Annotated in this window: 54 protein-coding genes and 1 pseudogene (1 of these 55 running past the window's edge); 29 read left to right on the top strand and 26 right to left on the bottom strand. The window is 65.2% G+C overall.

Annotated features, from left to right (window positions below; genetic code table 11):
• Positions 1-110 precede the first annotated feature (110 nt).
• Positions 111-1,121, bottom strand: a complete 1,011-nt coding sequence (locus ACYVF5_RS11740; protein WP_460946535.1) for a LacI family DNA-binding transcriptional regulator — start codon at positions 1,119-1,121, stop codon at positions 111-113.
• A gap of 155 nt (positions 1,122-1,276) precedes the next feature.
• Between ACYVF5_RS11740 and ACYVF5_RS11735 the strand changes: the two genes are divergently transcribed.
• The 3 genes from ACYVF5_RS11735 (at position 1,277) to ACYVF5_RS11725 (ending at position 4,551) form a co-directional block, all read left to right on the top strand.
• On the top strand, positions 1,277-2,212 hold the full coding sequence (locus tag ACYVF5_RS11735) for a dihydrodipicolinate synthase family protein (RefSeq protein WP_460946533.1): 936 nt from the start codon (positions 1,277-1,279) through the stop codon (positions 2,210-2,212).
• A gap of 96 nt (positions 2,213-2,308) precedes the next feature.
• Positions 2,309-3,616, top strand: coding sequence for an Nramp family divalent metal transporter (locus ACYVF5_RS11730; RefSeq protein ID WP_460946531.1), 1,308 nt, complete (start codon positions 2,309-2,311; stop codon positions 3,614-3,616).
• A gap of 95 nt (positions 3,617-3,711) precedes the next feature.
• Positions 3,712-4,551 (top strand): leucine-rich repeat domain-containing protein, encoded by an 840-nt coding sequence (locus ACYVF5_RS11725; protein ID WP_460946529.1) that lies wholly within the window; start codon positions 3,712-3,714, stop codon positions 4,549-4,551.
• 140 nt (positions 4,552-4,691) lie between these two features.
• On the opposite strand, the gene ACYVF5_RS11720 is transcribed toward ACYVF5_RS11725, so the two are convergent.
• Together ACYVF5_RS11720 and ACYVF5_RS11715 are read right to left on the bottom strand one after the other, a co-directional pair.
• Positions 4,692-5,258 (bottom strand): hypothetical protein, encoded by a 567-nt coding sequence (locus tag ACYVF5_RS11720; RefSeq protein WP_460946527.1) that lies wholly within the window; start codon positions 5,256-5,258, stop codon positions 4,692-4,694.
• 339 nt (positions 5,259-5,597) lie between these two features.
• The gene (locus ACYVF5_RS11715; RefSeq protein WP_460946525.1) at positions 5,598-6,356 is read right to left on the bottom strand and encodes a pentapeptide repeat-containing protein; all 759 of its coding nucleotides are present in this window, start codon (positions 6,354-6,356) and stop codon (positions 5,598-5,600) included.
• Between the two features lie 54 nt (positions 6,357-6,410).
• Here ACYVF5_RS11715 and ACYVF5_RS11710 point away from each other — a divergent pair, with 54 nt between their 5' ends.
• Both ACYVF5_RS11710 and ACYVF5_RS11705 read left to right on the top strand, forming a co-directional pair.
• A complete protein-coding gene (locus tag ACYVF5_RS11710) occupies positions 6,411-6,875 on the top strand; it encodes an SMI1/KNR4 family protein (protein ID WP_460946523.1) in 465 nt (154 codons plus the stop codon).
• Positions 6,875-7,297: an immunity 22 family protein gene (locus ACYVF5_RS11705; RefSeq protein ID WP_460946521.1), complete on the top strand. Its 423-nt coding sequence runs from the start codon at positions 6,875-6,877 to the stop codon at positions 7,295-7,297. The genes ACYVF5_RS11710 and ACYVF5_RS11705 overlap by 1 nt, the downstream gene beginning before the upstream one ends.
• Positions 7,298-7,323: 26 nt before the next feature.
• On the opposite strand, the gene ACYVF5_RS11700 is transcribed toward ACYVF5_RS11705, so the two are convergent.
• Positions 7,324-7,716 (bottom strand): hypothetical protein, encoded by a 393-nt coding sequence (locus tag ACYVF5_RS11700; RefSeq protein ID WP_460946519.1) that lies wholly within the window; start codon positions 7,714-7,716, stop codon positions 7,324-7,326.
• Positions 7,717-7,924: 208 nt separating this feature from the next.
• Here ACYVF5_RS11700 and ACYVF5_RS11695 point away from each other — a divergent pair, with 208 nt between their 5' ends.
• The 5 genes from ACYVF5_RS11695 (at position 7,925) to ACYVF5_RS11675 (ending at position 11,393) form a co-directional block, all read left to right on the top strand.
• Complete coding sequence (locus ACYVF5_RS11695; RefSeq protein ID WP_460946517.1) at positions 7,925-8,374, top strand: SMI1/KNR4 family protein; 450 nt, start codon at positions 7,925-7,927, stop codon at positions 8,372-8,374.
• A 59-nt stretch (positions 8,375-8,433) separates the two neighbouring features.
• The gene (locus tag ACYVF5_RS11690; RefSeq protein WP_460946515.1) at positions 8,434-9,288 is read left to right on the top strand and encodes a hypothetical protein; all 855 of its coding nucleotides are present in this window, start codon (positions 8,434-8,436) and stop codon (positions 9,286-9,288) included.
• A 415-nt stretch (positions 9,289-9,703) separates the two neighbouring features.
• The gene (locus ACYVF5_RS11685; protein ID WP_460946513.1) at positions 9,704-10,177 is read left to right on the top strand and encodes a hypothetical protein; all 474 of its coding nucleotides are present in this window, start codon (positions 9,704-9,706) and stop codon (positions 10,175-10,177) included.
• A 247-nt stretch (positions 10,178-10,424) separates the two neighbouring features.
• Positions 10,425-10,793, top strand: coding sequence for an immunity 22 family protein (locus tag ACYVF5_RS11680; RefSeq protein WP_460946511.1), 369 nt, complete (start codon positions 10,425-10,427; stop codon positions 10,791-10,793).
• 156 nt (positions 10,794-10,949) lie between these two features.
• A complete protein-coding gene (locus tag ACYVF5_RS11675) occupies positions 10,950-11,393 on the top strand; it encodes a hypothetical protein (protein ID WP_460946509.1) in 444 nt (147 codons plus the stop codon).
• A gap of 145 nt (positions 11,394-11,538) precedes the next feature.
• On the opposite strand, the gene ACYVF5_RS11670 is transcribed toward ACYVF5_RS11675, so the two are convergent.
• Both ACYVF5_RS11670 and ACYVF5_RS11665 read right to left on the bottom strand, forming a co-directional pair.
• A complete protein-coding gene (locus ACYVF5_RS11670; protein WP_460946507.1) occupies positions 11,539-11,712 on the bottom strand; it encodes a hypothetical protein in 174 nt (57 codons plus the stop codon).
• A gap of 352 nt (positions 11,713-12,064) precedes the next feature.
• A complete protein-coding gene (locus ACYVF5_RS11665; RefSeq protein ID WP_460946505.1) occupies positions 12,065-13,711 on the bottom strand; it encodes an FAD-dependent oxidoreductase in 1,647 nt (548 codons plus the stop codon).
• 181 nt (positions 13,712-13,892) lie between these two features.
• Here ACYVF5_RS11665 and ACYVF5_RS11660 point away from each other — a divergent pair, with 181 nt between their 5' ends.
• Positions 13,893-14,474 (top strand): TetR/AcrR family transcriptional regulator, encoded by a 582-nt coding sequence (locus tag ACYVF5_RS11660; RefSeq protein WP_460946503.1) that lies wholly within the window; start codon positions 13,893-13,895, stop codon positions 14,472-14,474.
• Between the two features lie 12 nt (positions 14,475-14,486).
• Here the strand turns inward: ACYVF5_RS11660 and ACYVF5_RS11655 are convergent, their stop codons facing one another.
• Positions 14,487-14,774, bottom strand: coding sequence for a hypothetical protein (locus ACYVF5_RS11655; RefSeq protein ID WP_460946501.1), 288 nt, complete (start codon positions 14,772-14,774; stop codon positions 14,487-14,489).
• 188 nt (positions 14,775-14,962) lie between these two features.
• On the opposite strand from ACYVF5_RS11655, the gene ACYVF5_RS11650 reads away from it, so the two are divergent.
• Both ACYVF5_RS11650 and ACYVF5_RS11645 read left to right on the top strand, forming a co-directional pair.
• Complete coding sequence (locus ACYVF5_RS11650) at positions 14,963-15,337, top strand: DoxX family protein (protein WP_460946499.1); 375 nt, start codon at positions 14,963-14,965, stop codon at positions 15,335-15,337.
• A 231-nt stretch (positions 15,338-15,568) separates the two neighbouring features.
• A complete protein-coding gene (locus ACYVF5_RS11645; RefSeq protein ID WP_460946497.1) occupies positions 15,569-16,990 on the top strand; it encodes an FAD-binding oxidoreductase in 1,422 nt (473 codons plus the stop codon).
• 164 nt (positions 16,991-17,154) lie between these two features.
• On the opposite strand, the gene ACYVF5_RS11640 is transcribed toward ACYVF5_RS11645, so the two are convergent.
• From ACYVF5_RS11640 to ACYVF5_RS11630, 3 genes are all read right to left on the bottom strand, one after another.
• On the bottom strand, positions 17,155-17,718 hold the full coding sequence (locus ACYVF5_RS11640) for a flavin reductase family protein (protein WP_460946495.1): 564 nt from the start codon (positions 17,716-17,718) through the stop codon (positions 17,155-17,157).
• 17 nt (positions 17,719-17,735) lie between these two features.
• Entirely contained in the window at positions 17,736-18,941 is a 1,206-nt protein-coding gene (locus tag ACYVF5_RS11635) for an acyl-CoA dehydrogenase family protein (RefSeq protein ID WP_460946493.1), read from the bottom strand.
• Positions 18,942-19,154: 213 nt separating this feature from the next.
• Complete coding sequence (locus ACYVF5_RS11630) at positions 19,155-20,732, bottom strand: ABC transporter substrate-binding protein (protein ID WP_460946491.1); 1,578 nt, start codon at positions 20,730-20,732, stop codon at positions 19,155-19,157.
• A 330-nt stretch (positions 20,733-21,062) separates the two neighbouring features.
• Between ACYVF5_RS11630 and ACYVF5_RS11625 the strand changes: the two genes are divergently transcribed.
• The 3 genes from ACYVF5_RS11625 to ACYVF5_RS11615 are packed head-to-tail and all read left to right on the top strand — an operon-like array spanning position 21,063 to position 24,603.
• Positions 21,063-22,013 carry an ABC transporter permease gene (locus ACYVF5_RS11625; RefSeq protein ID WP_460946489.1) on the top strand — a complete coding sequence of 317 codons (951 nt, stop codon included), beginning with the start codon at positions 21,063-21,065 and terminating at the stop codon, positions 22,011-22,013.
• Positions 22,010-23,764: a dipeptide/oligopeptide/nickel ABC transporter permease/ATP-binding protein gene (locus tag ACYVF5_RS11620; protein WP_460946487.1), complete on the top strand. Its 1,755-nt coding sequence runs from the start codon at positions 22,010-22,012 to the stop codon at positions 23,762-23,764. The genes ACYVF5_RS11625 and ACYVF5_RS11620 overlap by 4 nt, the downstream gene beginning before the upstream one ends.
• A complete protein-coding gene (locus ACYVF5_RS11615) occupies positions 23,761-24,603 on the top strand; it encodes an ATP-binding cassette domain-containing protein (RefSeq protein ID WP_460946485.1) in 843 nt (280 codons plus the stop codon). Before ACYVF5_RS11620 ends, ACYVF5_RS11615 begins: the two co-directional genes overlap by 4 nt.
• Positions 24,604-24,664: 61 nt before the next feature.
• Here the strand turns inward: ACYVF5_RS11615 and ACYVF5_RS11610 are convergent, their stop codons facing one another.
• The 8 genes from ACYVF5_RS11610 to dctP all read right to left on the bottom strand — a co-directional run bounded on the left by ACYVF5_RS11610 (position 24,665) and on the right by dctP (position 32,208).
• On the bottom strand, positions 24,665-25,351 hold the full coding sequence (locus ACYVF5_RS11610) for a hypothetical protein (RefSeq protein ID WP_460946483.1): 687 nt from the start codon (positions 25,349-25,351) through the stop codon (positions 24,665-24,667).
• Complete coding sequence (locus ACYVF5_RS11605) at positions 25,348-25,803, bottom strand: MarR family winged helix-turn-helix transcriptional regulator (protein WP_460946481.1); 456 nt, start codon at positions 25,801-25,803, stop codon at positions 25,348-25,350. Before ACYVF5_RS11605 ends, ACYVF5_RS11610 begins: the two co-directional genes overlap by 4 nt.
• 182 nt (positions 25,804-25,985) lie before the next feature.
• Positions 25,986-26,831, bottom strand: coding sequence for an ABC transporter ATP-binding protein (locus tag ACYVF5_RS11600; RefSeq protein WP_460946479.1), 846 nt, complete (start codon positions 26,829-26,831; stop codon positions 25,986-25,988).
• Between the two features lie 172 nt (positions 26,832-27,003).
• Positions 27,004-27,672 (bottom strand): FadR/GntR family transcriptional regulator, encoded by a 669-nt coding sequence (locus tag ACYVF5_RS11595; RefSeq protein ID WP_460946477.1) that lies wholly within the window; start codon positions 27,670-27,672, stop codon positions 27,004-27,006.
• A 46-nt stretch (positions 27,673-27,718) separates the two neighbouring features.
• Positions 27,719-28,747: a hypothetical protein gene (locus ACYVF5_RS11590; protein WP_460946475.1), complete on the bottom strand. Its 1,029-nt coding sequence runs from the start codon at positions 28,745-28,747 to the stop codon at positions 27,719-27,721.
• A gap of 93 nt (positions 28,748-28,840) precedes the next feature.
• Positions 28,841-30,328 (bottom strand): TRAP transporter large permease, encoded by a 1,488-nt coding sequence (locus ACYVF5_RS11585; protein WP_460946473.1) that lies wholly within the window; start codon positions 30,326-30,328, stop codon positions 28,841-28,843.
• On the bottom strand, positions 30,321-30,905 hold the full coding sequence (locus tag ACYVF5_RS11580; RefSeq protein WP_460946471.1) for a TRAP transporter small permease: 585 nt from the start codon (positions 30,903-30,905) through the stop codon (positions 30,321-30,323). The genes ACYVF5_RS11585 and ACYVF5_RS11580 overlap by 8 nt, the downstream gene beginning before the upstream one ends.
• Positions 30,906-31,026: 121 nt before the next feature.
• The gene (gene dctP, locus ACYVF5_RS11575) at positions 31,027-32,208 is read right to left on the bottom strand and encodes a TRAP transporter substrate-binding protein DctP (RefSeq protein ID WP_460946469.1); all 1,182 of its coding nucleotides are present in this window, start codon (positions 32,206-32,208) and stop codon (positions 31,027-31,029) included.
• A 383-nt stretch (positions 32,209-32,591) separates the two neighbouring features.
• On the opposite strand from dctP, the gene ACYVF5_RS11570 reads away from it, so the two are divergent.
• The 3 genes from ACYVF5_RS11570 to ACYVF5_RS11560 all read left to right on the top strand — a co-directional run bounded on the left by ACYVF5_RS11570 (position 32,592) and on the right by ACYVF5_RS11560 (position 37,158).
• Positions 32,592-34,190, top strand: coding sequence for an amidohydrolase (locus ACYVF5_RS11570; RefSeq protein WP_460946467.1), 1,599 nt, complete (start codon positions 32,592-32,594; stop codon positions 34,188-34,190).
• Positions 34,191-34,253: 63 nt separating this feature from the next.
• On the top strand, positions 34,254-35,975 hold the full coding sequence (locus tag ACYVF5_RS11565) for a flavin-containing monooxygenase (RefSeq protein ID WP_460946465.1): 1,722 nt from the start codon (positions 34,254-34,256) through the stop codon (positions 35,973-35,975).
• Positions 35,976-35,982: 7 nt separating this feature from the next.
• Positions 35,983-37,158 carry an SGNH/GDSL hydrolase family protein gene (locus ACYVF5_RS11560; protein ID WP_460946463.1) on the top strand — a complete coding sequence of 392 codons (1,176 nt, stop codon included), beginning with the start codon at positions 35,983-35,985 and terminating at the stop codon, positions 37,156-37,158.
• A 32-nt stretch (positions 37,159-37,190) separates the two neighbouring features.
• Here ACYVF5_RS11560 and ACYVF5_RS11555 read toward each other — a convergent pair whose 3' ends face one another.
• The 3 genes and pseudogenes from ACYVF5_RS11555 to tkt all read right to left on the bottom strand — a co-directional run bounded on the left by ACYVF5_RS11555 (position 37,191) and on the right by tkt (position 40,087).
• Positions 37,191-37,772, bottom strand: coding sequence for an IclR family transcriptional regulator (locus ACYVF5_RS11555; protein ID WP_460946647.1), 582 nt, complete (start codon positions 37,770-37,772; stop codon positions 37,191-37,193).
• 6 nt (positions 37,773-37,778) lie between these two features.
• A pseudogene (locus tag ACYVF5_RS11550) lies at positions 37,779-37,961 on the bottom strand (helix-turn-helix domain-containing protein); the annotation flags it as partial.
• A gap of 89 nt (positions 37,962-38,050) precedes the next feature.
• On the bottom strand, positions 38,051-40,087 hold the full coding sequence (gene tkt, locus ACYVF5_RS11545) for a transketolase (RefSeq protein WP_460946461.1): 2,037 nt from the start codon (positions 40,085-40,087) through the stop codon (positions 38,051-38,053).
• A gap of 101 nt (positions 40,088-40,188) precedes the next feature.
• Here tkt and ACYVF5_RS11540 point away from each other — a divergent pair, with 101 nt between their 5' ends.
• From ACYVF5_RS11540 to ACYVF5_RS11505, 8 genes are all read left to right on the top strand, one after another.
• Complete coding sequence (locus ACYVF5_RS11540) at positions 40,189-40,917, top strand: GntR family transcriptional regulator (RefSeq protein ID WP_460946459.1); 729 nt, start codon at positions 40,189-40,191, stop codon at positions 40,915-40,917.
• A gap of 346 nt (positions 40,918-41,263) precedes the next feature.
• Entirely contained in the window at positions 41,264-42,625 is a 1,362-nt protein-coding gene (locus tag ACYVF5_RS11535) for an ABC transporter substrate-binding protein (RefSeq protein WP_460946457.1), read from the top strand.
• Between the two features lie 101 nt (positions 42,626-42,726).
• Positions 42,727-43,680 (top strand): carbohydrate ABC transporter permease, encoded by a 954-nt coding sequence (locus ACYVF5_RS11530; RefSeq protein WP_460946455.1) that lies wholly within the window; start codon positions 42,727-42,729, stop codon positions 43,678-43,680.
• A gap of 5 nt (positions 43,681-43,685) precedes the next feature.
• A complete protein-coding gene (locus tag ACYVF5_RS11525; RefSeq protein ID WP_460946453.1) occupies positions 43,686-44,510 on the top strand; it encodes a carbohydrate ABC transporter permease in 825 nt (274 codons plus the stop codon).
• 25 nt (positions 44,511-44,535) lie between these two features.
• Entirely contained in the window at positions 44,536-45,579 is a 1,044-nt protein-coding gene (locus ACYVF5_RS11520) for an NAD(P)-dependent alcohol dehydrogenase (protein WP_460946451.1), read from the top strand.
• Positions 45,579-47,276, top strand: coding sequence for a ribulokinase (locus ACYVF5_RS11515; RefSeq protein ID WP_460946449.1), 1,698 nt, complete (start codon positions 45,579-45,581; stop codon positions 47,274-47,276). The genes ACYVF5_RS11520 and ACYVF5_RS11515 overlap by 1 nt, the downstream gene beginning before the upstream one ends.
• Positions 47,277-47,293: 17 nt before the next feature.
• Positions 47,294-48,526, top strand: a complete 1,233-nt coding sequence (locus tag ACYVF5_RS11510; protein ID WP_460946447.1) for an ROK family protein — start codon at positions 47,294-47,296, stop codon at positions 48,524-48,526.
• A 36-nt stretch (positions 48,527-48,562) separates the two neighbouring features.
• Positions 48,563-49,315, top strand: coding sequence for an SDR family oxidoreductase (locus ACYVF5_RS11505; RefSeq protein WP_460946445.1), 753 nt, complete (start codon positions 48,563-48,565; stop codon positions 49,313-49,315).
• 45 nt (positions 49,316-49,360) lie between these two features.
• On the opposite strand, the gene ACYVF5_RS11500 is transcribed toward ACYVF5_RS11505, so the two are convergent.
• The 4 genes from ACYVF5_RS11500 to ACYVF5_RS11485 are packed head-to-tail and all read right to left on the bottom strand — an operon-like array spanning position 49,361 to position 55,189.
• Positions 49,361-51,112, bottom strand: a complete 1,752-nt coding sequence (locus ACYVF5_RS11500; protein ID WP_460946443.1) for an amidase — start codon at positions 51,110-51,112, stop codon at positions 49,361-49,363.
• Positions 51,109-52,143 carry an agmatine deiminase family protein gene (locus ACYVF5_RS11495; RefSeq protein ID WP_460946441.1) on the bottom strand — a complete coding sequence of 345 codons (1,035 nt, stop codon included), beginning with the start codon at positions 52,141-52,143 and terminating at the stop codon, positions 51,109-51,111. Before ACYVF5_RS11495 ends, ACYVF5_RS11500 begins: the two co-directional genes overlap by 4 nt.
• Positions 52,140-53,762 (bottom strand): amidohydrolase, encoded by a 1,623-nt coding sequence (locus ACYVF5_RS11490; protein WP_460946439.1) that lies wholly within the window; start codon positions 53,760-53,762, stop codon positions 52,140-52,142. Before ACYVF5_RS11490 ends, ACYVF5_RS11495 begins: the two co-directional genes overlap by 4 nt.
• Positions 53,759-55,189 (bottom strand): purine-cytosine permease family protein, encoded by a 1,431-nt coding sequence (locus ACYVF5_RS11485; protein WP_460946437.1) that lies wholly within the window; start codon positions 55,187-55,189, stop codon positions 53,759-53,761. The genes ACYVF5_RS11490 and ACYVF5_RS11485 overlap by 4 nt, the downstream gene beginning before the upstream one ends.
• Before the next feature lie 83 nt (positions 55,190-55,272).
• On the opposite strand from ACYVF5_RS11485, the gene ACYVF5_RS11480 reads away from it, so the two are divergent.
• Complete coding sequence (locus tag ACYVF5_RS11480) at positions 55,273-55,905, top strand: TetR family transcriptional regulator (protein ID WP_460946435.1); 633 nt, start codon at positions 55,273-55,275, stop codon at positions 55,903-55,905.
• 129 nt (positions 55,906-56,034) lie between these two features.
• Here the strand turns inward: ACYVF5_RS11480 and ACYVF5_RS11475 are convergent, their stop codons facing one another.
• Complete coding sequence (locus ACYVF5_RS11475; protein WP_460946433.1) at positions 56,035-56,979, bottom strand: AraC family transcriptional regulator; 945 nt, start codon at positions 56,977-56,979, stop codon at positions 56,035-56,037.
• A gap of 256 nt (positions 56,980-57,235) precedes the next feature.
• On the opposite strand from ACYVF5_RS11475, the gene ACYVF5_RS11470 reads away from it, so the two are divergent.
• Positions 57,236-57,392, top strand: the 5' portion of a protein-coding gene (locus ACYVF5_RS11470) for a nucleoside/nucleotide kinase family protein (protein ID WP_460946431.1). It continues 560 nt past the right edge of the window; only the first 157 of its 717 coding nucleotides appear in the window; its start codon is at positions 57,236-57,238; the stop codon falls past the right edge of the window.

Here is a 57,392-nt window from a genome sequence, read left to right as displayed (position 1 = left end):
GCACGGTGCCCCTGGTCGGTGGAGGGGATAGATGGGTAGCGTTGACAACACGCCGCCACATGGACCGATGCGGCGCAATCGCAGGGGGAGGGTTCGTGCCTGGCGGGAATCTAGACTCTCGGTGCGGCCGTCGACATCCTTGGGATGAGGGTGGGCAACGCCCTGGTGAGCGTTTCCGCCGGACCACCCAACAGGTCGAGTGCGCTGGCCGCGATTTGGTCAAATGCTGTGCGCACCGAAGTCAGCGGCACGGGCAGCATGGCGGCGAACGGGATGTCGTTGTACCCCACGACCGAGAGGTCTCGTCCCACGATCAAGCCGGCGGCGGATGCTGCGGCGACGGCCCCGATGGCAAGGTTGTCATTCGCGGCGAAGATCGCAGTGGGATTGGATGCCGGGTTCGAGAGCAGTTCGCGCCCTGCGATGTGACCGGACTCGATACCGTACCCGGTGGAGATGACCCGCTCCTCCGGCAGCTCGACCCCGCCCTCGGCGAGCGCCCGACGAGCGCCGGCGAGCCGGTCGCGGGCGCTGGAGGTGAACCATGGGCCGGTGATCACGGCGATCTCCCGGTGTCCGAGGTCGACCAGGTGCCGGGCGGCGAAGTATCCGCCGGCCTCGTCATCTCCGAGGGCCGAAGGGCTCACTCCGTCGGTCCGCAGCACGAGTGCGTGCGGCACGCCGCGCTCGCGGAGAGACGCCGGCAACATATCGTCTAGCCGCGCGGTCGCGAGCACGAGTCCATCGACGTTGCGGTCGAGCAGGGTCTCCGTGGCCCGCCGCTCCTCCGCCGGGTCGTCTCCGCACGTGGCCACCACGGCGAACGAGCCCCGAGCGCGGGCGGTGCGTTCGACGGCCTCGAACATAAGCGCCATGACGTGGTCGGTGAGGCGGGGGACGAGGACGCCGATGGTGCCGGTCGCGCCGCGGCGCAGTCCGGAGGCGAACATGTTGCGGCGGTAGCCGAGCTCGTCGGCGATCCGGCGCACCTTCTCGGCAGTGGAGGAGCGCGATGGCGGCGTGCGTTCGTCGAGCACGCGGCTGACCGTAGAGATGCTGACGCCGGATGCCGCGGCGACGTCCTTCAGTGTGACGGCATATCGCTCCTGCTGCTCGTCCACGGCACATCCTCCTCGGCTGATTCCGAATCGCGGTGTTGACAACCCCGGTGTCTCCGATCATACTTGCAATCGTTCCTGCAAACGTTCCCGCTAACGTTCCCACGGTTCTCGAAGCCGAGAACACAAGCGAAGAAGCTCCACGGAAAGGACCGATCATGACCCTCGACCTCCGCGGCCTCAACCCCGCCCCCGTCACCCCGTTCACCGAGGACGGCGCCGTTGACTACGACGCCATCCAGCGCCTCGGCTCCTGGCTCGGCTCGATCGACGGGGTCAAGAGCCTCGTCGTCCTCGGCCACGCCGGTGAAGGCACGTTCCTCACCGAAGAGGAGCAGCTCGACGTCATCCGCGCATTCGTCGCCTCGACCGACGGCCGCGTGCCGGTCATCGCCGGCATCACAAAGGAGGGCAACAAGACCGCCGCGCTCGAGGCGAAGGCTGCCGTCGACGCCGGTGCCGCCGCGGGCCTCGTTTATCCCTCGCACGGGTGGCTGCGCTTCGGCTACCAGCAGGGAGCGCCGCAGTCCCGCTACCGCGAGATCTATGAGGAGTCCGGCCTGCCGCTCATCCTCTTCCAGTACCCCGACAACACCAAGGCGACCTACGACCTCGACACCCAGCTCGAGATCGCCGGGCAGGAGGCCGTGTTCGCCACGAAGAACGGCGTCCGCAACATGCGTCGTTGGTACACCGAGATCCCCGCGCTGCGCGCCGCATATCCCGAGCTGCAGATCCTGTCGTGTCACGACGAGTACCTGCTGCCGACGATGTTCGACGTCGACGGGCTGCTGGTCGGCTACGGCAACGTCGCTCCGGAGCCCCTCATCGAGCTCATCGCGGCCGGCAAGGCGCGCGACTACGAGGCCGCGCACGCCATCCACGAGCGGCTGCTGCCGGTGACGCAGAACGTGTACCACCGGGGCTCGCACATGGAGGGCACCGTGGCACTGAAGTGGGGCCTCGTGCAGCGGGGCATCCTGGACCACGCCACCGTGCGCACTCCGCTCCTGCCCCTGCCCGACGGGGCGGAATCCGAGATCGCGGCCGCCTTCGCGCTGGCCGGACTCGGCAAGGTCGCCGTCCCGGCGTGACGCCCGAGGTGGGGCCGCCCGAGGCCGCCCCACCCCATCTCCTTCCGCCCCCGCGGGCGATTCCCTGCAGTCAACGACGACTCGAAGGACACGATCATGAACGAACGCACCACCGCCCGTCACGCCTCCACGACACCCGGCACTGGCTATGGGCGGGTCTCCACTGAGACGATGAAGACCATCGTCACCTCACGCAAGCAACGGCGCCCGTTCTGGCAGCATCTGGCCCTCATCGGCCCGGCGTTCGTCGCGGGCGCCTGGCAGTTCGGACCCGGCAACCTCACCACCGCGGTGCAGGCCGGCAGCGGCTACCAGTACGCCCTCATCTGGGTCATTGTGGTCTCGACGATCCTCATGATCTTCCTCACCGACATGGCCGTGCGGCTCGGCATCAAGTCGCCCAGCTCGCTCATCTCGTCGATCAAGGAGCACCTCGGCGGATGGGTCGGCGTGCTCGCCGGGATCGGCGTCTTCCTCATCACGCTCTGCTTCTCGGTCGGCAATGCGGTCGGTTCCGGGCTCGGACTCTCGATGCTCTTCGGCGGCAGTCCGATCATGTGGACGGTCATCTGCACCGCGGCTGTGGCAGCGCTCCTGCTGCTGCGCAACGTCTACCGCGTCGTCGAGAAGGTGCTCGTCGTCATCGTCGCCCTGATGGCCATCGCGTTCATCGCGTCGGCGTTCATCTCCAATCCGGACTGGGCCGCGGCCGGTGTCGGACTCCTGCCGACCTTCCCCGGTGGGGCGTGGCTGCTGATCGTCGCTCTGGTCGGCACGAACTTCTCCATCAACGCCGCCTTTTACACCGCGTACGGCACCAAGGAGCGTGGACGCACCGAGGCCGACTACCGCGACGTCACGATCGTCGACACCATCCCCGGCATCATCGCGCCCGGGATCATGACCGCCCTCGTGATCGTGGTCGCGGCATCCGTCCTCGGAAAGACCGGAGAGGCCGCACCCACCGTGGTCGCCCTCGCCGGGATCTTCGAGCCCCTGGCGGGCCCGGTCGGCTCGACCGTGTTCGCGCTGGGATTCTTCGGCGCCGCGTTCTCGTCAATGATCGCCAACGCGACCGCAGGAGGGACGATGCTCTCCGACAGCTTCGGCCGGGGCGCGTCATCGAGCTCGCGGACGGCGAAGCTGGTCAGCGCCGGCATCCTCGCCTTCGGCATCGCCGTGACCGTGACCTTCCAGCAGTCGCCCGTGCAGCTGATCGTGATCGCTCAGGCGCTCACCGTGTTCGTGGCCCCGGTGCTCGCGGCGCTGATCATCATCATGGCCAACCGCGTGAAGCTGATGGGCGACATGCGCAACACCTGGTGGCAGAACGCCGCCGGGGTGATCGGTCTGCTCGCCGTCCTGGCCTTGTCGGTGCGGCTGTTCCTCATGCTGATCGCCTGAGATGCCAAGAGTGGGCGCGCCCGCAGGAAACAAGGGGTGCGCAGGGGAACAGCCACCAGCTCCGTGCCTGTAGGTCGCCGATATCATTGCATCTCGTGAGCGATGACATCGTCCTGCTGCGTAAACGCCACGACAGCGGCGTTATTCGACCGGATCGGGAGCTGGTGTTCTTCGACGAGCCGGTCGCCCCCGAGCGGCTGGCCCAGATCCGGACCGCGCAGCTCTGGGCGCCGCCCGACGACCGGATCGAACGCCTGCCGGAGGTCATCGGCGAGATGACGAGTCTTACCTCGCTCACGATCAGTGGCAGCAGCTCGGCGCTATCGTTGGTGAAAGAGATCCGCGAGGGCGATCTTCCCGAGTCGCTGGAGGAGCTGAGCATTCTTCAGGAGTACGGACGCGTGCTCGTGTGGCCCGATGTGGTGCTGCCCAGCCTGACGACCCTCTTCGTCAACGATGTCTTCCGCTTCGACGTTTCGGCATTCCCGCGACTTCGGTGCCTCTCGGTGAAGCCTGACCGGACGCAGGCGAACCTGCGGGAGGCGTTGTGGCTGCCGCTCGACGAGCTGAACGTGCTGAACGTTTCGCTGGACGAGAGGATCTTCGAGATCGTCTCCGCTCGCCCTCTGCAACGACTCGGTCTGTTCTCCGGAACGAAGCTTGCCTCGCTCGACGGGATCCAGGCGTTGCCGGGTCTCGAATCACTGCGGTTGAAGAACCTCCGCGCGCTCTCCGACGTCTCAGCCCTCCGGGAGCTTCCCGGGTTGAGGCGGCTCGACATCCAGTACTGCCGCAAGATCCGGGGCCTCGAGGTGCTCAACGACCTGACGTCGCTGGAGCGTCTCACCCTAGTCGGATGCGGCGAGCTTGGCCTCGCCGACGTGCAAGACGCCATCGACCGCATTCCCATGACCACGATCGGCGCGACGGCCTAGGTGTACCCGGCCGTTACGGTTCCTCAGGCCTCGTTCCAAAAGAGCCGAATGCGAATCAAAGCTAGTGCACTCGGGGAAATCTCCGTGTCCTTGGGTCGCATCGGTCTCGTGGGGTTAGCGGCGCGGGCCGGTTACTGCGTTCAGAAGTCGATGAAGCCCGCGACGACCTCGCGCACGATCCCATCATCGGCGGGAGTCCCGTAGAAGTACACGGACCCGTAGCCCCAGAGGTACTCGTCGATGACGTCGCCGAGCGCGCCGTCGACCGGCCAGCCCTCCTCGTCGATCTGGAAGAGGAAGCGGTGTCCGTCGGCGAGGACCGCCTCGGCGTAGCTCGGCTCCTGCTGAATGAGCTGCGGCTCATCGGCTATCCGGACCAGGGCGGCGTGCTCGTCATGGTCGGCCTGTTGGGTGAGGGCCGTCGCGCGCAGACCCGGCCAGCCACGTGTCGGCCGGTCGCCGCGCGGTGAGGGCTCGTGCACGATCGCGCGCATCGCCATGTTCGGGTACTCGAGGTCGTCGTCCCCGATATCGAACCCCTGACGCAGCAGGACGGACACCTCGATGCCGTGGGCCCAGGGAGCGCACCCAGCGGGCACGGTCAACAGGTACCGGTGGGTGTGGAACAGCGGATTGTCCTGAATCGCTGCGGGAGGGGCGCCGCCCAGCCGGCCGCTTTCGAGGGAGTCCGGAAGTGAGGGCGTCAAGAGGAGAACCACCCTGGAAACGTAGCAAACCAGGGCAGCTCGCGCATCTAGGAGTCCACCGAGACAAGGGCACCCAGGACGGCATGCAACAGTTCTCGACACACGCCAAGACCCCGTAGTCCTGGCATCGCAGACGGTGGCGCAGGCTCGCGCTGGGGACTCGACTGCCATTGGGGACGAGCAGTCGTGATGGCCGTACGACAGCGGGAACTCGGTTGTGGTGCTCGCCTCCGATTCCGCACCTGCTCGACGACAACGTCGGCGACTGACCCGCGCAGAGTCGTCGCGGTCCGCGGCGTCAGGAAACCCGGTCGACGAGTCCGCGAACAGCCGTTGGGCTCATGGCCGATCGTGCGGGTCGAGGGGCATCGTGTCGACATCGCCGAATGAGAGCGCACGGCGATATCGCGCGAGGTATCTCTCCTCCGCAGCATCCGCTGCCGCCTCACCCTCCCACCGGTCGGTGAGAGGAACACCGTCTTGCACCACCCGGGCCACCCTCGCATCCCCGAACTCGAGGACGGTCTGATGCAGTGAGCATCGTTCGAACACGGTCACTTCCGAGAACCGGGTGCCCACGAACGAGCAGTCGATGAAGGACGTGTCTCGGAACACGGCCCCGGAGAGGTCTGCGTCGTCGAACCGGCACCGTTCGAACACGGTGTTCGGTGCGGACTGGAGGCGGGTCGCCGTCGTGCCGGTGAAGTCGCAGTCGATGACGTGCGGCCCCAGCAGGAGCCGGGTCAGCTTCGCGCCGCGGAAGCTGCAACGCTCGAACTTGCGCGAGAAGCGTGGCTGACCAGTGAGGGTGACGCCGTCGAATCGGCTGTCGGAGATCTCGGATTCGAAGGTTGTGAGTGCGCCGCGCGCGAAGCCGAGGTCGATTCGCTCCAGGGTGAGGTACTTGATCGCGAGGCCTTCTGCGCCCGCATCGAGTCCGCGCAGGTCGATCATCCCGTCGGGGGTGTCCGGCCAGGGGGAGACGAGTCGATGAGGCCCTTTGGCGTTGCGTGCCTTGAGCACGAGCTGTCGCCGCACATCATCGATCGCCGCCGCCGTCCACCTGCGACGCAACGGCGCTGCTCCCGATGACTTCACGGACCAAGCCTATCCAGGCTCTGCCGCGCTGGGCGCGCGGGGTAGGCTGTCGATGTGAACGACGCCTCTCCTTCGTTGTGGCATTCGCACTTCACGTCTGTGCGCACAGATCCGGCGTCGTTCGATGCAGCGGCGCTGGAGTCGGCACGTGCGGAACTCGGAACGGAACTGGGCTTCACCGAGCCTTTCGTCCTGCCGGGACTGCTCGCCGAGATGCTCGAGTCAGGTGTCGTGTGGTGCTCGCGCGTGGCCGACCGGGAGGCGGAGTTCGGCTGGATCGCTGCCGACATGGCCGGCGTCTTCCGTTCCTACGAACTCGCCGAGTACATGCCGCGCGCGGTGCCGATCGCGTTCGACGGCAGTGGGGGACTGTATCTCCTCGATGCGCGCACTGGACGCAACGACGGCAGTCAGCCGGTGGTGTGGTCGCACGCGGGAACTCTCTCGTGGGACGAGGGCGAGCATCGCCCGATCGCAGCGGATTTCGCGTCCTTCGTGCGGGATGACGGCGCGAACTGATGGTTTCCGAATCGACGGACGGCGGTGACACCGCTACGCGGCGGTACGCGGCAGACGTGATCTCCGTGCCGGGAATCGTCTCGATCTGGGCGGGTCGGCTCGCCGACGAGGACGCCCTCGACGACTACGTCGCCTTCCGCTACCCGCCTGACGACGAAGGCTGGAGCCCGTTCACACGTGATCACGGGCTGCCGGGCATCGACGAGGATTTCGCCGAGTCCGCCTGGTGGGAGCGTGGGCCGTATTCGTTCGTCGACCACAGCTATGGCGAATCGTTCGCACCTACGGCCGACGTCGACCTCGCCCGCCGGATGCCGGCGGCGTCGTGCGCCTATCTCCTGTATGACATCGACGCCACGCGGATTTCCGCATCCAAGGGCTCGCCACTCGCATTCCTCGGTGCTTACCCGTACCAGAAGTGAACGTCGCGGACGCCGGCGGTCTCGAGTCAACCTTCTGGTGTCCACCGAACTGTGATGGGCGTGATCCGGGACGGATCGGGATCGACGCCGAGCCGGGTGACGCCGTCGAACGTCAGGCCGCCCGCCGAGTCGAGGGTGAGGATGCCTTCGACGTCGTAGTGCTCCACGAAGTACAGTGCGACGTCGTACTCGTCCAGCACGTCGTCGTCCACGGTCAGCACCCTGTGGCCCTTCTTCGCGACGAGTGGGACATTCCGGAAGTACAGCAGCGGGGGCGACAACGCCCATGCCGCGGTCGCGGTCGGCGCAGCCGTCGCGCGGAGTTCGGCATTCAGGGTGCCGGAATCGCTGAGGACAACCGAGCTGTGCGCCCGGTCCAGCCCGAGCTGCTCGTCGCCCATCCGGAATTCGTCCTGCACACCGAGAGACTACCTGTCGCTGCCGGTCTGCTGAAATGGACCCGCGCCGACCCGCTCAGGCCTGAAGAGCACGGCGAGGTTGGGTACCCTCGGATCATGAACGCGAACGAGAGATTCTGAGCATGGCGGCGTCCCGACGCATCCACGTGTGGATCGGCACCTTCACGGGAAGCGACGATGACTGGTTGGGCTGCTTCGGGTTCTGCGCATGATCCCGGAGTGGTTGAGTGAGCTCGCCTCGACGCCGGGCGTTCGCGTGAATGCAGACTCGGGCGCGTCGGCGGAGGAGATCGCCGCGGCGGAGGACGAGCTGGGTCTGCAGTTCCCGCCGAGCTATCGTGCGTGGCTCCTCGCATGCAACGACACCTGGATCGGTGGGGGAGAGATCTTCTCTCTGGCCCCTGCCGAGTTCGCCGATGATGCCGACACCGACATCCGCTACCGGCACCGGAGGGGAGAGCCGTGGCAGGGTCGCCTGCTCTTCTACGCGCCGAGCGATGACGAGCGGTGGGTGTTCGACTTCACCCGGCCCGTCGCCGCAGACGGCGAAGTGGCCGTGGTGGCGTACGACCTGGCGGGCCGAGAAGGCGCCCCGGAGGAGTACGCCGAATCGTTCGCGGGCTTCATCGAACGGCGGCTCTCCGAGTTCGGCCCGTAGCGTCGGGAGCGTAGGAGCTGGGTGCGGAGCGACGACAGGACATCGGGAGGAGGGACGACATGACTACGGGCGAACCGCGGCGAGCACCGAGACGGATTCCGCAGGGCGAGGAGCTGCTGCTCCTGATGCGGTGCGTGGGGTACCGGTTTACCCGGACCGGGAGCATCGCGGGGGCTGTGGAACCGCCGACGCCTGCCGACCTCGAGTCGGCGCGAGCGGCCGGGTGGCCGGTGGGGGAGCGGGAAGCGTGGCTCGCATCCGAGATCGTGGATCGCGCGATCGCCGCGGCCGATGCGCTGTCATCGGATGCCGTGCTCTCGGCGTTCGTCGCCGGGATCGGCGGGAGCGCACCGCGTGGCAGGCAGACGATCATCTCCTATGCGTGGGCGCGTCACCTTCGCGGGGCGCCCCGTGGAGAGGACGGTGTGCCGAACTGCGGCCTGGAACCCATCGAGCGGGTGGACGTCACTGATCAGCTCGTCCGGCTGGCGTGCGGGTGGGCGTGGAACGAGCTGCCTGCCCACTACCTGCCCGACCTGGAGGCCGCGGTGGCGGAGGGGCTGCCGCGCGCGACCGGCGACGACCGTGAGCGGGTGCGGGCTCTGCTGGACGTCATCGCCTCGCAGCCTGCGGGGACGACCCCGGGTGCGCTCGAGAAGGAGCTGACCCGTGCCCGTCTGCTCGTTCGCACCGACAAGTATCAGCGTTACGGCATCCTGATCGGACTGACAGAGCTCGGCGTCCTGCCGAACCCCGTGCTCCCGCCGTCATACGACCGGTTCGTGCCGACCGCGGAGCGGCACCGCGCAGAGCAGCACGTGCGCGGCGGCCCGCGATCCGATATCACGCTTCCGCTCGCCGCGTGGCGTGGCGGCGTCGACCGCCGACGCGCGGAACTGCTACTCGAAGCCTGAGAACCTGACGCAATTGCGCACGAAGGACTTCGCCAGCCGTCGATTGCGGCGGCGGTCAGGTCCACGGTGTTAGGGGAATGCGGGGCGGCAGACGGCGTACCTCAGTCGAAGCGTCGGTGCGCGCGTCGTTGTCCGCCGGCTGCCTGCTGTTCCGTTCACGCGAACGCCCGGGCTCGATGCTATGCCGAGACGACGGACGGAATCTCAGCGGGCGAGATCGCCGAGTCCCTGCGGTGCTACGCCGAGCACGACACCTTCCTCACCCTCTGACATGACCCAGCGAGTGGGAGCGTCGCACCCTCCGAGGTCGAGGTTGCCGCGAACGAATGCGTCGTGGGACGATGGGCTAAGGCATGCCCTCCGGCACAACGGCAAAAGCGAGCGTCGAGTGTCACCGGTCGTGTTAGGAAGGGCGGTGGCTTTGGCTTCTCTCGGGTTCGTCCTGTCGGACGATGCAGAACCGGGCATCATTGACGTCGACGGGCGAGTGCTTCGCGTCGTCGGCCACGTCCACTCGCCGGATGAGTTCGTCGTGGGCGAAGACTCGGCTGACGGCCACATGTGGGTGGTCGATGTCGCGAGCGGTCGCGTGCATCATCTAAATCAAGACCGCGTCCGAACGGGTGGTTTTCTTGCTGCCTTCGACGAATACGTGCGGGACGGGCGGTCGTCCGACACGGCGACGATGCTCACGGCGGAGCAGGCGTCGCAGCGCCTGGCCCAACTGCGCGCCGGGCGTGTGAGACCCCGCGCGGCGACGCGTGAGGTGGTCCCTCATAATGTGCGCTTCCAGCGATTGCTCGCTCGCTTGCACGAGATCGACCCTGAGGCGACGTCGTCGTCCTGGTGGGCGGGCATCATCGAACAGGCCCGCGACGAGCTCCTCTGAACAGGGGCCTGATGATCGACGCCTCCCGGGTCTCCACCGGCACCACGGCTGGAGCCACCGTGTCGACGGCTGAGCTGATGCCGTGCACGACTACCAGACGGCGGCGCGCGAACACACCGGCAGATATGACGTCATCTTCGACACACACGGTAGCGACCTTCTTACATTCCGCCGCCTGCTGGCTCGGTGTAGAGCACGGCGAGGTTGGGTACCCTCGGATCATGAGCGTGAGCGGGGCATTCTGAGCATGGCGGAGTCCAGGAGCATCCACGTGTGGATCGGCACGTTCCGCGGAAGCGACGATGACTGGGCGGACTACTTCGACGTCGACCGGCTCGGGGCCGCGTGCGGGTTCTGTCGAGACACCCGCGTCGACTGGTTCGACCTCGACCGGTTCTCCGCATACAACGCCGGTGCGGTGCTCCCTATCGAGGACGTCGTGATCGAGGTGCCTTACTCGGAGCAGTTCGAGCACGAGCTTCTTGGCGCGTGTCGAGCGTTCGGTATCGGTGAGGCCAGTCATTGCTTCGCCTTCATCGATTTCGAGGGAGAGGTCGCACCGGGCGGCGCCTATCTCGGGCTCACGTCGGTCGGTACCTTCGGGTTCCGTGCATGATCCCGGATTTGATGGGCGTGCTGGTCTCGACACCCGGCCCCGCGTTCCTCATCGAGGATGGCGGCTTGACGGCGGATGACACCTGAAGGCCGATGACATCCAGCTGCCGCGAGCGCCCGATTCGAGACGCCGCTCGACGCCGCTTAACCTGAGGACATGGCCTTCACTCTGATCCGCTCCGGCTCGCATCCGTACATCGCCGAGGCGGGCTCGGACGACGCTCGGCCCGCCGATGCCGATCGCGTCGCCGCGTCGTTGCGCGCCGACTTCGAGTGCTGGTCGCGGTGGGGTCTCGGCATCCTCGGTTTCGTGCTCGCCTCGGCGGGATCGTTCGTGGCGGTCGGGCTGACCGAGACCGTGCTGATGCGGGGCGGCGTACCGGTGGGTGTCGACCTGGTGGTGATCGTCTGTGCCTCGGTCGTCGCGCTCGCGGGGATTGTCCTGCTCGCGATGCTGTGGTCGACGAGGCGGCTCCGGACTCGGCCAGATCGGCGGAGTGATGCGACTCGTCTCGGGCCTCTCCGAAGGCGACCCGCTGTGGGCACGGATCCGCTCGGGGTTCGTGCGCCGCTGATACTCGATCGGGAGTCGTTCACGTAACGGACTGATGAAATCCTGTCGCCAGGGTCGCGAGAGCGAGGAGCGATCCGGCTCGCCGGAATGGTGTCTCCCAGACAGCTTCAATGCCGTCGCGACATCGCCCCAGCTCACCCGTCACCCGCAGACGTCGTAGCGCCGTCGCTGGCTATCTGGTCGCTCGCGCCCGGCGCTCTGCGCTGAACAACGGTCGAGACGCTTGGCTCGAAAGCGGGAACGTGAGCAGCGTTCCCGTCAGCAGGATCACTCCGCCGAGCCCGAATGAGCTGTCGTCGGCGCGCAACGAGATGAGCCCGAACAGGATGACCGTTGCCCCTCCCACCGTCCCGAGGATAGAGAGAACTCTCGCCATGACGCGGCCGCGCTCGGTCATGGCACGCCGAGCAGCGGCAGGCCGCCGACGAGCAACCCCTCGAGGCGCGTCACTCGGTCTCGCAGGCTGCGCAGTTCGTTCTCGTCTGCCATGGCTCTCCCTCTTCCCGGTCATCGCCCGGCATCACGATCCCGACTGGAAGCAGCCGCCACGCCGCACCGCCAACAGATCACGTCAAGGACCTGAAGACCTCAAGCAATCATGATTGCTCACAAAGGCTCCCATGCACCGGGGGTAGCACTGCCCGCTTTTCGCGCGACTCGCCGACAATGATCGCTGGCCACGAGGCTCGCGCTGACGCCTACCCACTCTGGCTGCACGACTCATCACACCATGCGTCGCTGTGGCAGGTATCGAGGTAGTGGGGGTGCGCGTCGGCGATGATCTTTCGGAGGTACTCAGTCACAGACGGGGCGTCCAGGTCGGTTGTCGCGATCCCGATGTAGCCGTCGGGACGGACCAGCACCAGGCCGTCGTCGTCGACGCCGTAGAGTTCATGGGCCTCACCGGTCTCGTCGATGAACGCCGGCTCTGACGGATGGTGCCGGGCGTTGGCGGTGAGGATGCGGTGCACGTGGATGACACCCGATGGCAGTTCTTCAAAGCGGAGGCTGGGCTGGCTTCCGAAGACGAGCAGCGTGACATGGGTGCCGCGGAACAGATCGAACAGCCTGACGTGCCGACCGACCGCCGGGTCGATGCAGCGTGTGTCTGGGGCGCGATCGCCGGCACGGATGCCGAGCGGATCGCCCACGTTGACGGCGAGGCTGCTTCCCCGGTAGGTGATGCTGAGCTGACTGGTGTCGGCGAAGGGGTCGCGGCCCTGGAAGGCGTCGACGATGCGTTCCGATACGCGTGCCGTGTTGGAGCCAGCCCAGGCGCGGCCGCGGGCCGTCGTAGAGGCCAGTACATGCTCGGCGACGGGCATGCGCTCTTCCTCATACGTGTCGAGCAGCGGCTCCGGGGCGCCGCGGAGCACCTCGGCGAGCTTCCAGCCGAGGTTGTAGGCGTCCTGGATCCCCGTGTTCATGCCCTGACCGCCTGCGGGCGTGTGCACATGGGCGGCATCTCCTGCCAGGAAGACGCGCCCGTCGCGGAAACGATCGACCATCCGGACGTTGACCTGATACACCGAGAGGTAAACAGGATCGCGGAACGTCACCCCCGGCATCCCGACGTGTCGCTCGAACGCCTCGATGAACGTCTCCGCAGTGACCGGTGTGTCATCCTGCTCGCTCTCGGGCAGCAGGGGCGCGGTGAAGAACCAGGTGCCGCTCTTCGGCATCGGATACAAGGTCAGCATGCCGCCGGGATCAGTGGCCCACATGTGCGCCACCGTAGGGTCGAGACCGTCGACGCTGAGGTTGCCGAACAGCATGCGCTGCTGGTCCCAGGTCTCTCCGAGGAAGCTGATCCCGGCCTGCTTGCGCACGGTGCTGCCGCTACCGTCGCAGCCGACGAGGTAGCGCGCTCGGACCGTCCGCAACTCGTCGCCGATGCGGATCGACGCTGTGACCCCGTCTTGGTCCTGTGCGATATCGGTCAGTTCCGCGCCGAGCTCCACCCGCTGGCCCAGAGACTCAAGCCTCGTGCGCAGCGCGGCCTCGGTGAACTGCTGTCCCACGATGAGACTGCCCGCGTGCGGAGCCCCCGGCACAGGGGGTGTGTCGTAGATTGCGGCCTCGCGCACGACGTGCCCCTCGGCGTCGTAGAAGCGCGTAGGGATCGGCGTCTCGGCGTGTTCGGCCACCTCGTCGAGCACCCCGAGGTCTTCCAGTACCTCCTGGGTGCGGGCTCGCACGCCGCGGGCCCGTGTCCCGACCGGATAGGCATCGGTGCGATCGATGATGCGCACATCGACGCCGCGGCGGGCCAGATCGAACGCCAGCGCCAGCCCCACAGGACCGGCACCGACGATCAGGACATCGGTCGCGGCTGGATCTGTCATGGGAGGGCTCCGTTCGTCTGGTCAACTGTCAAGTGGGCGTGTGCCCATTATAAGTGGGCGGATGCCCACAAGCGAATGTTGCTGCGTGCCGGCAGCGGATGACAGGGGTCTTCGGCATAGAGTGGTCACGTGCCCACAACCGCAATCACATGCCTGTTTGAGGCGGAGGAAGGAGAAGCGCGTGCCTACCGGAGTGCCGATACGGGACGCGGAGCAGCAGCTGTTCGCCGCTGCCGAACGCGTCCTGCTTCGTGACGGGCCCAATGCGCTGACCAGCCGGTCCGTGGCGACCGAGGCCGGCGTCGCGAAAGGGCTGGTGCATCGGCACTTCGCGGACTTCGATGCGTTTCTCGCCGGGCTCGTGTTCGACCGCATCGCCCGGGTGGAGCGGCAGGCGAAGGCGTTGCTGGCGTCAGCTGGACAGGGCACCATTGTGGACCAGCTCGCCGACGCGCTGGTCGAGCTGTTCTCGCCGGTGGCCGTCTCCATCGTCGGGCTGATCGTCGCCCGACCCGCGCTGCGGAACCGGCTGCGAGAGGCGGGAACGGCCCGCATTCCCCTTCTGGGCGAGGGAACGGAGATGATCCGCGCCTATCTCGCCGCTGAACAGCAACAAGGTCGCCTCCCTGACGAGGTGGATGTGAGCACGATCGCCCCCCTGCTCACAGGCGCGGTCCATCTGCTCTGCACGGAGCAGGAGGTTGTGCCTCCCGACGGTGCGGAGATACGCAAGATCGTCCGCGCCGCCCTCGGAAGCGCCTGACCGGCACGCCGTTCAGGCGCTGCCGCGCTGACCTGCACGTCGGGCGCGGTTGCGCTCGCGTGCGGTCACGTGGAGATCGCCGACGCGTCCGAGGTGCGCCAGCTTCGTCGTTGATCGTCGCGACGTCGGCGGCCAGGAAGGTTTCGAGCGCCTCGACGTCGCCGTCTTGGAGCGCGGCGAAGAACCGGTCGGCGAGTTCGGATCGTTTGCGGCGGTCAGCCTCGAAGCGCGGGCGCCCGGCATCGACGTGCGACGGGCGCGGGAGCGGAGCTGGCGGCACGCACTCTCGGACCGGCCCACGATCGTGGCGATATGGGCGTAGTCGAAGCCGAAGACATCGTGCGCTCCTTACGTCGCGAGATCCTTCGATCTAAGACGATACGGCTCTTCGAGCCGCGACATGCCGGTCGGAATCCGGCGCGATGTCACACCGTCGGAGGCCACCTCGTCTCCTTTTCGAAAGCACAATCACAAACGGGAGCACAACTATGAACATCGCACTCTGGATCGTCACCGGCATCTTCGCCATCGCCTTCACCGCCGGCGGCATCCTCAAGCTCGTCTCGCCGTACGAGAAGTACGCCGCGAAGCTGCACTGGCCGCAGGATTTCACCCCTGGCAACGTGAAGTTCATGGGGACCATCGAGGTCCTCGGCGGTCTCGGCCTGATCCTCCCTGGGCTGGCGAACACCGCGCCCGTCCTCGTACCCGTGGCCGCGTCGGGGATGGCCCTGTACATGGCCGGCGCCGTCACCGAGCGAATCCGGCGAGTCGAGTACAAAGAACTCCTCGGAGACCTGCTCTTCCTCGCCGGGATGATCTTCGTCGCCTGGGGGCGGTTCGGACTCGTCCCGCTCCACTGACGTGGCACGACTTCCCAGTCCATCGGGGTCAGCCTCGGGGCCAGGTGAGACGTGCAGCGCCTCGTAATGTGCAGCATGCCGAGAAGGTGTCCCCTCGCTCGGACGTACGATCTCTAGGACTGCGCGCGATACGTGGTATCCCGCTTCCGGAGTTCATGCGGCACACCCCATTGCCTACTGTAGAGGCGGGCGCCGCGCCGATGTGGCGGAACATACCTGAGGAGTTCGATGATGACCCTGGATCCCCGCGCGAATGACTTCGACGGTGAGCTTGTGCTTCCCTCTGATGCCGGCTGGGAAGATGCACGGGTCGGCCGCATGTTCAACGGTCGACGGCCCGATCGACAGCCAGACGCCATCCTTGTCGTCGGATCCGTGGAAGATGTGAAGCGCGGTGTCCTCTTGGCGAAAGCCAACGGCTGGACGGTCGCGGTGCGCTCCGGCGGTCATGCATGGGCCGCGTGGAGCGTTCGCGACGGCGGCCTTCTGATCGACCTCGGTGCGCTGCGCGACATCGCGCTGGACGAGGAGACCGGCATCGTCTCGGCAGGACCTGCGACGACCGGCGGCGACGAACTGTCGCCGTACCTCGAGGAACGGGGCCGATTCTTCAACGGGGGGCACTGCCCATCGGTCGGCATCGGAGGGTTCCTGCTGCAGGGCGGACAAGGCTGGAATCAGCGGGGGTGGGGTTGGGCGGCCGAATATGTCGTCGCCGTCGACGTCGTGACTGCCGACGGCGAGCTGGTTCGCGCCGATGCTCGGCAGAACAGCGATCTCTATTGGGCCGCGCGTGGCGCCGGTCCGGCCTTCCCCGGCATCGTCGTGCGATTCCATCTGCAGACCCGCCCGATGTTCGGTGCGCTCGCTCACACGGTGCACGGCTACGAACTCGAGGACTTCACCGAGGTGATGACCTGGATGTATCAGATGCACCACCGTGTGCCCGACAATGTCGAGATCGTCTGCGTCTCGACCCCTGCGCCTCAGCCTGACGGCAGCGAGCGGCGGCTGTTCCTCGTGACGGGCCTCGCGTTCGGCGATGATGAGTCGCACGCACGTGAATCGCTCGCCGATTTCAATACGAGCCCAGCACTCGACCGTGCGGTGTTCGTTGCCGACGCTATGCCCTCTTCTCTCGCTTCGCAGCGCGAGGAGCAGGTGCGGACCAACCCCGAGCACTGGCAGTACATCACCGACTGCGCCTGGATCGATGACGAGAACACGCCGGACGGCATCGCGCGGATGGTGGACGGCATTCGTCCCCTGTTCACAACGAACCCTACCGAACGAGGCTTCGCGATCTGGATGAGCAACGCGCCGCGCAGGGAGTTGCCCGACATGGCTTTCTCGCTGCAGACCGACGCGTACGTCGCCGCCTACACCGTCTATGAAGATCCTGCCGAATACGAGCGCAACCGAAGCTGGGTCAATGAGGCGTTCACGCACGCGCAGTCGGTCACTGCGGGCCAGTATCTCGGTGACTCCGACATGACGAACCGTCAGCTGACGTTCATGGCCCCGGAGAACTGGAACAGGTTACGGGCGATCATCGCCGCGCGTGACCCCGAGAATCGATTCCATCGTTACCTGGCGGCCGACCACAACCGTCTCAACGTCAACCATTGGGACGGTGACGTCGCATCCGTCTGACATCTGCGACGTGCGTCGCTACATACATCTGCGGAAGAACAACCTCAACGTGAGAGTTCATCGAGGCATTCAGCACCGGCTTTGCCTGGCGTCGAGGCTGCCAGATCAGGGGCATCGAGCAGGACGCGTTCCATCGCCGACTGTCAGAGCAGATGACGTTATGCCTACCAGTCCACGCCCTTGACCCAGACGCCGGCGCCGAAGACGTCTTCCGCGTCCCACTGGGCGCTCGGAGTCGGTGCGGGGCGCGTGGTGGGATGGAAGGTGCCGAACCTGCCGCGGCCGAAGATCAGCGGTTTGCCTTCCGACCTGTCGAACGCGCGGATCCGGCCAACGACGATGACATGATCCCCGCTGCGGTACTCGTTTTCGATGTCGCAGTCGATCCACGCGATCGCCCCGTCGACGCGCGGCGAGCCGGTGGGCGCGCGAAACCATTCAGTCGCTGCGAACCTGTCTGTGCCACGGCTACCGAACGTGGAGCATAGGGCGGCCTGGTCCTCGGCGAGAATGCTGGCGCAGAAACTGCCCGACGACGAGATGAGCCGCCAACTCGTCGAGGTGTGCGAGATACACAACGCCACCAGCGGCGGATCGAGGGACACCGAGAAAAAGGACTGGCAAGCCATACCGTGCGGGACCCCGTCAACCACGCCTGCAACGATCACCACGCCGCTCGCGAAGTGTCCGAGCACCTCGCGGAAGTCGGCGGGGACGGTGGGATCCAACGCGACGCCCTGAACCATCAGACCGAAAGGCGGTTGAAGTCGGCCGGAACCCCCAGCAACGTCTTGCCGTAGGTCTCGCGGTTGAGCATATAGTTCGCGGCGCCGTGGCGGCCGCTCACGTTGACGTCTCGCCAGATCCGCTGGAAGGGGCTGGAATCGGAGAAGGCGCCGGAACCGAGCGCGGTCATGATCCGATCCACGGCTTCGCACGCACTCTTTGCAGCCCACCCCGCGTCTGCACGAGTTCGGGCACGGAGGAGCGGGGGCATCACTTGCGCCTTGCTCGCCCACTCGTCGATGTCTGATGCGGCTCGATAGACGTGGAGACGGGCGTCGTCGACCAGCATCGCCGCATCGCTGATCTCGTTCTGGAACGACGTCGAATCCTTCTGGAAGTCGAACGTGGTACCGGTGAGTGGCTTCGTCTGGCTGCGTTCGACCGCGAGGTCGAGTGCACGCTGCGCCTGTCCGAGCGGCGTGATCGCGATCACGAGGGAGAGAACAGGGTGCGTGGCTGCGCGGTACTCGGCCTCCGGCTCCGGGTTCTCGTATTGGTGGAAGTCGTTCGACGCGATGCCCGCGGCGTCCATAACGCGATGTTCCGGAATGAACACCTGGTTCGCGACGACCGACTCACTGCCGGTCGCACGCATTCCCGCCACGAACCACGTGTTGACGATCTCAACCTCTGCGGTCGGGACGAGCCCCTCAAGGAGTCGGCGCTTCCCGCCGTCCTCGGTCCCCGACAGGAAGAACAGACCGACCCAATCTGAGTAGGGCACCGTGGAGAGCGAAGGCCAGGTGCCCGAGACCACCCAGCCACCGTCCACCCTCTCCACGTCGGTGCTGGGTTTGCTCGATCCCGCGATGATCGCATCTGGGTTGGCTCCGAACACGTCATCCTGCACCTGTTGGTTACGCAGGCCGGCCAGCAGCTTCGCGGTGTTCGCGTACGCCGTCACCCACCCCGTCGACGCGTCCCCTTCCGCGATGATGGATCCGACCTCGACCAGGGTGCGCATGTCGACCTGGTGGCCGCCGTATCGCTTGGGGGTGGTCAGCCGGAACAATCCTTGGTCCCGGATCGCGTGAAGCACCGCCTCGGGGATGCGTCGGGCGGTCTCGGCTGCCTCCGCCGCATCGGCGATCATCGGCACGAGACTGCGCGCGCGCTCGATCAGTTCGTCCCTGGTCGGCGCTTGAGCTTGTGTTGGAGTGGACATGGGAACTGCTTTCTGCTTCAGATTCGGTGGATGTGAACGTTGGGCGGGGGCTCGACGATCATCGGGAACACGGTTCCGCCGGGGCGCACCGTGACCGAGTGATCGGCCGTTGCGGGATGCAGGACTGCGCCAATCACCGTCCGGTTGGTGTCGTCATGATGGTCTTCCTGCATCTCGGGGTGTGCCGCGCCGTACGCGCGGCACACGTGAGTTCTAATCGGCGAACTCCCACGACAGGTCTGGATCGGGGGCGAATCCGTCGGGAGTCAACTCGACGGACGACTCCGCGAGGTTTTCGAGAGTCGCGACGTGCACCTGGTTCGAATATGCCGCGACCACGGGGACCAACCAGTTGAGCTCGTCGAGACGTTGGGCGACGGCCTGGTAGGCCGCCTCCGCGTCATCTCCGCTCGCGGTCGACGCCGTCGTGAGCGCAGCCGATAGCTCGTCGTCCGTGCTTCCGGCGAGGTTCGCGATCGACCCCGGCGCAATATTGAGCATGTACTGGTAGTAGAGGTCCGTGTTCGGCAGGGCGAAGGCCGTCGTCTGCTTGGCACCGCTGAAGAGCGAGCTGAGGAACGTGTCGAACGACCCTGTCTCCACTTGGAGTTCGACGGTGATGCCCGCGTCGACGAGTTGGCCCTGAATGGCGGTCGCGAAATTGCCGTCAGGGTCGAGTGCGCTTGTGTCGAGCATCGTGATCGTGAGTCCATCGGGATAACCCGCCTCGGCGAGAAGCTCCTTCGCCCTGTCGATGTCACGCTCGATCGGCTCCGCGTCGTAGGCTCCGAACCACGAATCCGCGACGATCGACGAGGCCGGCTCCGCAAGCCCGCTGAACACCGCATCCGCTATCGACTCGCGGTCGATGGCGAGCGAGATCGCCTCTCGCACCTGCGGGTCGTTCAGTGGGGCTTGGTCCCGAGCCTGCAGCATAACGAACCACATGAATCCGGCCGCGGTCGCAGCCTCGAATCCGGAGTCAACGGCGGTTTGCACATTGCTTGCCGGCACATTGTTCGCGTAGTCGATGGCGCCGCTCTGCAGTGCCGAAAGCTGAGCTGCGGGATCGGTGATCGGTTTGAGGACCACCGACGAGAACTTGACTGCGTCGGGCAGCCAGTAGTTCTCGTTCGGCGTGAACGTGTACTGGCTGTCGGCGACCGTGTTGCCGGGATCCAGGACATACTGGCCCGCGCCATGAGTCTCTGTCTTCAACGATTCAGGGTTGGCGACTCCGGTCGGGCTGATGACAAGACCGAAGTTGTACGCCTGGGTGAGCGACAAGAACGCGATCGGATAGGGCTCCGAGTACGTGATCGTCACCTCGGAATCGCCCGTCACGTCGACGGATGCCACCGGTCCGGCCGCGGCGAGCAGGCTGTTGTCCTCGAGGCTCAGGAAGTAGTCGAGGGAACCCTTCACCGCGGCGGCGTCCAGATCGTCACCGTCTGAGAATTTGACGTCTTCGCGGATCTGAAGAGTGACCTTCGTGTTGTCGTCGGTGAGTTCCCACTCGGTGGCGAGACCGGGGATGTAGTCGCCCGTGGGGGTCTGGTAGATGAGGGGCTCGTACGCCGGGTAGGCGTAGGATGCCGGGCTCGTGGTCGCTGGATCCAGATTGTTGACCGCCTGCGCCATTCCGATGGTCAGCGTGCGCTCTTCGTCGCTCGTGCCGGCGGCGTCCGCGGAAGAGCATCCGGCGATAGATGTCGCCACCGCAACTGTGGCTGCGACCGCGACCGCGCGGAACACACCGCGCGTCGCCGCTTTCGTTCGTCCAAACGTCATTGTTCGATTCCTATTCGTGGTTGAGCCAGGCTGAGGTCAGGCGCCGCCGATGCCAGCCAACTCGCCGACGTCAGCGGCTCCTGAATACAGAAACGGGAGGCCGCTCCTTCGTCGTCATCCTAGGTGCGCCCGGAACGGGGTGTTCCTGCATAATGCGATAGCTGGTATCGGAGTTCGGAGGGCGCAGGCTGAACGGGCCTGTCCTAGACTGACGACTCGTCTAGGCCGCAACAAACCATCAACAACGGAGTTTCTGGTGTCTGAGTTACCGGTGTATGCCCATCGCACGCGGGTCATAAGGGCCGCAGGCGACCGAGTGGTAGCCCTGCAATGCTCGCCGTGCTAACCCTCATCGGCAGCAGGCTGCTGTGGTCGATCCCACTTCTCTTCGCCGCGACGGTGATCACTTTCGTTCTCGTGGCTCTCTCGCCCGGCGATGTTGCCGGGACCATCCTGGGCCCCTACGCGACCCAGGCAGAGCTCGACGACCTTCGGGTCGAGCTCGGCCTGAATCGGCCGTGGTACGTGCAGTATTTCGACTGGCTGGGGAGCGCCCTGCAGGGGGATCTCGGCCGGTCGGCCATCACATCGCAGAGTGTCGTTGAGATATTGAACAATCGGCTCGGACCGACCCTCTCACTCGCCATTTGCGGAACTCTCGTCTCGCTCGTCATCGGCCTCGGTCTCGGCATCCTGAGCGCCACCCGAACGGGCGCAGTCAGTCGCGCCATCGACATCGTGGCGGGCGTGGGCATCGGGCTGCCGAACTTCTGGGTCGGCACCGTTCTCGCATCGATCTTCGCGGTCTCCCTCCACCTCCTCCCCGCCATCGGCTACGTGCCCATAACATCGTCAGTCGGCGGCTGGGTGGGAACTCTCATCCTGCCGGTCGCGACCCTCACCATCGGCGGGGTCATGCTGCTCGCGCGACAGACCCGGGACGCGATGCGGGATATCCTCGCGCGGGACTTCATCGATGCCCTCCGCGCTGCAGGTGTGTCTGAGGCCCACATCGTCTTTCGCCACGCGCTTCGCAGCGCGGCACTGCCTATTCTCACGATGGTCGGCGTCTTCTTCGTCGGAATACTGGGAGGGGCGGTCATCGTGGAGAACGTGTTCGCCATGCCGGGTCTCGGAACCGCGACGGTGACGGCGTCGATTAGTCACGACGTCCCCTTAATCCAGGGGATCACCGTCTACTACTGCATCGGAGTCATCCTGGTTAATCTGCTTGTCGACGTGGGCTACGCGCTCCTCGACCCGAAGGTGCGGACGGCATGAGCGTGCTGACCACAACACCGGATGTCGCTGCCACGGCTGGGCCGCTCACCTCGGCCTTTCGGCGCGCTCTGCGACGCCCACTCGCGGTCGTGGCGGCGGTCGTGGTGTTGGTCATCGTCGTCGCCTGCGCGGCAGCGCCCCTCATCGCTCCGTACGACCCTTTGCTCAACGACCTGGCTCACTCGCTCGATGGACCTTCGTCCGCTCACCTCCTCGGCACCGACAAGCTAGGCCGAGACGTGCTCAGCCGACTGCTTTACGGCGGTAGACCCGCCCTGATTTCAGCCTTGCTGGTCTCGGTCGTGGCCCTGGCGATCAGCATCCCGCTCGGTGTCCTGGCCGGGTACATCGGAGGAAACCTCGACCGGATCATCATGCGCGTGACAGATGTTGCGTGGGCTCTCCCCACCATGGTGATTCTCCTGGTGATCCTCGCCGTGTTCGGCGGATCGCTGGTCGTGGCGAACCTCGCTCTCGGGTTGCTCCTCGTGCCACCGGTGACCCAGAATCTCCGGGGCAGCGCGCGAGCGGTCCGAGGTGAGCTCTATATTGATGCGGCACGCGCCAGTGGCGTCTCGCAACCGCGAATCGTGTTCCGGCACGTTCTTCCCAGAATCGCCGGCCCCGTCCTGGTGCAAGCGACAATCGTCGCATCCATGGCCATCCTGTTCACCTCGGGCCTCGCCTACCTTGGTTTCGGTGTGCAGCCACCGACGCCCACCTGGGGGTCCATGGTCACCGAGGGTGCCACCGCGGCGAACAGCAACGGTTGGCTGCTCGCCAGTGCAGGCGGGATCATCGCTGTCACTGTCATCGCTTTCGGGATCATCGGCGACACTGTGCGAGACGTCGTCGTCGAAACCTGGGCTGGAGCGCCGCGTTCCCGCCGCCGCGTCCGAGCGTTCTCTGACGGCGTGGCAGGGTCGGGATCAGCGACGAGCCTGCTCGAATTCCGGAACGTGTCGATCACGTATGGCCGAGAGCACGAGACGACGCTGGTGGTCAAGGATGTTTCCCTCTCCCTTGACGCCGGAGAGATCGTCGGGATCGTCGGCGAATCGGGATCGGGCAAGACCACACTGGCACGAGCAGTGCTCGGACTCCTGCGAGGCTCCGGTGAGGTCTCCGGTGGACACATCCTTTTCGAAGGCAACGACGTCGCCAGCCTGCCTACGGAAAGGCTTCGGGCATTGCGCGGCGCGCGGCTGGGCTATGTCTCTCAAGAACCAATGGCGGCGCTGGACCCGATGATGAGGGTGGGCACGTTGATAGCGGAGACGCTCACCCGGCTGCGGGGCGTTTCGAAACACGAGGCCCGCGTTATGACCCTCGAACTGCTGCGCACCGTGCAATTGACCGATCCGCAACGGGTCGCCCGCCTCTACCCTCACCAGGTCTCGGGCGGGATGGCGCAGCGGATCGCGATCGCGTGGGCGCTCGCCGGCGATCCGAGCCTGCTGATCGCGGACGAGCCGACCACTGCGCTCGATGTGACTGTCCAGGCGGAGATTCTCGACCTGCTGCGCGCGTTACGAGACCGCCGCGGTATGGCCATCCTCGTGGTAACGCACGACTTTGGTGTTGTCTCCGATATCTGTGATCGCGCCATCGTTATGCGGGACGGCCAGGTCGTGGAGTCCGGGCCTCTTCCTGATCTGCTCCTCGATCCCCAGCGGACCTACACACAGTCTCTCGTCGCCAGGGCCCGCACACTCGCCGGCCTCGAACCCCTTTCCCCTGGAGAAACATGAGCGAGCCGCTGTTGAAGGTCATGGGCCTGTCGGTCGACTACGGTCGCGGCCGTTCCCTTCACCGTGCGGTCGATGACGTGACATTCGAGGTTCGAGCAGGCGAGACCGTCGGTCTGATCGGTGAGTCGGGTTCGGGCAAGAGCTCGATCGGCAGGGCGATCGTCGGGCTCGCTCCTGCTGCCGCGGGTTCGATTCTTCTCGATGGCCAAGACATCAGGCACCTCGCTGGCCGCGAGCGGCGCCGCGTGGCCGCACAGGTGCAGGTCGTGTTCCAGGATCCCTATGGCTCATTGAATCCTGCGCTGACCGTCGGTGAGATCTTGCGTGAGCCGTTGCGCGTGGCCGGAATAAACCGGCTCGAGCAGGAGGACCGGATCACAGGCCTCCTGAGGAGAGTAGGGCTCGCTCCCGAGACAGTGCGGCTCTACCCCGCGCAGTTCTCCGGCGGCCAGCGACAGCGCATCGCCATCGCACGCGCGCTTGTTACGCGACCCAAGATCGTTGTGTGCGACGAGGCGACGAGTGCCCTCGATCTCACCGTTCAGGCCCAGGTCCTGGAGCTCCTGTCCAGCCTGCAGGCCGAATACGGGCTGAGCTACTTGTTCATCGGCCACAACATCGACGTCATGCGATCGCTCGCCAGGCGGGTCGTTGTGCTCAACAAGGGCCGAGTGGTGGAACAGGGCGACGTTGGGCGGATCCTGCGGGAGCCCTCGGACCCGTACACCAAGAGACTGCTCGCCGCCACGCTCAGCCCGGACCCGAAGGTCCAGGAGATGCGGCGCCTGGCGCGGCGGGCGGAAGGCGCGCCGCCGGCAGACGTGTCTGCGCATCGGTGACGAACTCAGTCGTATGCTCGTCGAACTCCTCGCGGTGTCGACGAGAAATTCCAGGGTGAGCCTACGCCTTCTCGGTTGCGGCGTTGTCCGGCCCAGAGCCGATGTGCTCACGCACCGCCGCAAGGAAGTCCTTCGGCTCGTCCGTCCAGAGATAGATGCGATCGATGACCTGCTCGCCGCCTTTCGGCGGCAGGCCGGGAAGGGTGATGGCCGTCGATCGTTCCAGGACGACCTCGATGTTGGTCTGGTCGGTGATGTCCACCACCAGTGACCGGCCTTCCTGGTCATCGATCACGCTCGGGGTCTGAGGCTCGTGGCTGCGGTTCTTCAGCCCCACCGAGTAGACATCGTCCCAGGTGACGTGAACATCCATGTCGAGACCGTCGCGGACACGAATGCCCTCGGTTCCGACCGTGTGAGGCCGCATGAAGTGGGCGCACAGGAGCCCGGTCATCCAGACCAGTCCCCAGGTGCCGATGATGAGCAGGGGGATTCTCAGCCAGAGCCACTGGTGCACGATCAGGTCGATGACAACGATCTCGACCGCGGAGAGCACGATGAAGATGACGAGCACCGTGAGGCTTTGAGAGTGGTAGTGGAACCCCTTGGCGTCGCGTGTCTTCCACGGTCTCCGAGCGATCGCGCGGACGATGGCGGCGTAGATGACCTTCTCGATCCCCGTGCCTCGGGCGATAAGAGCTCGGGCGCGGGTCCGTGCGGCCTGCGGGTTCCAGGTCGCGGCGCTCATCCGTTGTCCTCCGCTTTTGCCTGCTCCGCGCTCATCAACGTGGCGAGGCGAGCGATGATCGCGTCGATGCCCTGTTCGAGCGCCGAAAGATGCTCCTGCGCGACGGCGCCGCGCAGCTCCTCCTCCAGGTGAGCGTGTTCCTCCTGCATCCGGGCCATTGCCGTCTCACCGCTCGACGTGAGCGTCACCAGCACGGCGCGGCGATCGGACGGGTGGGGGCTGCGCTGGACGTATCCGTGGTTCTCGAGCGCGTCCACGAGGCCTGAGATGTTGCGGGGCGTCACGGAGAGCGCCTCGGAGAGGGCCTGCTGGGTGGACGGCCCGCTCAGCGCCAACGTCCACAGGACGGCGACCCGCGACTCCGTGAGAGGAGTGCCGGCGAAGGCTCGCGCCATGTCCTGCTGGAACATGTTCGTGATGGCCAGGAGCTTGTCCACGATCGAGGTGCGCATATCATTACCTTAGTGCATTAAGTAGATTGGTAACAATATGAGATGCCGCCCCGGTGGAGGGCTGCCGGACGAGTTGCACCCCAGCTGCGGTTCGTCGGCGGAGATGTGCTGACCGGGGTTCACAAGCCTTTGCTGCCCGATGCGTATCGGCATACACGCTCGGCGCCCCAGAGGGGCGCGCTTCAGCGTATGCTCAGCGCCGAATCGGGCTGCGCTCGCACCGTGGCCTCCCGACTCCGGCGTTGTCCTGCTCGGGCTTGCCAGCGCCCCGTGCGGTGCTCGATCTCGATGGGATAGGAGAAGCACTCGGTGACCTGCCGGGTGGTGAGCACGTCGTGTGCCGTGCCGGAGGACTGCACGCGGCCGTCTTTGATGAGCATGGCGTGGGTTGTGGTCTCCGGAAGCTCTTCGAGATGGTGGGTGACCAGGACGGTGGCGAGTTCGGGTTGCATGTGATGCAGTTCGTCCACCGTCGAGAGGAACTGCTCGCGCGCCGCGACGTCCAAACCGGTCGAAGGCTCGTCCAGCAGGAGCAGGGGAGGATCGGGCAGCAGCGACCGGGCAATCAACGCGCGCCCGCGTTCGCCCTGGGACATCGTCGGCCACGTGGCACCGGCGAGTTCGCCGAGGCCGAGCATCTCGATCAGTCGATCGGCGCGTTCGAGGGTTGTGTCGTCCGGAGCCCACCGGGGCATGGGCTCCGTTGTGCCGGTCGCGCCGGTGAGGACGACCTGGCGCACGGTGAGCGGTGAGCGAAGGGGGTGGCGGGGATTGACGTGTCCGATCGACTGCCGCAGTTCGCGTATATCGACTCGGCCGAGCCTGTGCCCGAGCACATACACGCTTCCGCGGGTCGGATGGCTCATCGCCCCGCACAGGCTCAGGATCGTGCTCTTGCCCGCACCGTTGGGGCCGATGAGCGCCCAGTGCTCGCCCGCGTGGACGGTCAGGTTGATGTCGGTGAGGATCGGGCGCGACTCTCGCACGAAATCGACCGTTTCGAGCCGCAGGACCTCGGTTTCGGTCACGACGCGCCTCCACAGTCTTTCGCCCGCGTGCCGATGTTGTGAGTCTGCCGAGAGCCAGAACGGTCACCGTGCCCGTGCTGCCATCCAGCAGCCACGCAGCCCACGCCGATCGCGACCGGAGCGGACTCCGGCTCTCCGCGCCCGCGTCGCGTCGGCGTGTATTCTCCGGCGGTCACGTGAGGCCCTCTCGCAATGTCAGCAGATGGCCGCGGCTGCGTGCCGAGGCTGCACCCTCATCGCGGTCTGCGATGGCGTCGAGCAGGGCGGCATGGGCGGTGTGGTCGCCGTCGCTGCCGAACTCCTTGCGCAGGCGGAGCATATCGATCATGGCCTCGCGCAGTTGCGGGGTGAAGCTGTCGAAGAGCTCGACGAGGACCGGGTTGTGTGCGGCGACTATGATCGCGCGATGAAACGCGGTGTCGGTGTCGACGTGACTCTCGATGTCGGAACGGTGTTCGGCTCGCCGGGTGAGGGCGCGGCGGATGGCGCGCAGATCGGCGGGGGTGCGGCGTTCAGCGGCAAGGGCGGCCGCCTCGGTCTCGATGGCGATGCGGGCCTCGATCACAGACACGATGCCGGCTCTGCGCAGCACGACGTCCCAGTCTTCCGGGGCGTCGAGCGCGATGACGAATACACCAGCACCCTGCCGGGAGGCCAACACGCCGCGCCCGGCGAGCTGGCGGACGGCTTCACGGACCGTGGAGCGGCCGACACCGAGCTGCGGTGCCAGGGTCGTCTCGCCAGGCAGCTTCTCACCGAGCCTCCATTCGCCGGACCTGATCCGCTCCAGCAGCAGCTCGGCGGCTTGACCCGCCAGCGGCGCCCGTCTCACCTGCGGCACATCTCTCACCTTCTCTGCTCTGCTTGTCTGAGGAGTCAGGTGGAGTCTACCCGTGTTCTCGATCGAGCTCCTTCTTCGTCGTGCGCCGAGCGCGGCCCACTCGCTCGTAGACGGCGTCTGGGATCGCATCATCGCGTTTGTAGATGACGTACTGGCACAACGCGCTCGTGGATCCTGCCGGGGCATCCGAGGACGGCGGGTAGACATCGGCAAGCGGGACTCCGTGTGCGTCGATGGGCCCGGACTGCAGCCCGACTGCGCAGTGAGTGCAGTAATAGCACACGCCAGGCGTGTTCCAGGCCCAATCGTGGCGGCCCAGAACTTTGTCGTTCATATCCGTCTGATCGACGCGATGCCCTGGGGTGGGGAGATACGTTCGGCCACCTGACCCACACGGTTCGAACGAGAGCACCCAGCGATCCTCATGTTCTTCGACCTGAACGGCGCCGCGCCGTTTCGGGCCGGAAAGGTGGCCGACCATGCCCGCCAGCACTCTCTCGAGAAAAAGGCGCGCGTCCTCGCGAGCGCCGATGGAACCCTCGATGATGTACCCCATGCAATCGCCCAACGACGGCTCACCGTGGGTTCGCACGACAAACGCGAGCATCTCGGTGATGAAGTCGACAGACCGGTCGTGCAGGTCCTGCCATTGGGCGCGCAGCGTCTCCACATCTCGGACGAGGGCCTCGTGGTCCGCGGGTGACGCAATTCGGGTACGACCAACAAGTGTCCCCGCGAAAGAGCTGAGCTCCTCCCAGAGCTCGTCTGGACGGTATCGGTTTTCATCCGGAGGCGCGAGCTTCGTGGACACCTGGCGTTCTAGACTGTCGAGTTCGGCCGCTGGAGTGCCGTTGGCGAGAAGCCATTCGCGACACTTCAGCCATCGGCCGCGGTTGTAGCTCGCGAACCTGACGGCCGCGAGCTCCATGAAGTGGTCGATGAGTAGAGCTGCCTGCGCGAAAGAGCCCGATGCGAGGGCTGCTTCTATGTCATCGACTATAGGTGTTGCCCGCGAGGCCAGGGGACCGGTGCGTCGTCTCTGTCCCAGGTCGGGGTCGAACTCAACTGTGGGCATTGTTCTCTCCGGCTGCTGAATGTTCACGATCGCGCATCTCGTTGTGGCCGAGGATCGAGACCCATGGCGGCCCCCAGCGGGCCCGATCAGGTATCAACTGACGTTGGAGAGACTGGGCAGCCACAGCACGATGTCGGGCCAAAGAATGATGGCCAGCGTGATGACGAGAACGAATGCGACGAACGGCATGACCCCCTTGAACACGTCTGGAAGGGTGACACGCGCACCGAGGTTCACCGTGCGGTCCTGCGCCAAACGGTGCACAACGAACGTGAGCATGCCGATGGGAGGGAAGACCATACCGATCTCGCACATGATCACGAGGAACACCCCGAACCAGATCATGTCCACTCCGATAGCGTCCAACGGTGCGGCGAGCAGGGGGACGGTGAGCAAGATCATGGGAAGGGATTCGAGGAACATGCCGAGGAAGATGTAGACGACGATCAACATCAGCAGCAGTGCCACGCGATCCGCCTGAAGGGCGAGAAGGTATTCGGTCAGCTCTTGGGCGATTCCGCTCAGAGTGATGAAACGGGTGAAGAAGAGCGCACCGACCAAGATGATGAAGAGCCCCGCGAAGGAGCGCACTGTCTCGATGGCGACTTCTTTGATGTAACGACCCGTGGAGCGAAGCCCCCGCTTTCCTTTGCCGAGAGTCACCCAACCCAACGCCAGGGCCGCGATCGCGCCGACAGCCGCCGCCTCGGACGGAGTGAAGACACCGACAAACATGCCACCGATCACGATGAGGGCGAGAACCGCGATGGGCAGCGCACCTCCCAGCGACATGAATCGCTCCCGCCAGGTGAAGGAGATGTCGAGGCGCGGCGCCGCCGAGGGTCGCCACAGCGCCCAGAGGATGATCACACCGCTGAACCCTACGGCGAGTATCGCGCCGGGGACCACGCCCGCCAGCAGCTGTTGACCGACTGAGACTTGCGCCACCCCGGCGTACACGACCATCAGGATGCTCGGCGGAATCATCTGTCCCAGGGTTCCGGCCACCGCGACCGAGCCGGTGGCCAACGTAGCGGAGTACCCGTGGCGGAACATCTCGGGGAGCGACATCCGGCCGAGTGCGAATGTGATCCCGAACGTGCTTCCGCTACTGGTGGCGAGCGCGGCGCCTGCGTAGTTGCTGGCGACCGCTAGCCCTCCTGGGACCTTGTGGAACCATTTGACAGCGGTGTCGTATGCTCGAGCGCTTGCCCCACTCCGCCACATCGCCATCCCCATGAGAATGAAGAGGGGCACCACGTTCATCGACCATGTGGCCACACCGCTGTAGGTGAGCGACTCCATGCTCGACCAGACCGCGGTTGTGCCGCCGATCCGCCACAATCCGACCGATGCCGCGATGATCATCGCGAACCCGATGGGAACTCCGATGGCGAGAAGCAGCAGAAGCAGCAGAACGCCGAGGCCTCCTACGGCGAGCAAGGGGATTGGTGCGAAGAGCACTGCGCCGATCGTTGCGACGACGGCAAGCGAGAGGACCACAACTCCTGCGCTTGCGATGCGCGCCCGTGGGCCCTCGCTGTGGGGCGCCAAGGGTGCGACGGTTGCTCGATCAATCATTGAACTCTCCATCCGAGGCCTCTCTCGAGGCCAGCTGGTCCAGGGCGGGCTGAAGACCCAGAATCAAGGCGATGACTCGTACGGCTGCGACCGCCGCGCAGAGCACCAAGGAGAGGCAGAGCAGCAGGCGTCCTGGCCAGAGCTGGACCCACGGGGTGCTCACGGCCGACTCGCCGATCAGAAACGAAGTCACGAGAGCCGTCCCACCTGCGTACGTCATGCAGAGAAGGGTGATCGCAACGGCCGCGTCGGCTATCGCGCCGTAGATCCGCTTCACCCGGTCCGTCGCCGAATCGACGAGAAGTTCGACGCGGATGTGCTGGTTCCGAAACTGTGCGTAACCCATTCCGAGCATCGCCACCGCGGGCATCCAGAAGGCCGAGACGATGTCGAGCGTCCCGGGGAGAGGCTTTCCGAACAGCGAGCGCGAAGCGACATCGACGAAGATGTGCAACGCCATCACCATCACGCCGGCGCCGGCGATATACACGCTCAGCCGAACGACGTGATCGACTCCGTGGAGCCAGCGGGGCGTGAGGTCTCGGCCTGGCTGGTCGTGTTGCGCGGAAGTGCTCATGATGGATGTGCCTCCAAGGCGTGCATTGCACACATCGACGTGAGTGTGACCCGTGCGAGACGGCTGTGCCATCCGTCTCGCACGGGTCAAGTGTGGCCAGTGAACGGCGCAGTGAGCAACGTCAGAGCTGTTTGTCGATGGCCGCGAAGAAGTCGGTCAGGTCCAGGTCTGGCCCCCGCACATACTTTTGCGCCAGGTCCTGCGCTGGGTCGTCGCTATCGTCGGGGGATCCGGCAGAGGGAACCGTCTCGAGCACGATCGCTTCCCAGCGAGCCTTGATGTCATCCCATTCCTTCACGACCTCGGCGAGTTCCCCTTCTTCGGCGGGCGCTTGCGCCGACCGGACTGCTTCTCTGAGAGCCTGGTCGTAGTAGAAGTTGAGGCCCTCTTTCTCCGGGCCCTCTGTGGCGAACTGGCTGTAGTCGGCCATGCTGTTCTCGATCATCTTCTCAACGACAGTGGGCAGCTCATCGCGGAGTATCTCCTGGTCTCCTTCGCCCAGTTTGTTCCAGGTGTCGAGGTTCATCACAAACGCATATCCCGGATATCCGCTGAGGCCTGCGAAATTGTAGTGCTTGGCCACCTCCCAGACCGAGAGTGAGACAACACTCTGCGGGCTGTACGCACCGCAGCCGATGACACCGCGCTGCAGGGCTTCGTACTGCTCGGTGGACGGAATGGTTGCCGGTTCCATTCCGATGGCCTCTACCTCGAGGGCCACTGCGCGTCCACCGACGCGGGCAACCTGACCGTTCGCGTCAGCGATGGTCTCGACGGGAGAGTTGCAGAGCAGCCCGTACTCGTCAGCAATGGAGAAGCCTCCGAGCGGAACGAGGTTGTGCTCCTCGTACTCCTCACGAAGTGTGTCCTTGGAGAACATCTCGAATGTGCTCGCCATGCTCTGCAAGTACCCCTGCGGGTAGTCGTCGACAAAGGAGTTGGCATGATTGAGGAGCACGTTCGACTTGGGGAGCTGATCCGGAAAGTACGAGGTGAGAATCAGGGTCATGTCGGCCAGTCCGTCGCCAGTGCCGCTGAGGGCTTCGTCGCCGGACAGGAACGAGCTCGACCAGTAGTTCTTAAAGGTCACTCGCCCTTCTGTGAGTTCAGTCACCGAGTCCTGAAAAGCGATGATCGCTTGCGCTTCGGACGACTGCTCCGGCGAGTTGTCTGTGTATGTGATCGTGACTGAGTCGCCCTCGGAGGGCGCTCCATCGGACAGTGGGGGCGGGGCGCATGAGGACAACGCCAGTGCTGCGAGGGCCAGCGGCACCACGTAGGCCTTCCTACTCACCTTGAGCATGGTCGAACTCCTGTCTCTATCGGGTGGAACGCTATATCGGGTGGACGCGCCCGAGTCGGAGCTTCTGTCGCCACGTTGCCGACCCAGACTCATCGCTTTCATGGTGTGGAAGCGTGATTCCAAATATTTACTAAATAGTCCCTGTATGGACTCCTCTTGTCAAGGGATCGGTCAGGAGCAGTTTGGCGAGGATTCGCGGGCTGCGGGATCCCGGCCTCAGCTGACAGGTGCAGTAACAGGTTTGTGGAGGCCGGGGAGTGGTGTCCAGAAGGGGCTTGCGAAACGCAGGCGATAATGCGCATACTCACTAAGTGGCAGTGAACTTTCACACTGCGGCAGGTGCATTCAGTGCACCCTCGAATACCGACCGATGGGAGTGCGTAGTGCAGGCGGTAGTGAACGCGCGGATCTACACCATGGACGAATCGATTCCTCTCGCGAACTCGATGCTGATCGAGTCCGGCAGGGTGCGCTGGATCGGCGTCAGCGAAGACCCGCTGGATGTTGTGGCGATGGGGGCGTCGACCGTGCACGACTTCGGGAACGACGTCGTGATTCCAGGCCTGGTGGACGCCCATACGCATCTGGAGCAGATTGCGTACTCTGCGCACCTCTCCGTGAACTGCCGGTCCTCGGTGGTGAGCTCGATCTCCGAGATCATAGAGACGATTGAGCGCGCGGCGGACGACACCCCCGCCGGTGAGTGGATCTTCGCCCAGGGCGAGCACTATCAGGAGTTGAAACTCGCGGAAGGCAGACTGCCCGACCGCTTCGACCTCGATCGCGCGACCACCGCTCACCCTGTGGTCTACAGGTCGAGCTATCACACCAACGTCTTCAGCTCTCTCGCTTTGCAACAGCTCGGAGTCACCCGTGACACCCCCGACGCCCCCGGGGGAAGAATCGAGCACAGCGAGACCGACGGTGAGCCCACAGGTCGAACGTATGACATGTTCGCGGCGCTTGAGGGTCCGGAAGCCTCGGTAGAGGCGCTGGAAGCGGCGATAGCCGAGGTTCAGAGCAGCTACCTCGCGTTGGGTGTGACGTCTATCGGCGACATACCCCTGCATCGCAATGGATATGAAGCGGTTCGTCGCCTGGACGATGAAGGTCGACTGCGTCTCAGGGTGGCGCTCTACCCGAAAGTTCCGACCGTCATCGACCGGGAGCGAATGGAAGCGGTTGGTGCCGAGTCGAGGTCGATGAGCGGACGATGCTCACTGGCCGGCTTCAAAGTTTTTCTCGACGGCGGGCTCACAGCCGGGGCAGCGGCGTTGCACGATGCGTACCCAGACAAGCCCGGTTTCCGAGGTGAAATTCTCTACAGCCAACAAGAGTTGTGCGACCTTATCGAGATCTGCGAGCTCGGGGGCAACCAACTGGCGATTCACGCGATCGGAGATCGGGCTCTTGACCACCTCCTTCGTGCATTCGAATCGTACGTCGCGGCCGCGGGCTCCCTGAAGGTCAGGCATCGTCTCGAGCATGCGGGCAACATCTTCCTCGACGAGTCTCGTCGCGAGCGCATCCGTGCTCTGGGGGTGATCGCGGTGCCGCAGCCGTCATTCCTGCTCACGACCGCCGACGGCTATCGTGCGTATCTGGGCGATCGGATCGAACCGGTGATGCCGTTCAAGTCGATGCTTGCGGAGGGTTTGACGGTGCCGGGGAGCTCCGATGCGATCGGCATCACAGCGACGCAGCACCATCCCTTCCCCGCGATGGATGCCGCGGTGACCCGGGTCTCTCACTCGGGAGGAACACTTGGATCCGGGGAAGGGGTGGCTCCAATCGATGCGCTCGGGATGTACACGCGTCACGGGGCCGCTGCTCTGGGGTGGGAGAACGAGGTGGGCATTCTCGCGGTGGAGGCGATGGCGGACTTCGTTCGCATCGGGACGGATCCGATACAACGCGGGACCTTCGAGGGGACCGCGGTTCTCGAGACCTGGATCGGAGGCGAGCTGGTCTATGAAGCGTGACGAGGGCGCTGAGCCTTGGAAACTCGCGAATGTAGGCGCGCTGCCAGAATTGAAGGTGCAGTGGTGAACACAGCCATTGGAGGAAAAGTGGTGAGGGACAACGACAGGTACGACGCAGTGGTCGTGGGAGCCGGCTTCGCGGGGCTCTATGCGCTCTACAAGCTCCGAGAGATCGGCCTCACAGTGGTCTGCCTGGAGCAGGGGGCCGGCGTTGGCGGAACGTGGTATTGGAATCGCTATCCGGGTGCGCGGTGTGATGTGCCGAGTGTTGCATACTCGTACTCCTTCTCCGAGGAACTTCAACAGGAGTGGGAGTGGTCCGAGCGCTATGCCGCTCAGCCTGAGATCGAAGCGTACATGAACCACGTCGCGGACCGCTTCGATCTTCGCCGGAACATCGAGTTCAACTCTCGCGTGACGTCGGCTGAGTACAACGAGTCGGCGGAGACCTGGGCGGTTCAGGTGCACGGACGGTCGACGGGAATCGACGCTCGCTACCTGGTGTTCGCCACGGGTGGCTACTCGAAGCCCTTCGTTCCACCGGTTCCGGGTGCTGACGACTTCGGCGGTGAGCTCTTCGCCACGCACAGTTGGCCGAAGAACGCGGACGTCACGGGAAAACGTATAGGCGTCGTCGGCACGGGTTCGAGTGGGATGCAGACCGCGACGGCGATCGCCGGCAAGGACCCCGCCGAGCTCTATATCTTCCAGCGCACGCCGAACTTCGCCGTTCCTGCACGGAACCGGCCGGTCGATGCGGAGCAGGCTGCGGAGTTCAAGAAGAACTACTCGGACTACCGCGAGGCTTCTCGTCGTTCTCGCACCGGAACGCTGTACGAGGGACCGGAGGTCCGCGGCGCGGCGATGACGGACGCCGAGTTCGAGGCTCATATGGAGTACGCCAAGTCGATCGGCGGAGCATATGTTTACGGCGGTGTCGTCGATTTCGCGATCGACGACGAGGTGAACACGCGGCTCCAGGACTATCTGCGCAGAGAGATTCATCGGCGGGTCGACGATCCCGAGACGGCGAGGCGCCTCGAACCTCACGGGTACGCACTCGGCAGTCGCCGAGTGCTTATTGAGGACGGCTACTACGAGATCTTCAACAAGAAGGGTGTCGAACTCGTTGACCTTCGTGAGGAGGGCCCTATCGAAGCGCTGTCCAAGAACGGCATCGTCACTGCTCGGCGCGAGATTCCGCTCGACATGGTCATCTTCGCTACCGGCTTCGATTCCGGAACGGGTGCAATCCTGGCAGTCGACCCTGTCGGAAGGAACGGACAGACTCTGCGCGACAAATGGGCGGATGGCCCTGTGACCTACCTTGGGCTTCTCGTGAACAACTTCCCGAACATGTTTATGATCGCCGGCCCGGGGAGCCCCTCGATTCGCTCGCAGGTGTTGGTGTCCATCGAACAACACGTCGATTGGCTCGCCGAACTGCTGGTCCGCTCGAGAGAGCAGGGCTGCAACACCATTGAGGCCACGTCCACCTCTGAGCGGCGATGGACGGAACACGTCGATCAGACGGTCGAGGGTACGATCCTCGCTCGTCATCGCGACACCCAGTACTGGGGAGCGAACGTTCCCGGGAAGCCTGGCCGATACTTGGCGTATGTCGGCGGGGTGGGGTTTTATCGCGAGCTGTGTGAGCGGGTGGCCGAGGCGGGCTACCCGGGTCTCTCATGCCCCCAAGGGGACACCCGGCGTGAGGCGGCCGAGTGGGACGGCCCACCGGCTGATATGCGTGCGCCGACGCGTTTCGGCAACACGGTGATCTGAGGGCCCGATGACTCCTTTCCCTTCGCGCTCATCGATGTCGAGCGACTCGGGCTTGACGTTCGAGTACTCAGCGGCGGCATTCCTCCACGGTCATCTCGACACCGTCGACGTTGGTGAAGGCTTCGAACGCGCTCACCGAGCGACGCACCGGGTTCAGCGGATCATCGCCGATGCGAAGTTCGGAATCGTCAGTGAGCGGGCCAGCGGCGTCCGGCTGACTCTCCAGTCGCGCGCGACGTCATTGAGCCTCACGCTTCGCGAGACGGTTTATGTGCTGGGCGACGCGGCCGTGCCCCCACCGGGCGAGTTCGATGTCTACGTGGATGGGGAGCTCTTTCAATCATTGGTCGGTCCGCTCCCGACGGTGAGCCGACTGGACTCTTCCGGCCCCGACGGCGACACGGGCGCAAGTCCGGCGGCTGAGCTCGAGGTGCGCGGACTCCCCGACGAGTTGAAGCGGGTGGACATCTGGTTTCCGACACAGAGTGCGATCGATGTGAAGACGCTGCGGGCGGATGCTGACGTTCACACGGTGCGCCGATCTCCGGCTCTCGCGGCGTACGGGAGTTCCATCACGCAGGGAGTCGGGGTGACCCGGCCCTCCTTGGCATGGCCGGCGCGCGTCGCTCGTGAGCTCGATCTCGATCTGTGGAACCTCGGAATGGGTGGGAGCGCCCAACTCGATCCCTCCATGGCCACACTCATCCGAGACACCCCGCTCGACCTCCGCCTGCTCGTTCTTGAGGTCGGAATCAACATCGTGACAACCAATTCGATGAGCGAACGCGTATTCCGGTCTCTGCTCGGCAGCTTTATCGATGTGATACGTGAGCGCCACCAGCAGACCACCATCGTCTTGATCTCACCTCTTGGCTGCCCGATCCACGAAACAGACCCCGGGCCGACCATCACCATCGGGCACGACGCAACAGGGCAGCCCCTGTTCGGAGCGACGGGCTCCGAACACGCCACCGGATTGACCCTCAGGCACGTTCGCGAGATCACCCGGGAGGTCTACGAAGACCGTGCTCGCGACGACGCTCACCTGACATACGTCGACGGGCTTGAACTCCTCCCGCTAGACGCGGTGACGCAGGTTTCGGTTCCCGACAATCTTCATCCCGGCGAACAAGCGCATGGAGACATCGCGCGCGCACTTCTGCGCGGCCTACAGATGCGTTGAGCGGGGTCTAAGCGTGCGACCGTGTCGCCGCTCTATCTCGAGTGCTCTGAGGCCACGGCTGTTGCCGCATCCCGGACGGTTCGCACGTAGTCGTCGCTGCACCGTGATGTCGGAACCGCGGCGACGAGCACTCCCGTGAGCTCGCGCTCGAAGAAAACCGGCACAGCGACCGACCATGACTCCTCCGTGGATTCGCGGAAGCTGATCGCGTAGCCATCGAGACGAATCCGCTTGAGGTCGTCGAGAAGTTGGGTGGTCGTCTTCATCTCCCCAGACGCGAGCCGGAAGCCGCCGAGCGATTCGAGAAAGGCGACCAGCCAGGACGCGTTCGGATCCTCGAAGGCGAGAAGCGCCTTGCCCGCTGCCCCCACGTGGAGCTGGCCCACGTAACCCCGCGGACACACTCGGCGCACCGGTTTGCTCGACTCACGCGACGCGATACACAGGGTTTCGGTGCCTGTGCGAACAAAGAACAGACAGGTCTCGTCGATCTCGTTGTGCAGCCGGTCAACCAAACGCTGAGCCGTCGGCTCAAGTCCCGACCACGCTGTCGCGTTCATGGCGATGCGAGAGAGCGCGGGGCCGGGCGCGTACGCGCCACTTTCCGTCTGCATCACGAACCCTGATTCGCGCAAGGTCGTCAACAACCGCAAGGTGGTGCTCAGGCTTATGCTGGCCTCCACGGATAGTTCGGTCAGGCTTCGCGACTTGTTTGCAACCAAGGTGAGCAAAGAGAGCGCCCGTTGAACCGAGCGAACTACCGGCTGTGAGGCACGTTCAGAATCCGGCGACGAAGAGGCCATAACAGGAGTATGCCGCACAATGGCAGTACAGTCCCGATTTTTGTTCGCCAGAGGACGACGCCGTCCCGGTGCCGGGCCTCACAGAGACATCAGCTGACCCGCGCTGTCTCCGTGCGGGAGAAGGCGATCCGCACAGCCTGGAGCACGGCGGGAACGGTCATCCCCTTCTCTCTCAGTGCGTCGTCGGCCGGCGCCGACATTCCGAAGTCGTTGATCCCGACGATGACGCCCTCTGGGCCGGCGATCTCGGCCCACCCGAACGAGGAGGCCGCCTCGACCACAACGCGCGCGGTGAGTGCGGAGGGGATAACGGACTCCCGGTAGTCGTCAGGTTGCGACGCGAACCACTCTCGGGAGGGCATCGACACGACCCGCACGCGCAGTTCTCCGGCCTGACGCGCCGCGGCCACTGCCAGTGACACCTCACTGCCGGTGGCCACGATGACGACCTGAGGGTCGTCGCAGTCGTGCACGATGTACGCTCCGCGTCGGACACCCGCAGCGACGGCGTCTGGTGCGGTTTCGCCCACCGGGAGCGGCTGGCGGGCGACGACGATTCCGACCGGGCCACGCCAGTCCAGCGATGCCCGCCACGCGGCAACCGTTTCCACGGCATCAGCCGGGCGGATGACGGTGAAGCCCGGGATGGCGCGCAGGCTCGCGAGATGCTCGATCGGCTGATGCGTGGGACCGTCACTGCCGAGGGCGACCGAGTCGTGACTCCACAGGTAGGTGACGGGGAGCTTCATAAGCGAAGCCAGACGGATGGCCGGGCGCTGGTAGTCGCTGAACACCAGGAAAGTGCCGGAGAAGATCCGGCTACCGCCCATAAGGGCGATGCCGTTCATCGCAGCCGCCATCGCATGTTCACGCACGCCCCAGTGGATGTTCCGGCCGGCGCGTCCCGAGGTCTCCGTCTCTTCCGGCAGGAAGGATCCGCCACCGACGATAGTTGTGCGGTTCGGCTCGGCAAGGTCGGCCGATCCGCCCCAGAGCCCGGGGATGACGCCCGCGATGGCGTTGATGGCCTTTCCCGAGGCGTCGCGGGTGGCGAGAATCTGACCGGGTGCAAAGCTCGGCAGCACCGTGTCGACACTCGCCGGCACGAAGCCGGCGCGTTCCTGTTCGAGCTCGCGAGCGAGTCGCGGGTTGCGCTCTTCCCAGGCGGAGTACGCATCCGCCCAGGCGGTTCGGAGCGCCGACCCCCGGGCCAGGGCGCGGCGAGACAGGTCGAGGGCTGCGGGGTCGAGGTCGAACGGTTCGCGGCTCGAACCCAGTTCCGCTCGAGTGGCCTCTGCCTCTGCGACGCCGAGCGGCGCCCCGTGCGACGCAGCGGTGTTGGTAGCGTGCGGTGCGGGCCAGGCGATCTGCGACTTGAGAACGACGATTCGGGGTTTGTTGTGCACCGGAGCGGACAGGGCGGCATCGAGGGCCTCGACATCGACATCACCATCGTTCTTGAGCCCGACCCGGTCGACGTGCCAGCCTTGGGCGGCGAAGCGAGCCGCCGCGTCTTCGGATGAGGTCAGGGCGGTCGAGCCCTCGATCTGGATGTCGTTGTCATCGTAGATGACGACCAGATTGTCCAAACGGTGTCGACCGGCGAGGGCCGCTGCCTCGTAGGAGATGCCTTCCTGGAGGTCGCCGTCAGAGGCGATCACCCAAACGCGGCTGCCGAACGGCGAGTCCGAGATGCCGTCGTCGAAGCGAGCCTTCTGGTGCTTCAGCGCCATCGCCATGCCGACTGCGGTCGCGAGGCCCTGGCCGAGAGGGCCGGTGGTCGTTTCCACCCCGGGTGTGTGACCGAGCTCCGGATGCCCGGGGGTGCGGGAGCCGAGCGCCCGGAAGCTCTTGAGGTCGTCTAGAGTCACGTCGTAACCCGTAAGGAAGAGCTGGGTGTAGAGCAGAATGCTCGCGTGACCGCACGACAGCACGAAGCGGTCGCGTCCTGTCCAATCCGGATTCGCCGGATCGTGGCGGATGTGCTTCTGGAACAGCAGGTCCGCCACAGGCGCCAGTGCGATGGCGGTGCCCGGGTGCCCTGAACCGGCGTTTTCGACGGCATCGAGAGCCAGAAGGCGGGCAGCCGTCACTGCGGGCGACGTTGCGGCCGTGGTGTCATTCACGAAAGTTCTCCCCTGATGGAATCGGTCGACCACATCGTAGGCACGGTAATGATGTCGTCATAATGAATGAGTACGTCTCGGACGCCTAGGGAGGCGAATCGGTGAACACCACCAGCGCGAGCAAATACGTTGCTGTGCGCGAGCACCTTCGAGGGCGGATCGACGAGATGCGGCCGGGGGAGAGACTCCCCGCTGAACCGGTGCTGTGCGATGAATATGGCGTCAGTCGCATCACCCTCCGGCACGCCGTCGACGGACTTGTCGCCGACGGCAGGCTGGCCCGCGAACACGGCCGCGGCACATTCGTCATCGAGCCCCGGTACCGTATGCAGTACAGGGAACGGCTATCCGGTGCGATCATCGGTTTCCACAACCAGCAGAGAGACGAGGGGTTCGTCGTGACGAGCCGGGTGCTGGAGCAGCGGATCGCTCCCGCACGCCATGGGGTTGCAGAACCGCTCGGGATCAGCACGGCCGATCCGGTGGTCGAACTCGTGCGCCTCCGCTATGTCAACGGCACCCTCCACCATCTGGCCAAGACCTACCTGGCACGCGACCGTTTTCCCGACACCGCAACAGCCGACCTGACCGATGAGTCGCTCTACGCCTATCTCGGGGAGCGCTACGGAGTGACGCTCATGCGTAACGAACTGCTCGTCTCGCTCGAGCCCGCCGATTTCTCCTTCGCGGAGCATGTAGCGGTCGACGTCGGCGACACCCTGCTATCGGTCGCCTCCACGGTCTATGACCAGGCGAACCGGCCCGTGGCGTACGGCACGTCGTTCATGGCTCCGAACAGCAGCGAGCTCTCGTTCACGCTGCACGGCTGAGAACCCACCCGAGGGCCGCCCGCACGAGATCTGCGTGAGTCGTTGGCACGGCGAACGCCGACGACACCGCTGGGCGCCCAGCCGACGACGACGTCCCATCGCGCCCCTGGATCCTGCCGATAACAGACCGATGAACCACGCGCGGTCGTGTGGCCCAGAGCCGCCCTCCAGCGGACGACGGCGGTGCTGACGGACGAATCGTTTACCAAATCTGTTGACAGCAGGAACATAATTGATCTAGTTTTGCCACTGCACGACCGCAAAGCCACTGCATCGGTCGCTAAACGTTTACAATCTAAATATTAACAGTGTTGTTATCAGGAGGTTTGACATGTCCAAGGCGCGTATGAGGAAACTGATCGCCCTCGCCGCTGTTTTCCCCGTCGCGATATCGCTGGCCGGTTGCCAGGGCGGCGCAGGAGGTGATGGTTCGGGTGACGGCCAGAAGATCGTTGTGGCTTCTGTGAACAACGGGCCCATGATGACGATGCAGGAGCTGGCTCCGGAGTTCACCAAGAAGACAGGCATCGAGGTCGAGTTCGTGATGCTGACGGAGAACGACATCCGTTCGAAGATCCAGCAAGACGTCGCGGTCAATGGTGGGCAGTTCGACGTCGTCACGCTCGGCACGTCGGATGCCGGCACGTATCTCGAAACGGGGTGGACGGAGCCCCTGCAGCCGCTGCTCGATGAGATGCCCGAGAAAGAAAAGGCGGCATACGACCCCGATGACCTCATCGCCGGCACTGTCTCGGCCTTCTCCTCAGAGAAAGAGGGCCTGGCCGCACTGCCGTTGTACGGCGAGAGCACAATGATCATGTACCGGCAGGATCTGTTTGATGCGGCCGGTCTGACCATGCCTGAGCAGCCGACGTGGGATCAGATCCACGATTTCGCGACGCAGCTGAACGATCCCTCGACCGGTACCGTCGGTATGGCCATTCGTGGCAAGGCCGGGTACGGCGAGAACATGTATGTGTTCAACACGATCATGAACGCCTATGGTGCGCAGATCGCGGACGCGGACTGGAACGCGCAGTACGACACCCCGGAAATGGCGGAGGCCTGGGAGTTCTACCGCACGCTGCAGAAGGACGCGGGTGCGCCGGAGGCCTCGTCCAACGGATACACCGAAACGTTGAACCTCATGTCGAGCGGGAAGGCGGCGATCTACTATGACGCCACCGTGTCTGCGGACGTGTTCGAGGGCGAAGACTCGTCGGTGAGCGGGAAGATGGGCTACGCGATGTCTCCGGCGGGCCCGGGCAAAGGCAACACGCAGGCCGTCGGCGGCTGGGGAATCGGGCTCACCTCTTCGTCGCAGAACAAGGATGCGGCTTGGGATTTCATGACCTGGGTGACGTCGAAGGACTACGTCAAGCTGGTCGCAGAGAAAAAGGGCTGGTTGAACGTGCTGACCGGTGCCCGCGCATCGACCTATCAGACCCCTGAATACCAGGAGGTCGCACCGTATGCAGATCTTGTTCTCGAGTCGCTCGAAAAGGTCGACTTTGCGCATCCGGCCGTGAATGAGACCCCGTACGTCGGCAACTCACTCCCCGGCATCCCCGAGTGGTCCGGCATGGGCGAACAGATCGGGCAGATCCTCGCGGAATACATCTCTGGAAACGGCTCCACCGATGACGCGCTAGCCAAAGCGCAGGAGGTAGCCACCCAGGCGTTCAAAGACGGCGGACGCATCCAGTAGTCCGCTCTCGGGCTGTGCGGGTGCGGTCGATGCCGCAGCCGCACAGCCTTGCAACGCTGTTCCCAGAGCGTGCAACGCTCTCAACAGAGAAGGAGATGGCCTTGGCTTCCATGCAGAACCGGGTCACACGCAGCCAGACACCGCCGCGACCCGACGAAAAGACGACGAAGGCCTCCACACAGGGCCTGGTCAAACGCAGCCGGGTCAACCTGCTCACCGTTCCCGGCCTGATCGTCGTCCTGATCGTCACCCAGGTGCCGTTCCTCGTCACGATCGCCCTGTCACTCGTGAGCTGGAACGTGAGGCGTCCCGACCTTCCGGTGACCTTCAACGGCATCGAGAACTACACGTATCTCTTCACGGACGGCGACTTCTACACGGTGCTGCTGAACACCTTTAAGATCACCGTCTTCTCGCTCGTCATCGCGCTCGTCCTCGCGTTTGTCTTGGCGCTGGCGTTCAACTGGAAGTTTCCGGGGGTCGCCATCGCTCGATCGCTGCTGGTCATCCCGTACTTCGTGATGGAACCCGTGATCGGCATCGTGTGGAAAACACTGATACTGAGCCCTTCTTTCGGGATCAACGAGGTGATCGCCCGAGCCTTCGGCCTGGAGCCGATGTCGTTCTTCAGCGCCGAGAACGCGCTCAACACAGTCATCATGCTCTGTGTCTGGCAGTGGACTCCGTTCCTCTTCCTCATCCTCCTGTCGGGTCTGCAGAGCCTGCCGGAAGAGGTCCTGGAAGCCGCGAGGGTAGACGGCGCGGGTGTCCTCCGACAGATTTGGTCGTTCAAGATCCCGCTTATGAAGCCGTACTTCGCGGTGGCTGGCGTCTTCGGCCTGATCAATCTGCTCAAGGTGTTCGGGATCATCTTTGTCACGACCCAGGGGGGCCCGGGCGTGGCCTCGGCGAATCTGCCCTATTACGTGTATCGCACAGCCTTCTATGACTGGCAGGCCGGGAGATCAGCCGCAATCTCCGTGGTGATGGTCGTTCTGACGTTGATCGTCATCAACTTCTTCTTCCGTGCCCAGCGCGACGTCGTGAAACGGTGAATCGAATGCGAAAAGTTCCGATGAAAAAAGTCCTGGGCATCTTGGCCGCCGTCTTCCTCTTCGCGATCGCCATCGCCTACTCGTTCCCGATCCTGTACATGGTGTACTCCTCGTTCAAACCGGAGCAGGAGATCGCGCCACCATCGTGGACGTTCAATCCGACGATGGAAAACTATGAAGCGGTCATCAACGCGGACCTGCTGGAGCATCTGAGCAACTCGGTCGTGGTGACTCTGGTCACCGTGCTCTTGACTCTTCTGCTCGGTGTTCCCATCGCTTACACGATCGTATTCGGGCGGTTGCGCAGGCCGATGGCGCACTACAACTGGTACATCACAACGACCCTGTTGCCGGCCGTGGCCGTGATCATCCCGCTCTACCTCATCGTCAACTGGCTGGGTCTGCTCGACACCATAGTGGTTCTCGTGCTGCTGTACACGGCGATCGGCATCCCGCTGATGGTGTGGATGTGCACAACGTACATGTCGGATATCCCGATCTCGATCCTCGAAGCCGCCCAGATCGACGGATGCACGCGGTGGCAGGCCTTCGTGCGCGTGATGTTGCCGATCATCCGTGGCGGACTGATCTCGACCGCCCTGTTGGTGTTCGTCATCACGTGGAACGAGTTTCTGTTCGCGGTCTCGTTCACGTTCATCGAATCGGGCACGCTCCCTGTCTACATGAACCGCTTTATGACACAGCAGGGATTGTTCTGGGGCAAGATGTCCGCGGTGGCGACGATCGCGATCATCATTCCAGTCGTCCTGGGGTTCGTCGCTCAGAAGAGCCTGATCAGGGGCCTGCTCAGCGGGGCAGTCAAAGAATGAGAGCGGAGTTGGCGTGGAGAGATCGATGAGAGCCGCCGTTATGACGGATGTCGGTCAGCTGGTTCTTGAGGAACGGCCGCTCCCCGGAATCGGAGACGACGAGGTATTGGTCCGTGTCAGTTATGTCGGCGTGTGCGGCTCGGACATGGCCCTGTTCGAGAACGGATACATCGGCGAGAGCGTCGTACAAGAGCCGATGGTGCTCGGGCATGAGGCCTCGGGGATCGTTGTGCAGGTCGGTGGCATGGTCACGAACCTCCGCCCCGGCATGCGAGTGGCTCTCGAACCGGGGGTGCCATGTCTCAACTGCGAGTTCTGCAAAGAGGGGCACTACAACCTCTGCCCGGAGGTCCACTTCTGGGCCTCGCTCCCGGTCACCGAAGGGGCGTTCCAGGAGTACGTGCGACACCGGGCGAGCTTCTGCCATCCGTTGCCCGACAGCGTCGGTCTGCTCGAGGGAGCACTGATTGAGCCGCTGTCAGTCGCATTCCATGCCGTCCGCAGATCAGGCATCGAACTCGGAGACCGCGCCGTTGTGCTCGGCGCGGGATGCATCGGGCTGCTGACGCTCTTGACGCTGCGGGCCGCGGGTGTGCGCGACGTTGTGGTGGTGGACCTCGTGGACAACCGTCTCGATCTGGCATCTCGGCTGGGTGCCGAAGTCGTCAATGCGGGCACAACCTCGGACCTGTTCGCGACGTTGTCCGATCGATTCGGTCACGGCCCTGATGTCGTCTTCGAGACAGCGGGGAATCGGATGACGATGGATCAGTCGATACGGATCGTCAAACCCGGCGGCACAGTCACCTTCGTCGGATACACGAAGGACGGGCGCGCGGATCTCAACGTGAACCTGTTGATCGACAAGGAGGTCACGGTGAAGACGGTTTTCCGATACCGGAACGTCTACCCGAAGGCGATCGCTGCCGTGGCGGCAGGTGTGATCCCGCTCGGCGACGTTGTGTCTGCGATCTACCCCTTCGAGGATATCCAGCAGGGGATGGAACACGCGGTCCACAACAAGGCAGCTGTGACCAAGTGCGTGATCTGCGTAACCCCCGAGGCATGATGCGGGAGTCCACATGGCTGGCCGCCGGAGTCGACTACGGCACCGATTCAGTACGAGTCACGGTGCTTGACGCATCGTCTGGCACAACCGTGATGACGGTCAGCCGCCCGTATCCGCGTTGGTCGGCGGGTGAGTACTGCGACCCCAAGAGCGGGCGGTTTCGGCAGCATCCGCTCGACCATCTCGAGACTCTTGAGGCCTGCTTCGCTGAGATCGGCGACCGTCTAGGCGACTGTGCGATACGTGCACTCGCGATCGATACAACCGGCTCGACCCCCGTGCCCGTCGACCGCCATGGCGTTCCCCTCGCGCTGCTGGACGAGTTCGCCGATGAGCCCGACGCTATGTTCTGGCTCTGGAAAGACCGGACCTCGACGGAGGAGGCCGGCGTCATCGACCACGCCTTGTCGACGGCCGATCCCGATCACACCATGTTCCAGGGCGTCTACAGCTCTGAGTGGTGGTGGGCCAAGATTCTGCGCGCGACGACGATCAATGAGAGGATCCGCGCTCACGCCTACTCCTGGGTGGAACACTCGGACTGGCTGCCGAACATGCTCGTCGGTGTGCAGGACGTGAATCAGTTCAGCCGGAATGCGTGCGCGGCCGGGCATAAGGTTCTCTACAGCGAAAGGCTGGGCGGCATGATCGCCGCTGATGTGCTTGCCGGGATCGATTCGTATCTGGCCGAGGTGCGCGAGACGTTCCAGACACCGCCAGTGCCGGCGGGGACGCGGCTGGGGACGCTTTGCCCGGCGTGGGCAGAACGCTTGCGGCTGTCCACCGAGACAGTCGTTGGCGCCGGCTCGCTTGATGCGCATGCCGGAGGCGTCGGCGCCGGCATCGACGCTCGCAGCCTGGTGAAGGTGATGGGGACGTCGACGGTCGATCTGTTCCTCACGGACTATGAGTCGATCGAGGGCGCTGATCTGCGCCGCGTGTGCGGGATCGCCGAGGACTCGATCGTGCCGGGATACCTCGGCGGCGAGACGAGCCAGGCAGCCTTCGGAGACCTCTTTGCCTGGTACGCGCGAATGCTCGCGTGGCCCATTCACAATGTGGTCGCATCGCAGTTGCGTGCCGTGATGCCCGAGGCGGAGGTTGCCGCTCTCAGCACGCGAACCAGCGATGCGATGCTGAGTGCGCTCGAAGCGGAGGTGCTGCTCCGCGAGCCGGGCGACATCGTCGCCCTCGACTGGATCAACGGGCGTCGTTACCCGGATGTCGACGAGGACGCGAGCGCTGCCCTTGTCGGGCTGCGCATCGGCCATGACGCCGTCGACATCTATCGAGCACTGGTCGAGGCGGCGGTGCTCGGCAGCAAGGCGATCTACGACGGTCTCTCGGCAGCGGGAGTCCGGTTCGAGCGTGTGATACTCGTCGGCGGCATCGCGAGGAAGTCTCCCTTGATCTGCCAGAGCATCGCGGACGCCCTGAACACCGAGGTCCTGGTCTGTGAGGAGCACGAGGTCTGTGCCCTGGGCGCTGCGATGTACGCGGCCACGGCCGCCGGGTTCTTCGCCGGACTGCCTGCCGCTCAGGAGCACCTCCGTGGAGGATTCGCGGCGCGGTACACGCCCTCCCCGGAGGATGTGGCTCGGTTCGAAGCAGCGTTCGACAGGTACCGTGCTGCCGGTAGATTGGTCGGAGAGTTTGGGGATGCGCTCGGCGTCCGTCCAAATGTGGGAGGACACTGATGCGAGGGCCCCGGCGCGTGAATCCAGATGAGGTTCTCGGCCTCATCCTGCAGCGGGCTCCGATCTCGCGCTCCGATCTCGCGCGCGAAGCCGATCTCAGCCGCGCTGCGGTGACTCTGCTCGTCCAGGAGTTCATCGCGCTGGGCATCGTGCAGGACAACATTCCCACACTCTCGGCAGGCGGACGACGGGCGACCGGGATCCGCCTGGATCTGAGACAGTTCTTTATGGTCGCGCTGCGCATCAACCGGTATCAGCTCACGTTCCGGGTCTTCGACGGATCCGGCCAGGCCGACGAGACGATCGACATTCCGATCGACCCTGGCATCAAGATCGAACCCATTCTCGAGCTGATCGGTGTGACCATCCGGCAGATCCTGGCAACTCGTGACGAGCGGTTCTTCCTCGGGGTGTCGATCTCGAGTCTGGGCTGGCTTTTCGAGAACAACGGCGAGATCATCCTCCACACGGACGGGTTCTCGGAGTTGGGCAAGAGAGACATCCGCGCCGAAGTGCAGGCGATGTTCCCGGAATGGCCGGTGCTGCTCGAGCACGACGCGAAGACCAGCGCTCTCGCCGAGTACCAGGACCACGTTGTGCAGACGGGTAGAAAGCCGGTGTGCTTGCTGAACATCGTCGGCGGCATCGGCTTCGGCGGGGGGATCGTCATCGACGGCAAGATCTTCCGCGGAAGCAACGGCGTCGCGGGTGAAGTCGGGCACCTGGGCATCAACTTCAATTCGGCGATCTACACACGCAACATCGAGACCACTGACTTCAACGGTCTCTTAGAGGATTTCGCCTCTCCGCGCGCGCTTCGTCAGCACGTGACGAGTCGGCTACTGGATTTTCCGGAATCGCCGTTGACGGAGGGCTCGACCCCTGAGGAGATCTACGCGGCGTTCGATGCCGGTGACCCGCTCGCGGCCTGGGCGATCGACCGCGTATGCCAGCTCCTCGCCTACGGTCTGGCCGGCCTCGTGTTCGTGCTCGACCCCGACGTCATCGTTCTGGGCGACGCCTTCCCCGCGTCGAAAGCGATGCTCGAACGCATCCGGGCGCGCTTAGCGGGTTACCTCCCCTCGGTGCTCGTTGAGCGACTCGACCTCAAGGTCTCTGAACGGGGCACGTCTGGGGTGCTGTATGGCTCCTATCTGCTGCTCATACAGTGGTATGTGTCCCGCGGCAAGCTCTTCGAACGGATACAGACCTCGCAAACCGGGCAGACCTCGCGAAACACCGCAGTATGACCCGCGTACGAACGGTTTGCACTCCCGGAGATCACCATGCACTCGCTTGAGCCCGGCACTGTCGCCGTCGTCACCGGCGCCGCCGGTGGGATCGGCCTTGCAATCGTCTCAGCGATAGCGGCCGAGGGTGTGTCCGTCGCCTGCGTCGACCGCGAGGGAGCGGACTTCTCTTCGGCGTTGGCGGTCTGCGCGGACGCGGGCGTGCAGGCACTCGCCGTCGAGGCCGATGTCCGCGATCGTGCAGCGATGCGTGAGGCCGCCCTCCGGTCGGCTTCGCTGGGGACGGTGCGCTACGGCGTCAACTGCGCGGGCATCGACCATCTGCAGGCGAGCGTCGGTATGCCGACGTCCGACTGGAACCGCGTGCTCGATGTCAACCTCACCGGGGTGCTGTTCAGCTGTCTCGCCGAGTATGAGGTGATGCAGGAGCGCGGCGGGTCGATTGTCAACATCGCCTCGGCTTCCGGCACGATATACAACCGCGGCGCCGAGCCGCATATCGGCTACAGCGCCTCGAAGGCGGGTGTCATCCACCTGTCTCGCACGCTCGCCGTCGAGTGGGTGCCACAGCGGATCCGCGTGAACGCGGTGAGCCCGGGGTACACCCGCACAGAGATGACCGATCGGAACCCTGCGGAGTTGAACGCATATCTCGCGGATCAGGCCCCGATGGGTCGGATGGCCGAGGTGTCGGAGATCGCCGCTCCCGTTGTGTTCCTGCTCGGGGAGGGCGCGGCCTATGTGAACGGCGTGAACCTGCCCATCGACGGCGCGCTCACGGCCTGGTAGCCGGTTAGACGGCGCATGCCCGACGCGGCTCCCGGCACGCCCGGGTCACATCGAGGGTGCCCGAACCCCTGACTCGTCGTCCAGCGATGGAGTCCGAGGCGGGGGAGTGCGCCGACGACCCGTCTTCTCGAAGGCAGCCGCCAGCGCGAGCAGAGCCGTGTCGTCGTAGGCCCGGCCCGCGAACGTCAGGCCGACCGGCATCCCGATATCTGCCATCGTGCCCAACGGCACCGTCACCGTCGGCACGCCGAAGTGGCGTATCGCGAGGTTGCCGTTCGCGACCCACACGCCATTGCGCCACGCGAGGTCGGCGGACGCCAGGTTCTTGTCGGCGTCGGCGGGACCGACATCCGCCATCGCCGGAAAGACGACGGCGTCCAGCCCCCGCTCGTCCATCCAGTGCTCAAGGTCGACACGACGTGTCTGCTCGAGACCGCGCACGCCCTTCTCGAGGTGAGGGATCTCGGTCATCGCCCCGACGGGATGCTCGCGCACATGCTGCGGATAGCTCGCGATGTCGTCGTCGAAGCCGGTGTAGCGGTCGGGAAGGGCTCCCGGCGGATGCGGAAAGATCTGTGTGCCGTCGACCTCGGCCAGACTGTTCAACAGCGGGTCGCCGTTGGCTCGGAGAAAATCGTCCCACGCCCATGCCGACAGATCGACGATCTCGCGACGCAGAAAGCTCGGCGACACCAGACCGCGGGTCGCGATCGTCGGCGCATCCGGCCGATCGCCCTCATAGTTCGACACGAGCGGGAAATCGACCTCGATGACCGTCGCGCCGGCGGCCTCGAGGTCGGCGCGCGCCGCTTTCCACAACGCCATCACGGAGTCCCGCACGACGATGCGCCGGCCGGTCGCTCCGCCGATGCCGGGGTTCTCGGCCGTGCCTGCCGCATCGTCCGCATTGACGTACATACGCGGAACGCCCAGGCGCTTGCCGTCAAAGCGGTCACGCGCGGTCACGGGATCGCCCGCCGCGAGAGCGAGGTACGACTCCGGCCGAACCTCTGACGCGGGCGGGAGCGGAACCCACGGCTGCATACGCCAGAAGTCGCCGCGGGTCTCGGGGTCGTCGGCGACAATGACGTCGAGCACCGTGAGCATGTCGGTCATCGAGCGGGTATGCGGCACCACAACGTCCATCGTGGGTGTGAGCGGCCAGTTGCCGCGCACCGAGATCACGCCGCGTGAGGGGGTGTACGCGCACAACCCGTTGCACGATGCCGGCGCGCGGCCGCTCGACCATGTCTCTTCGCCCAGCCCGAACACGGCGAAGCTCGCAGCCGTCGCGGTTCCCGAACCGTTCGACGAGCCGGAGCCGAACGCCGACGTCAGGTAATCGGCGTTGTACGGGCTCTCGGCCCGTCCGTACAGTCCGCGCTGCATGCCTCCGTTCGCCATCGGCGGCATATTGGTCAGACCCAGGCAGATCGCTCCACCCGCCCGCAGCCGCGCGATCGTGAACGCGTCGCGCTGCGCGACGAGGCCGGCGAAGGCGGGACTGCCCGCCGCTGCGGTGAGCCCGCGCACGAGATAGCTGTCTTTCGCGGTGTACGGGATGCCGTCGAGCGGGCCGAGCGTTTCTCCGGCTGCGCGGCGTGCGTCGGATGCCGCGGCCTCGGTGAGCACGTCGGGATTGCGCACCACAACGGAGTTCAGCGCCGTCGGTGTGTCGGGGGCGTCGTAGGCGTCCATCCGGGCGAGATGCGCCCGGACGAGGTCAACGGCGGTGGTGGTTCCGTCGGCGAGGGCACGATGCAGGTCGGCGATGGACGCCTCGTGGACGTCGATCATGGAGCGACCTTCGGCTGTTGCTGGGTGATGCAGTGGATCCCGCCGCCGCGGGCGAAGAGCTCGCGAGCATCCACTGTGACGACCGACCGGCCGGGATATACGTCCGCGAGGATTGCGCGCGCGCGTCCGTCGGCATCGGGCTCGGCGAAGCCGCAGGCGATCACTCCGCCGTTGACGACGAGGTGATTGACGTAGCTCCAGTCGACCCAGCCCTCGTCGTCGCGCAGCGTTGCGGGCGCAGGCAGGCCGACGATCGTGAACGGGCGGCCTTCGGCGTCCGTTTCCTGCGTGAGGAAGACGCGCAGCTCGCGTGACACCGCGTGATCGGGGTGCCGGGGATCCTGCTGGTCGTGCAGCAGCAGCGTGCCGGGTGAGGGGAGGGCGGCCACGATGTCGACATGACCGCTCGTGCCGAACTCGCCGTAGTCACGCGTGAGGCCGCGCGGCAGCCACACGGCGTGCGTGGCGCCGATGGTGCGCTGAAGCTCCGCCTCGACGCGCGCTCGGTCTGCATAGGGGTTGCGACGCGGGTCGAGCTGCACCGTCTCGGTGAGAAGCACTGTGCCCTCGCCGTCGACGTGAATGCCACCACCCTCGTTCACGAGCAGCGAGCTGATCACCTCGGCGCCGCTGGCCTCGGCCACCTCGCGGGCGAGCCCGGCCGACAGCCGCCACTCGGCCCACTCGTGGTCGCCCCAGCCGTTGAACGTCCAGTCGACAGCGCCGAGCACCCCGGGACGGTCAGTGTCGACGACGAAGGTCGGACCGACGTCCCGCATCCAGAACTCGTCGACCGGCGCCTCGAACAGCTCGATCGCGCCCGACAGCATTCGACGCGCGCGGGCGGCCTCGCTCGGGTCGACGACCATCATGACCGGCTCGAACTCGGCCACGGCGTGCGCGACCGCCGTCCATGCAGCGTAGCCGGCCTCTCGTTCGGCATCGGTGCCGCCGAGGGTGATGCCTTCGCGTGGGAACGCCATCCACGTTCGCTCGTGTGGCGCCGTCTCTGACGGCATACTCCAACTCATCGTTCTTCCTTTGCGGTGTAGCGTGATCGCCCGGCGACGATCGTCGTGACGACGCGCGCCTCGAGCAATGACGCCGCCCCCTCGACGAAAGGGTCGACGTCGAGCACAATGACGTCGGCGGCGAAGCCCGGCGCGATGCGTCCGCGCCAGTCGCCGTCGCCGACCGAAGCGGCGGCGTCACGCGTCGCATGCCCGATAGCGCGCTCGAGCGGCAGCGCATGGTTCGGATGCACGGCAGGCGCCGAACGGTCGAGGGCCGACGCGCGCGTCGTCGCGACGTACATGTTCGCCAGCGGATCGTGCGGCGCGGTCGGCGCGTCCGTCGAGAACGACAACAGCGCCCCGGCATCCTCGTACTCCGGCCACGGGAACGCCCGGTCGACCCGCTCGTCCCCGAGTTGCAGAGCCCAGTTGGCGAAGATCGCCGGGTCGGCGTGCACCGGCTGCATTGATGCCGTCACCCCGAGCCGGGCCATGCGTTCGGCAGTTCCCGGCGCGGCGTACTCGAGGTGCTCGATGCGGTGCCGCCGAGCGCGGTCGCCGTTCCGGGTGATCGCGTGCTCGATCGCGTCGAGGGCGATGTCGCTCGCATAGTCACCGATCGCATGCTGGGCGACCTGCAGGCCCGCCGCATCAGCGGCCGCGACGACCGGCTTCAGCTGCTCGAGCGGCCAGATGGGGTCGGCGTTCGAGCCGTTGGCATACGGGCGCCGCATCGCTGCAGTGCACGCGTCGATCACCCCGTCGAGGATGAGCTTGATGCCGACGATCCGAAGCCACGGCGGCGAGGGATCGTTGGCGAGTTCGGCCGCGCGCGCCACTTGCGCGAGGTTCGCCGCCTGGTCGCCGGTGTTGTTGACGATCCAGTGCGCTGCGATGCGGATGGGCAGCTCGCCGCCATGACGTCTCTGCGCGCGTCGGAACGCGGCGAGCCCGAACTCGTCGAAGGCCATGTCGACGACGCCCGTGACTCCGGCGGCGAGATAGGCGTCGATGACCCGCTCCACGTCGTGGTCGCGGTCCGTGTCGGTCGTCGTCGCATCGCGATGCGCCCACGCGTACTGCGTCGCCGCCGTTTCGTACAGCAGCCCGGTCGGGTCGCCGTCGGCGTCACGAGCGATTTCTCCGCCCGGCGGGTCCGGGGTCTCACGGGTGATTCCGAGCTCGGCCAGGGCCGCGGTGTTGACCCAGCAGGAGTGGTAGTCGTTCGCGTCGAGGTAGACGGGTATGTCTGCAACTGCCGCGTCGATCATCGCCGCGGTCGGTGCGCCACCGGCGACAGAGTCGAAGAGCCATCCGCGGCCGCGGAGCACCTTCGCATCCGGATTCTCGGCACGGGCGTCGCGCAGGGCGCTCTGGATCTCGTCGAGCGTCCGGGCATCGGTGAGGTGCACCTGCCCGAGTGCGGCTCCCATCATCAGCAAGTGGGTGTGGGCATCGGTGAATCCGGGCAGCACGAGCCGGCGCTCGAGGTCGACGGTTGTGTCGGCGGCCGGCGCATTGTCACTGTCGCCGACGTACGAGATGGTGTCGCCGTCGAGGGCGAAGGCCTCGGCCCAGGCCTTCGCGGGATCGGGATCGGCGGTGAAGACGCGGCAGTTGACGTAGAGGGAGGTCACGGCCGGCCCTTCTTTCCGAGCGGCGTCCGCTGCAGGCCGGCATACAGAAGGCCGGCCACCAGCATCCCTGCCGGCACGGAGAGGTCGATGGAACCCGTCGTCTGCGCGATCGGCCCTGACCACACGTCCGTCGCCAGGCACAGCGCGGTTGCGAGACCGCCGAGCAGAAGTGCCGCGATGCCGGGGATGCTCCATCCGCCGGTGTACCAGTACCGGCCGCCCGGACGGGTGTCGAACAGCTCGACCCCGTCGTACGCGTTGCGGCGAAGGATGAGATCGACAACGAAAATGGCCATGGCCGGGCCTGAGACGATGACGAGGAACTGCAGCATAAGATTCGCGGCTTGCAGCAGACTCGAAGACAGCACGAGGTAGATCGTGAGCGCGGTGCCCACCACTCCGACGATGATCGTTGCGACGATGCGGCGCATCCGGAACCCGATGGACTGCAGGGCCATGCTGGAGGTGTAGGCGGTCATGGCGTTGAGCGCGATCGTGTTGATGACGACGCCGACCACAAGAAGTGGGCCGACCCATGCCGGCAGCAGGTCGAGCAGGGCCACGTCGAGCCCGGCGTCGAACGCCGCGGGGCTGAGGCCCGTCGCCAGCAGCGCGCCGACCGTTGTGAACACGATGAACGGCACGGCGCCGCCGAGCGCGGTTGCGGCAGCGATGCGCGTCGGCTTCGTGGAACGGGGCAGGTAGCGGGCGATGTCGGGGCTGTTGATGAACGACAGCGGCGTCGAAGCGAGGATCGTGAATCCGATCGACATCGACGACCACAGGGCCACACCGCTCAGCGGCTCCGGTGCCGAGTACTGCCAATCGACTGTCGGCAGGATGAACGCGGCCACGACGAGGAAGATGACGAACAACGCCGTGGCCATGGCCGGGTAGATTCGCAGAATCAGTCCGTGGCCGTAGATTGCGACGAGAATGGTGACCGCCGAGACGACGAGGGTCACGCCGATGGGCACCCACACGGGGTCGTCGAGCCCCACCCGTCGCAGCAGATCTGCACCCATAAACGATGAGGCGAGCCAGGTCAACGACAAGAACACGGCGCCGATGAACCAGCCGACGAAGGCGACGAAGAACCTGTTGCCGAAGACACCGTACATGGCGCGCGTCACGACCGAGCCGGAGGTTCCCGCCGCCGGGCCGCTCGCAGCGATGACACCCGGAAGGATCCACAGCAGCGAGGCGGCCACGATCACGGCAATCGCCTGCCACACCTGGAGCCCCAATAGGATCAGCGTCGCGCCGATGGTGAGGTTCAGGATGCTGACGTTCGGAGCCGCCCAGACGAAGAAGAGGGAGCGCGCCCGGCCGTGTCGCTCAGCGTCGTCGATCAATTCGATGCCTCGCGTCTCGGGGCGGGAGGCGGCGTCGGCGAATGTCGTGTCGTGGGCCGTGATGTTGGTCATGGGATTCCTCTCGGACCGAGCGTCATCGCTATTGGTCACGCGCCCAATAGACTATTGGTCACACATTCAATAGCATTGGCGCTATGACGTCAAGTGCCAATTCCGCTCGGTCGCGCAAGCGTCCAGAGGAGCGACGGGAGGAAATCCTCTCGCACGCCGCAGCCATCGCCCTCGAGGAGGGCCTCGAGCGGATCACATTGCGCACCGTCGCCGAGCGCCTCGCGGTGCGTCCCGGCCTCATCACGCACTACTTTCCCGCTGCCGAAGATCTGGTCATAAACGCCTTCGCGCGTGCCGCCGTGCTCGAACGCGAGCAGTTCTTCCCGGCGGGCGGGGATCCGGTCGCACGCGTGGCGCACTTCGTGCGCCACATCGAGAGCGGTGCTTCCTCGTCGCTCGCCCAGTTGTGGCTGAACGCGCGCCATCTCTCCCGATTCAGCCCATCCCTTCGCGCTGTCCTCGAGGAGCAGGACGCCCTCGACCGCGCACGTATGACCACCCTGATCGACGACGGCATCGCCTCGGGTGATTTCGTCGACGTCGATGCCGAGACGGCCTGCACCCGGATCTTCATCGCCGTCGACGGCGTCGGTTCCTATGTGAACAGCACGGCCGATCACGAACATCCGGCACACAAACACTTTCTCGCCGACATCGCCGAGTGGGCACTCGGGCTCGAGCCGGGAAGGCTGCGGGATGTGATCGACCGGAGGTGAGCGGACTGCGCGACGGGCTCACGGTGCCAGCGTCGGGTTCTCGCGGATACCGGAGTTCCAGCCCGTGAGGCGGCTCACAGCGCGGAGGTCTCCGCCCATGCGCCTTTCCGCCGGTCGCCCAGGGCATATCTAGTAGTGGTACCCCTCTCCTCCGAGAGAACGCTCGCGCACCTCCGCGCGGTACGCGCGAGGAGACATGCCTGTGATGCGGCGGAACTGGCGGTTGAAGTTCGACTGATTCGTGTAACCCACCTGACCCGCGATGCTCATGATCGACTCATCGCTGAGGTCGAGGAGCCGGCACGCATGGGATACGCGCAGCTTGATCGTCATCTCGGTGAATGTCAGGCCGCTCGCGCGCTTGAAGTACCGCGAGAACGCCGATTCCGACATGTTCGCGAGCTGCGCGGCCGCTTCGAGTGTCACTGGTCCGTTGATGTTCTTCAAGATGTAATCGAGACCCACGTCGACCGTCGATATCGAACGCCGCTTCGCTCCAGCGGGTCGCGAGTACCTGGCTTCGAGGTGAACGATCTCGTGTTGAGGGGCGTCGGCGATGATGTGGAATACCCTCACGAGCGCAGACAGACGCGCGAGAGGGTCGTTGCTCCCCACCTGGTCGAGAGTCTGGGACAGCCGAGCGGCGGTACTCGCGTGAAAGACGAGTCCACTGCGCGACTGCTCGAGTCTGGGCTTCGCCGCGTTGAGCTCCGGCATGAGTGCGGAGCAGCTCGAGAACCATTCGTGTGAGAACTGGATCAGCGTGTCTCGGCGTTCGATGTAGTCGCCCGGTTCGATGAGGCTTACCCAGTCGTGTGGAAGGTTGGGCCCGACGAGGGCGACGTGTCCCGGTGCGAACGCCCCCACCTTGTCGCCTATCACCCAGCGCCCTTCCGATTGACGGATGGCGTGAAGCTCGTACTCCGGATGGTAATTCCATCTGGCGACGCCTGGTTCGGGGTAGCCGTGCTGAGCCCAGCGGAAGCCGGACCCTTCATCCGGTGTGATGACCTCTCGGTTCGCGACTTGCAGCCACGTGCGTTCCACTCCACGTGCCTCGGTGGTCTTCGTCATACCTCGAATAGTACTCAAATGCCCACCCTGGGTCAGAAGCTCTCGAAACCCTGCAAATGAGTACCATAACCAGTCACCAAGCGTACTGGTGAGCGATACTGCATCGCTCGTATTCTCATGTCAGCGGTCGCGAATCGAACCGTCTGGACTCTCGCCCGACGAGGCTGGAGAGATGTCCACCCAGGGTGTCCCACGAAGGAGTGAGAATGCACGCAGTCGGCGAGATGCTCTCTCGAAGCGTGGGTGGTGATCGCCGTTGAGCGGGCCAGGCGCGAAAGCGGTCGCACGTGTTCCCGCGGTCCCTCGGGCAGAGACCGACTGGTCGACTGCCGCGATCGATCGTCTGCGCGGTGTCCTCGAAGACGCTGAGAGGCGCGACCGACGATTCGTCCTCGGCCTGGTCGGCGCTCCTG

This window comes from Okibacterium endophyticum, assembly GCF_054780075.1.
The sequence above is the reverse complement of the archived record's forward strand: the minus strand, read 5'-3'. Positions and strand labels throughout refer to the sequence as shown.

Coding starts and splice junctions, on each gene's coding strand:
- ACYVF5_RS11735 (WP_460946533.1), top strand. CDS start 1,277: ATGACCCTCGACCTCCGCGGCCTCAACCCCGCCCCCGTCACCCCGTTC.
- ACYVF5_RS11730 (WP_460946531.1), top strand. CDS start 2,309: ATGAACGAACGCACCACCGCCCGTCACGCCTCCACGACACCCGGCACT.
- ACYVF5_RS11705 (WP_460946521.1), top strand. CDS start 6,875: ATGGTTTCCGAATCGACGGACGGCGGTGACACCGCTACGCGGCGGTAC.
- ACYVF5_RS11695 (WP_460946517.1), top strand. CDS start 7,925: ATGATCCCGGAGTGGTTGAGTGAGCTCGCCTCGACGCCGGGCGTTCGC.
- ACYVF5_RS11690 (WP_460946515.1), top strand. CDS start 8,434: ATGACTACGGGCGAACCGCGGCGAGCACCGAGACGGATTCCGCAGGGC.
- ACYVF5_RS11680 (WP_460946511.1), top strand. CDS start 10,425: ATGGCGGAGTCCAGGAGCATCCACGTGTGGATCGGCACGTTCCGCGGA.
- ACYVF5_RS11675 (WP_460946509.1), top strand. CDS start 10,950: ATGGCCTTCACTCTGATCCGCTCCGGCTCGCATCCGTACATCGCCGAG.
- ACYVF5_RS11665 (WP_460946505.1), bottom strand. CDS start 13,711: ATGACAGATCCAGCCGCGACCGATGTCCTGATCGTCGGTGCCGGTCCT.
- ACYVF5_RS11650 (WP_460946499.1), top strand. CDS start 14,963: ATGAACATCGCACTCTGGATCGTCACCGGCATCTTCGCCATCGCCTTC.
- ACYVF5_RS11645 (WP_460946497.1), top strand. CDS start 15,569: ATGACCCTGGATCCCCGCGCGAATGACTTCGACGGTGAGCTTGTGCTT.
- ACYVF5_RS11635 (WP_460946493.1), bottom strand. CDS start 18,941: ATGTCCACTCCAACACAAGCTCAAGCGCCGACCAGGGACGAACTGATC.
- ACYVF5_RS11630 (WP_460946491.1), bottom strand. CDS start 20,732: ATGACGTTTGGACGAACGAAAGCGGCGACGCGCGGTGTGTTCCGCGCG.
- ACYVF5_RS11625 (WP_460946489.1), top strand. CDS start 21,063: ATGCTCGCCGTGCTAACCCTCATCGGCAGCAGGCTGCTGTGGTCGATC.
- ACYVF5_RS11620 (WP_460946487.1), top strand. CDS start 22,010: ATGAGCGTGCTGACCACAACACCGGATGTCGCTGCCACGGCTGGGCCG.
- ACYVF5_RS11615 (WP_460946485.1), top strand. CDS start 23,761: ATGAGCGAGCCGCTGTTGAAGGTCATGGGCCTGTCGGTCGACTACGGT.
- ACYVF5_RS11610 (WP_460946483.1), bottom strand. CDS start 25,351: ATGAGCGCCGCGACCTGGAACCCGCAGGCCGCACGGACCCGCGCCCGA.
- ACYVF5_RS11605 (WP_460946481.1), bottom strand. CDS start 25,803: ATGCGCACCTCGATCGTGGACAAGCTCCTGGCCATCACGAACATGTTC.
- ACYVF5_RS11590 (WP_460946475.1), bottom strand. CDS start 28,747: ATGCCCACAGTTGAGTTCGACCCCGACCTGGGACAGAGACGACGCACC.
- ACYVF5_RS11585 (WP_460946473.1), bottom strand. CDS start 30,328: ATGATTGATCGAGCAACCGTCGCACCCTTGGCGCCCCACAGCGAGGGC.
- ACYVF5_RS11580 (WP_460946471.1), bottom strand. CDS start 30,905: ATGAGCACTTCCGCGCAACACGACCAGCCAGGCCGAGACCTCACGCCC.
- dctP (WP_460946469.1), bottom strand. CDS start 32,208: ATGCTCAAGGTGAGTAGGAAGGCCTACGTGGTGCCGCTGGCCCTCGCA.
- ACYVF5_RS11560 (WP_460946463.1), top strand. CDS start 35,983: ATGACTCCTTTCCCTTCGCGCTCATCGATGTCGAGCGACTCGGGCTTG.
- ACYVF5_RS11555 (WP_460946647.1), bottom strand. CDS start 37,772: ATGCAGACGGAAAGTGGCGCGTACGCGCCCGGCCCCGCGCTCTCTCGC.
- ACYVF5_RS11535 (WP_460946457.1), top strand. CDS start 41,264: ATGAGGAAACTGATCGCCCTCGCCGCTGTTTTCCCCGTCGCGATATCG.
- ACYVF5_RS11525 (WP_460946453.1), top strand. CDS start 43,686: ATGCGAAAAGTTCCGATGAAAAAAGTCCTGGGCATCTTGGCCGCCGTC.
- ACYVF5_RS11520 (WP_460946451.1), top strand. CDS start 44,536: ATGAGAGCCGCCGTTATGACGGATGTCGGTCAGCTGGTTCTTGAGGAA.
- ACYVF5_RS11515 (WP_460946449.1), top strand. CDS start 45,579: ATGCGGGAGTCCACATGGCTGGCCGCCGGAGTCGACTACGGCACCGAT.
- ACYVF5_RS11505 (WP_460946445.1), top strand. CDS start 48,563: ATGCACTCGCTTGAGCCCGGCACTGTCGCCGTCGTCACCGGCGCCGCC.
- ACYVF5_RS11500 (WP_460946443.1), bottom strand. CDS start 51,112: ATGATCGACGTCCACGAGGCGTCCATCGCCGACCTGCATCGTGCCCTC.
- ACYVF5_RS11495 (WP_460946441.1), bottom strand. CDS start 52,143: ATGAGTTGGAGTATGCCGTCAGAGACGGCGCCACACGAGCGAACGTGG.
- ACYVF5_RS11485 (WP_460946437.1), bottom strand. CDS start 55,189: ATGACCAACATCACGGCCCACGACACGACATTCGCCGACGCCGCCTCC.
- ACYVF5_RS11480 (WP_460946435.1), top strand. CDS start 55,273: ATGACGTCAAGTGCCAATTCCGCTCGGTCGCGCAAGCGTCCAGAGGAG.
- ACYVF5_RS11475 (WP_460946433.1), bottom strand. CDS start 56,979: ATGACGAAGACCACCGAGGCACGTGGAGTGGAACGCACGTGGCTGCAA.